The following is a 57,671-nucleotide window of genomic DNA, read 5'->3' as shown; positions in this document are numbered from 1 at the left end:
CTTTAGTCAGTTTCTTTTTAATTAAAAAGCGTTCTACAGCCTTTTTCAGCTGTTTGCTGTTCGTGGCCAGTCTCATTAGCAGTGAATGTGCAATTTTTTACTTATAGGCTTTTTAGTGGTTATTTACTTGGTTATGTGATATGATGGTGGGGTACGTATGAAGGACATCCTTCTTTCGTATAATGAGAGCTTATTTTTTATTTGCGGCCTTAGTTTTGCTAGGGCTGTTTTTTTGTATCAAAATAAAGCCCACCAGCCTATTTTTTGCTGTTATCGTCAAAGATTAAAGATTAAAGATATTCTATCTTTGTACAACCAACTAAAAAAGCTTAAGTCACTTTTGCGTAAGTAACTTAAGCTTTTTTAACTATTTACTGAAATAAACCTGGTTAAAGTTGTACTTGAATGTGCGGTAGGTCAAAATACTTTTGGCGGGATAGTTTAATTGCTGAATCAATTTGCCTTGCTTGGTATACTCTAAAATAGCATTATTGGCACCTGAATCAGCGACGATATTTTGCCAATAGTCCTGCACATCGCTGACATAAGGCGAATATGGGATGATAAAGGATTTGACCAGCTTAAAAGTACTCTGCTTTTCGTCAATCAAATATTTATAATACATCGACTTGGTAGCAAGCTTGACGCCGTTAGCGTTCAAACTTGCTAAAGCTTTCCATGAAAAATCAGGCCGAGAATCCATCACCTTAGAGTTATTATCAAACATATAGACATAATATTGGCCTGCTTTTAATTTAGCGCTCGTTTGATAAGTAACCGAATGCTGCCCGGTCTGCTCTAAGAAATTGCCTTGTTTTTTAAGCAAAAGGTCTTGATAATTACCCACATTTTGCCAAATACTTTGATTACCGATAAAGTAACCCAATTTTGGTGTATTGTTAACATTAGTTAATTTCATAACCGTTGACGTTTTGCTGTTAATTTACGGAATTGGCGGCATTTCTTTCAGCCAATATTTGTATTTTTTATGCATCCAATTATCATCGGCCGGTGTGGGGGCAATCATGATGAATATTGCCCCCATTCCTGTTTTGATTATCAGCTGTCTCCTAGCTAAAAGATGACCCTCCGTTTCAGAGGCCTTAGGGATTATCTTGGGAATTGCCGGAATTACTTTAATCGTAACTCATGGAGATTTCAGTCAATTTTCAGTTCCTTTAAATGCTTTTTTAGGCAGGCTTGTTGACCAATTTCATCAGTCGAATCTAAACGATTATATTCTTGATTCCACAAAATTGCCTATTGCTTTCTTGCATCTACTTCAGAATCATCATAGCAGTACTCCAAGCTTGCTTCTAATTTTTCCAATTCAGACATAGTCATTAAATCACCTGCGTTTAAAGTTATTTCCGTTGATAAAGGCAAAAATCATGCGCATATTTATTTTTTTTATTCACCAAACCCGCTGTTTGTTTGACTAAAGTAAAAGCTTTTTCGTCCAGTTCAGGCATCTTGGTATCAGCCTTAAAAATAGCATGAATCTTAGTGACATATAACAAGTCAACTTCATCTTTAAAAGTTTCAAATAAAGAAGCCCCGCCAATAATAAAAATCAGCTCATTTTGTTTGTCATTCAGCCAGATTCTTAATTGTTCCAGCGAATTAAATACTTCAAGCATTGGATTTGTTTGTGCTTTTTGAGCTAATTCTTGGTCATGGGTTAAAACAACATGCAGCCGGTTAGGCAAGAGATTGGGAAAGCTTGCAAAAGTCTTCTTGCCCATCACAATGGGATGATTGAGCGTTGTTTTTTTAAAATAGGCTAAATCATCCGGCAAATGCCAGGGCAATTTACCTTCTAAACCGATTTGTTTTTTTTCATCTTCAGCCCAAATATATGCTAGCATTAAATCACCCCTTAAACAGCTACCGGAGCCTTAATTGCTGGTGCCGGATTATAGTCAAGAACCTTGATATCATCCATTTCAAAATCGGCTAAGTGTTTCTTTTCGGGGTTAAGCCATAACGTTGGCGCTTTTTTAGGGGTGCGGCTGATTTGTTCTTTAACCTGGTCTAAATGATTCAAGTAAATATGTGCATCTCCCAAAGTATGCACAAATTCACCGACTTCAAGATTGCATTCCCGTGCAATTAAATGTGTCAATAAAGCATAACTGGCAATGTTAAACGGCACACCTAAAAAGACATCTCCGCTGCGCTGGTACAATTGACAGCTTAATTTACCATCATTCACATAAAATTGAAACAAGGTGTGACATGGCGGCAAAGCACTGGTCGGCACATCTTCAGGATTCCAGGCTGTCACAATTAAACGCCGTGAATCAGGTGTCTTTTTGATTTGTTCAATCACATTTTGAATTTGATCAATAGTTTCACCTTGACTGGTTTTCCAATGCCGCCATTGAGCACCATAAACATCACCTAAATTGCCATATTTTTGGGCAAAGGAATCATCTTCAACCATTTTTTTGCAAAAAAACGCCTTTTGTTCTTGATATATCTGGTTAAAAACTTCATCTTTTTGGCAGCGCAAACCAAAATCAGTCATATCAGGCCCTTGATATTCACTTGATTCTACCCAATTTTTAAAAGCCCATTCATCCCAAATATGATTTTTATGCTTTAACAAATATTGGATATTCGTATCACCCTTTAAAAACCACAACAGTTCACTTTTAATTAAACCCAAAGGAACTTTTTTGGTGGTCAGTAAAGGAAAACCTTTACTTAAATCAAAACGCATTTGATAACCAAATAAACTGATTGTACCGGTTTTAGTCCGGTCATCTTTTTGATGCCCATGCGCTAAAATGTCTCGAATTAATTGCAAGTATGGCTCTTCTAGTTCTTTCATTTTTATTCCTCGCTTATACGTATTGTCCTAAATATTCCCAGCGATCCATGGCTGCTTGCGTTTGTTGAGTAATTTCATCAATCTGACGTTGCAAATCGCCCAATTTACCATAATCAGCCCCATCAACTGTCAGCATCTTTGCCTGAAGTTCTTCTTTTTGTTCATCTAATGCCTCAATTTTGGCTTCCAGCTGATCAAATTCCAACTGTTCAGCATAGGTCAATTTGGTTTTAATCTTAACTTCAGTTGTTGCCGGCTTTTTAGGTTCTGTAGGCTGGTCTTTTTTGTCTTCTTTTTTGGCTTGAACTTTTTGTTTTTTCAAATAATCAGTAAATAAGCCTGTGTACCGTTCAATTTTACCCTGACCTTCAAAAATCAGCAAATCATCTGCTACTTTGTCTAAGAAGTAACGGTCGTGGGAAACAGTGATAACCGTACCGTCAAAATCATCCAAATAATCTTCTAAAATCGATAATGTTCCAATGTCAAGATCATTGGTCGGCTCGTCTAAGAACAAAACATTGGGACTAGACATGAGTAATTTTAACAGATAAAGCCGCCGTTTTTCACCGCCGGACAATTTTCTGATTAATGTCCCGTGCATAAAGCGTGGGAACAAGAACTGTTCGAGCAGCTGTGTGGTACTTACCCGTTCACCATTTTTATTGATGACACTTTGGCCAACTTCATTTAAATAATTGATAATCCGCTTGTCTCCGGGGATTTCTTCCGTTTGTTGCGTATAATAAGCTAATTTGACCGTTTCACCAATCGTCAAAATACCTTCATCCAATGGTAATTTACCAGCTAAAGCATTCAAAAAGCTCGACTTGCCTGCGCCATTGACTCCGGTAATACCAATCCGGTCGCCAGCTTGAATCAGTAAATTGAAATTTTTGATAATCTGATGGTCGCCCAATTTTAGCGAACCATTTTTGACTTCAATGACTTTTTTCCCTAACCGCTGCTGGCCTAAATTAATGTCAACTTTGCCGTCAATTTGCACCTTATTGAGGTTATCTTTCAAATCATTAAAATAGTTAATTCGTGCCTGTTGCTTGGTAGTCCTGGCTTTAGCTCCTGTCCGCATCCAGGCCAATTCTTTTTTATAAAGCTGCTGCTGCTTATGTTCAGCTGTTAATTCATGTTCAACCCGCTGGGCTTTTTGTTCAACAAAAGCTTGATAGTTGCCGGTATAAAAATACAATTTTCCAAAGGATAATTCGATAATTTGCGAAGCCACTTGGTCTAAGAAGTAGCGATCATGTGTCACTACCAGCAAGGCTCCCTTGTAGTTAGCCAAATAGCCTTGCAGCCATTCAATAGAATCAAAGTCCAAGTGATTTGTTGGTTCGTCTAAAATCAATAAGTCAGGTGCTTGGATGAGAACTTGAGCCATCCCAACCCGCTTTTTTTGCCCGCCTGAAAGTGTTCCAATTTTTTGCGACCAATCATTAATGTGCAGCTGGGTTAAAATCGTTTTAACATCGCTTTCAGCCATCCAGGCATCTTCTTGATTCATTTGATTTTCCGCATCTGCATATCGTTGCGCTTTTTTCTCATTATCAGGATCTAAGCCATAAGCTCTAAGTGCTTCTTCATAGTTGCGAATAGTCTGAAAAATCGGACCGGCCCCTTCAAACACAGCTTCCATAATTGTTTTATCATCATTTAAATCAGGTGCCTGCATCAAATAGCCAATGCGGTAATCATTGGGCGCAATTAATTGGCCTGAATCAGCCGGATCAAGACCGCTTAACGCATTTAACAAAGTCGTCTTGCCTGAGCCGTTGGTTCCGATTAAGCCAATACGATCCCCTTCATTAATAATGAAATTAGCATCTTCAAATAAGGTCTTTTCCCCATAAGTTTTGGTTAAATGTTCCACTCTTAAGGTTTGCATGCTTAATCTCCTTTATTTTGTAGCATTGAGTTGCTGCGCTAATTGCAGCAATTTTGTCTTCTCATTTTTAATTTGCCCAATTACCACTTGACGTTCCACTTCATTTAAGATTTTGCCTAACTGTGGTCCTGGCTTAAGATTTGTCTCTTGCAGCAAAATTTTGCCATTTAATCTAAGCTCATCCTTGTTTTTGATGGGCAGCGCTTGATAATCGGCCAAGATGTGCGCTTTATCAAGGCTTGGCTGGTATAATTTTGCAACTGCTAAAGCAAGCTTTAAAGCTTTTTCACCGGCATGGTACATACTTAAAGCATCTAATTGCTCTTGCTTAAGGTCATTTAAGCAGGTTAAAGCTTTTTCGACATGCCTAATCATCTCATTGGATACTTTCCAGACTTTCAAAAAAGCCGCTGGCTTGGTAATATGCAAAGCAAATAACAATAATGTCCAGCACATTTCTTCATTTTCGCAGGTTATTTGATTTAATTTAAGCAAGTCTTTTAAATCTTGCTGATGCTTTAAAAATTGCGGGCAATATTGATACAGGCCGCTAGTGATAAAAGGTTCTAATCCTTTTTTGACATCTTTACCCAGCATTAGCTTGACAAATTCAACATTAATTCTTTCTACAGCAATCTTAGCCAGTAAAGGCGCATTTTGCACAATCGCCGCCAAGGTAGCATCTTCAATCTCAAAATTAAGCTGACTGGCAAAACGGATCGCCCGCATCATTCGCAACGCATCTTCATGGAAACGCTCATTAGGATTTCCGACAGCTTTAATCCGTCGTTCCTGTAAATCCTTGAGGCCGTCAAACAAATCAATAACTTCGCCATCAGCTGCTAAAGCAAGCGCATTAATTGTTAAATCGCGCCGCTTTAAATCATCTTTTAAAGATCTGACAAAAGTTACTTTATCAGGCCGACGGTAGTCTTGATAACCTGATTCAGTACGAAAAGTTGTGGTTTCGTAACCTTGCCCATGATCTAAAATCATCACCGTCCCGTGTTCAATGCCCGTATCGACGGTTTTTTTGAAGATATGTTTGATTTCTTCAGGATAAGCACTGGTTGCAATATCGACATCGTGTATCTTAAGGCCTAATAACGTATCCCTAACACTGCCACCAACAAAATAGGCTTCAAAACCAGCTTCTTTAATCGTATCTAATACCGGCTTGGCGTCAATAAATTCTTGGGGTAAATTATTTAATCGCATTTTTTTCATCCAATCATTTTGAATTCACATAACAGTTTTTGGTTATCTTCTGTCTGGCAAAAAACTATCATTTATTAGTATAACCTAATCAGGCCTTAAAAGTTAAGTCATTGTTTAGTTCGCTTTATTATCGACAAAATAGATAAATTAAAACTAATACTTCATTGAATTTGGTTTAAACTCCGATATAATTGATAATGTACCATAGCTATGAAAGGAAATAATAATGGAAACTAAAAATAAAGCTAAAACAGCCTTGAAACGATCCATGACAGCTGGACAGGTAGAAATGATTTCACTGGGAGGAGCCATCGGCGTGGGCCTGTTTATGGGCTCAACATCCACCATCAAATGGACCGGTCCATCGGTGATTTTGTCTTATGCCTTTGTAGGCCTTTTATTATATATTGTTATGCGAGCTTTAGGTGAAATGCTCTACGTTAACCCTGGAACCGGATCATTTGCCGATTATGCCACCGAATATGTCCATCCTTTAGCCGGCTATTTGGCAATGTGGGCTAACGTTTTTGAATATATCGTTGTGGGAATGTCGGAAGTCGTCGCAGCTACGGAATACCTGCGCTTTTGGTGGCCTAAAGCCCCAACATGGATTGCCGGTGTAGTCATCATCTTTTTACTGGTTTTGGCCAATATCGTAAGTGCTAAAGCCTATGGTGCACTGGAATTTTGGTTTGCCATGATCAAAGTTGTAACGATTATCGTGATGATTCTTTTAGGTTTAGGTCTCATTTTTTTTGGCCTTGGTAATAGTGGACATCCGATTGGTTTAAGTAATTTATGGGACCATCCGGGAAAAAGCGGCAATGGCTTTTTTACCGGCGGCTGGCAGGGCTTTTTATTTTCAATGTCAGTTGTCGCCGGCTCATACGAAGGTATCGAACTTTTAGGTATTTCAGCTGGCGAAGTTGCTAATCCAAAGCAAGCGGTCGTTAAATCGGTTAAATCGGTTTTAATGCGGATTTTGATTTTTTACGTCGGAGCTATTTTTGTGATTGTAACCATTTATCCTTGGAATAAGTTAAGCGGGCTGGGGTCACCTTTTGTAACGACCTTTGCCAAAGTCGGCATTACGGCAGCAGCCTCCATTATTAACTTTGTTGTTCTAACCGCCGCACTTTCAGGTGCTAATTCCGGAATTTACAGTTCCAGCCGGATGCTTTTTAAATTAGCCACTGAAAATAATGCACCTAAAATTTTTAGCCATATTTCCAAAAGAATCGTGCCAAATTATGCGATTTATGGCATTACCAGTGGAATTTTACTGGGATTTTCTTTAGATACCTTAGTGGCTAAATCAGCCGGTGATATGTTTGTTGTAGTCTTTTCTTCATCCGTTTTGCCGGGCATGATTCCTTGGTTTGTCATTTTATGGGCTGAATTACGTTTCCGGCGTAATAACCCCGCTTTATTAAAAGATCATCCTTTTAAATTACCGCTCTATCCTTTTTCCAATTATTTTGCGATGGCCATGCTCATCTTAATTGTTGTTTGCATGTTCTTTAATCCTGACACACGAATTTCGGTCATCGTAGGAGCAGCTGTTTTGCTTATTACAGTAATTGTTTACCTGTTCCGTTATGGTTTAAAAACAAACAAATAATTGAACTTGTGCCTCCTTTTTGGGGGTGCTTTTATTTTACCGTCTTAAGTTAAAGTTATATCTATGTTTGAACGTAAAAAGTGGTATTATAAAAATAAATGAATTTTTGGAGGAATGCTCATGCGCGACAATCGAATTCACCTATTAGATTTATTAATGATTGCTTTAGGTTGTGCTTTTTATGGATATGGTTTAGTAAATGTTAACATCGCCAATAATTTGGCTGAAGGCGGTGTCACTGGTATCACTTTAATTTTACGTTACTGGTTCCATATTGACCCTGCCTATTCGACGGTTGCCATCAACATTCCGCTGATTTTAATCGGTTACCGCTATTTAGGCAAAAAGTCATTGTTTTACACTGTTTACGGTACCCTAATGCTATCCTTATTCTTATGGATTTGGCAACGCGTTTCCTTACCCATTAATCTCAGTGTTCAGCATGATATGTTCTTAGCTGGGGTTTTAGCAGGTACCTTTGGCGGGTTAGGATCCGGTTTAATTTATCGCTTCGGCGGTACTACCGGCGGGACCGATGTGATTGCCCGCATCTTAGAGAAAACCCGCAAGATTTCAATGGGAAAAACGATTTTAGCCCTCGATGTCGTAGTCATGACTTTGTCGCTTTCTTACCTGAATTTGCGGCAGATGATGTATACTTTGCTATGTTCTTTTGTCTTTTCTCGTATTGTTGATTTTATTCAAGAAGGTGCTTACTCTGATAAGGGTCTTTTCATTTTCTCAAGTAAAAATGACGAAATTTCCTCAGCCCTCTTGGAAGAATTAGATCGAGGTGTTAGTTTTCTCAAAGCCGAAGGAGCTTATTCCGGTAAGGAAACCAAGGCGATTTATTGTGTCATTAACGCCACTGAAATTACCCAAGCCAAAAATATTATCAGCGCTATCGATAAAAAAGCCTTCATTTCTATCATGGATGTTAATGAAGTCTTAGGCGAAGGCTTTACTTTTCAAAAGAAATAATTAGTAAAAGGTCTGGACAAATGCCAGGCCTTTTGTTATGCCCTAGTGGCTGGTTTTTGTTTTTGTCTTAAAGTTAAAGTAACTTTCTATTATTTTTCTGACTATAAAATTGCTTTACCCTAGCTTAAAATGCGTTATAATAATTAATGTAAACGTTTTTTATGAGCAGGTGAAGAAATATCATATCAAACTTTTATTAACGGTAAGATTTTTACCGGGGAAAACGAACATAATTTTACTGATACGATGGTCGTCCAAGACGGCAAAATTATCGCCCTAGGATCAGCTCAGCCTAGGGGTGAAGTCATTGATCTCAAAGGCCAAACCGTTTTGCCGGGTCTTATTGATAACCATACCCACCCTAAATATATTGCTGACGCTTTGCACGGCGCAGCCTGCACTCCGCCTTTAGTCAATAATATGGCCGAACTCAAAGAAGCTCTCCGACATACGCCCGAATACGGCAAAGGCCGGGATGTTTGGATTGAAGGCTGGGGATTTGACGAAAGTAAATTAGCCGAACACCGCAGCCCAACACGGGATGATTTAGATGAAGTCTCAACCACCCAGCCTATTTTCTTATACCGCTCTGACTGCCATTCTTCGGTCGACAATTCACGCGCCTTAGAGCTAGCAGGTATTGATGAAAATACGCCTGATCCTGTCGGAGGAACAATTGAACGTGATGCTAACGGCCGTCCAACCGGATTCATGCGTGAAGTTGCTGCCAGTCAGCTTTTAATCAAAGCCAAGTCAGCCATCAGCTATGAAAATGATGTCAAAAATCTGGTTAACTCCTCCACACACTACCTGCAAAACGGAATCATCGCTATCGGTGAAATGATGGGTCGCCTAAATCCTTATGATAGCGCCAAGTTATACCAAGATGCTTACCAACGCGGCTTTAAGCCTAAAGCTACGCTCCATTATGTCGCTAGCGAAATTACCAAACCATTTGAAATTATCCGCAACGCTCACATGCAGGTATCAGGCCTTAAAGTCTTTATGGATGGTAGTATTTCTGGTGAAACAGCTTTAATGAAAAACACTTTTGTTTCCGGTAAAAAAGGTGTCAGCCTAACCAGCCCTGAAAAATTAGCTGAAATTATTGCTTATGCTAAAGGCCACCACTTGCAAGTTGCCGTGCATGCTATGGGTGACAAAGCCATCCAAACCGTCATCGATGTCTGCCAAGATTTAGACCCTTGGCTAAAAGACATGCCATCAGTGCGGATAGAACATGCTTCTTTACTATCTGATGAAATGCTCAAGCAAATTAAAGCTTCCAAAGTTGGCATTGCCATTTCGACGCAGCCAATTTTCTTCTTTGCGGAAGAGGATTCTTACCGGACTTTTCTTAATCCAAACCAGTTAAAAATGGTTTATCGGCTGAAAGGCTTGCACGATCAGCATATTTTATTTAGCCTCAGCTCAGATGCGCCTTGCACGCCATGGGCTGAACCTGATAGTCCTTTTTACAGCATTTATGCAGCCGTTACCCGCAAAACATCTTCAGTCCAAACGATTAACCCAGAAGAAAAGCTGACCTTGCCGCAAGCTCTCTTAGCCTACACTAGAGATGCAGCCAAAATTGGCGGTTTTATTAATAATGGTACCTTAACTGTCGGCAAAGATGCTGATTTTGTCGTTTTAGACCGTGATATTTTCACCGTTGATGCGGAAGCTTTAAAAGAAGTCAAAGTACAAGAAACGTAGATGGGCGGCCAAAAAATCTGGCATAAATAAAAAATGTCCTGCAATGAGTTGCAGGACATTTTTATTATTTCTTCTATTATTTTAAACTCATTATAGATTGCCCTTTCAAAAATGTCTAATACTCATTTTTAATGCTTATGTATGCATAAAAAGCACGATAGCTTTTTAGTTAAAGTAACTTTTTATTTCTTATTAAAGAAAATAAAAAAAGCACTTCACCTGAAGTGCTTTTTGCTTAGTCTTTTAAAGCAAACATTAAAATGCCACTTGCAACCGCCACATTTAATGACTCAGCATGTCCCTTAATTGGAATATAAAGGTTAAGCGATGTTTCTTTAAGCAAGGCTTGATTCATCCCATTGCCCTCATTTCCCATAATTAAAGCAAAGTCATGGTGACGCCCTACTTCATCATAAGATCTGGCATCCTGGTTTAATTCACTGCCGAAAACAGGCATCTTACGTTGTTTGAACGCTTTCGTCCAAGTCATTAAGTCGCCTGAGCATAAATGTAAATGGAATTGGCTGCCCTGCATCGAACGAACTACCTTAGGTTGATACATATCAGCACATTTCTCACCAAAAACAACCCCTTCAAAGCCGCAAGCATCCGCCGTCCGAACCATAGTGCCGATATTACCCGGATCTTGCACTCCATCCAAAAATAGCCAAGCCCCCTTAGCATTGTCAGGTGTCACTAAGTTGTCTTTTGGCATTTCAACAATGGCAAAAATTCCTTGCGGACTGGGTGTCAAAGACAAATTTTTGGCGATATTATCAGAAATTTCAATCAATTCGGTTGCCGGGGCCAATTCAAGTTCTGCTTGATGCTTAAAATCCTTGGTCATCAGCACCGTGACAATTTTTTGTCCTGAAAGCAGCGCTTCTTTAACCAAGTGCCAACCGTCAAGCAGGTATTGGTTTTGTTTTAATCTTTCCTTTTTTTGGGCCAATTTCTTCCAATTTTTAACACGCTGATTAGTCGTTGAGGTGATTATTTCCATTAAGACTGCTTCCCTTCGTTAATACTTCTTTTGTGTGTACCTGGTCTAATTTTAATTGAGCAATTAAGGCATCCGGTCCGTTAAATTTTTGCATCGGCCGCAGGTATTGTTCCCATTTAACCAATACTTTTTTGCCATAAACCATTTTGGAAAAATTAAGCAGGTTAATTTCAATAGTAACTGCAAAACCCTCTCCAAAAGTCTCATTGCGCCCAATGGACGCCATTCCCATATACCACTGATCATCATCTTCAAATTTAACCCAAGTGGCATAAACGCCTTCTTTAGGTATCCGCACTTGATCTAACAATTCCAAATTAAGCGTTGGAAAACCTAAAGTCCGCCCCCGTTCAAAGCCATGAACCACTTTGGCTTCAGTGGTATAAGAATAGCCTAATAAATCACGTGCCAAACTTAAGTCACCTTGGTCTAGAGCAGCTCGAATGACTGTTGAACTTATTTTTTGGTTGTCTAACATTAAATGCTCCACTTCAATAACTTCAATCTGCTGGTTTAAATATGCGCACAAATGTGCCATATCGCCGTGATTTTGCTTAGGATCTTTGCCGTAAGTGTAATCGCTGCCGGCTACCACACAAACAGCATTTAACCCCCGCAGGTACTTATCAGCAAAAGCCTGCTGACTTAACTGGTAAAAAGCAGGCGTAAAACTGGCAATATAGCAGATATCAACCCCTAATTTCTCCAAAAGCTGCAATTTTTGCTGCAAGGACGTTAAATAAGTAAAATTTTTATTTTGTTCCTTGGCAAAAATCAAACCTGGATAACGATCTAAAGTTAAAACCGCCAATTTAGCTCCTAACTGGCGCGCTTTTTTTTGCGCCGTCAAAATAACCTGTTGATGTCCGCGATGCACCCCATCAAAAAAGCCAAGACACAAAACAACTTGGCTTTGTGGGATGATTTGTTTATCATACGGTTCTTGTAATTTAATAACTTGCATACTTTACCTTCTAACTCAGATCAATCATTTGCTCTGCTTGAAAACGGTGCTTTTCTTCATTGTAGCGGTAAACAGCCCTGACTTTTCCATCATAAAATAAAGCAACCTTAGCATAATGGTCAGCTGCTATTTTATTTGGCGCCAAAAAGCCGCCGTTTTTGACCAATTTCCACTGGTCACCGGTCAAATCAATTCTTGGCATCTGTTTTAATGCCATTTCAATCGGTAAAAGGGCTTGTTCTAGTTTGCCTGCTTCTTTTAAGTCGGCTAATTCAGCTAAGGTAAAGGTTTGATCTAGGTTAAAACCGCCACTTTTAAGCCGGGTTAAATCACTCATAACGGCCGGCAAGCCTAGTTTTCGACCTAAATCATAGGCTAGGGTTCTGACATAAGTGCCTTTACCGCAAGCCACTTCAAAGGTAAATTTTTGAATGCCCTTAGCTTCATCGAAGCTTGATGAACTGGTCATTTTGAAATAATCCACGTGAATTTTTCGTTTAGGCCGTTCGACGGTTTCACCTTTGCGGGCATAGTCATATAACCGCCGACCGTTAACTTTAACAGCTGAATACATGGGCGGAATCTGAATTAAATCACCGCACATTAAAGCCATTTGCTGGGTAATTGTGTCATCAGGAACCGCTTCTTTGAGCTTAACTTGCTCGACAATAGCGCCATCTAAATCTTCTGTTTCAGTCGCAAAGCCTAACGTAATTTCGCCACGATAAATCTTGCCTGATTCCATCAAGTAATTAACAACTTTAGTCGCGTGTCCGATGCAAATCGGAAGTACACCGTCAACATTGGGATCAAGCGTTCCGCTATGACCCACTTTACGGGTTTGAAATAAGCGTCGGCAATGAAAAACAGCATCATTGCTTGTCATGCCACGATCTTTATTTAAGGGCAGAATACCATCCATTTTTATCACCTCGAAAAAAAGGAGTGAGAAAATCCCACTCCCAGATTTTAAATTAATCTTGTTGATGTAATTGATTCAATAATTCATCAATCCGGTTACCATACCGGACTGATTGATCTTGTTCAAATTTAATTTCAGGAGTCACATAAATACTCAAGCGGTGGCCCAATTCGCGTCTGATTAAGCCGGTAGCTTTATCAAGCCCTTGTTGTGCTTTTTTAGCATCTGAAGCTAAATCAGATAAAATACTATAATAAATTGTTGCATTTTGCAAATCACCAGTCACTTCAACCCCAGTGATGGTAACGCCGCTAACCCGTGGATCCCGTACTCTTTTCACTAAAATATCATTGACTTCACGCTGAATTTCTTGTGATAAACGACCAACACGGTAATGTTGTACCATTTAAAATCCTCCTTAGTCTTGTGGAACTTCTTGCATCACGAAAGCTTCGATTTGATCGCCAACTTTGATGTCGTTGTACTTTTCAATCATCAAACCACATTCAAAGCCAGACTTAACCTGCTTAACGTCATCTTTGAATCGCTTCAAAGAAGCCAGCTTGCCTTCATAAATAACGATGCCGTCACGGATAATCCGGACACCTGAATCACGTTGGATGTAGCCGTCAGTTACATAGCCACCGCCAATAGTGCCCAGTTTGGATACTTTGTAAGTTTGGCGGATTTCAACTTGTCCAGTAACTTTTTCTTCATAAACTGGTTCAAGCATACCCTTCATGGCAGTTTCAATTTCATCGATGGCTTTATAGATAACATTGTGCAACCGAATATCAACGTTATCAGTTTCAGCTTGAATCTTAGCTTGCGGCGTTGGACGAACGTTAAACCCAACGATAATCGCATTCGATGCTTCAGCTAAGGTAACATCACTTTCGTTAATGGCACCAACAGCTTGGTGAATAATGTTGACACGAACACCTTCAACTTCAATCTTCTTGAATGATTGAGCAATAGCTTCAACTGAACCCTGCACATCGGCTTTGATGATTACGGCAACTTCTTTCATTTCGCCTTGCTTTAAAGTATCAAACAAGTTGTCTAAAGTAACATGCGTTGTTTGGCTGCGTTCTTTCAAGAGTGCCCGCTTAGCCCGTTCTTCACCAGCAGCACGAGCTGTCTTTTCATCGTCAAAGGTTACAAAACGGTCACCTGATTGCGGCACATCATTCAAACCTGTAATTTCAACTGGTGTTGCCGGAGTTGCCTTTTTAATCCTGTGTCCTCTGGCATCCGTCATTGTTCTAATCCGGCCAAAAGTATTGCCGACAACAATTGGATCACCGACATGCAAAGTACCTTGTTGTACCAGCAAGGTTGCTACAGAGCCTTTACCTTTATCCAAACGGGCTTCAACAACTGATCCGGCACCATGTTGATTTGGGTTAGCCTTCAATTCTAGCATTTCAGCTTCCAGCAAAATCATATCCAATAATTCATCCAAGTTCTTGCCGAATTTAGCGGAAATTTCAACGAAGATGGTATCGCCACCCCAATCTTCAGGAATCAATTCATATTCAGACAATTGTTCCATAACGTGGTTTGGATTAGCACCCGGCTTATCAATCTTGTTAACAGCAACAATAATTGGCACACCAGCGGCCTTAGAGTGGTTAATCGCTTCGATAGTCTGCGGCATTACACCATCATCAGCAGCAACAACTAAAACGGTAATATCAGTAACATCCGCCCCGCGCGCGCGCATGCTGGTAAAGGCCGCGTGACCTGGTGTATCAAGGAAAGTAATAATCTTGTCATTATGTCTTACCTGATAAGCACCGATATGCTGGGTAATCCCACCAGCTTCACCGGCCGTAATGTGTGAATTACGTAATTTATCAAGCAAAGTTGTCTTACCATGATCAACGTGCCCCATAATTGTAACAACTGGTGGTCTAACAACTGCATTTTCCATGTTCTTTTCTTCATCTTCAAAGAACTTATCGATATCGGCTACATCGACTTCAACTTTTTCTTCAGCCTTAATACCATAATCAGCTGCTAAAATTTCAATGGTATCTTTATCGAGTGATTGGTTTTGGTTGACCATAACCCCCATCATAAAGAGCTTCTTAATAATTTCAGCTGGTTCACGGTGAATTTTCTTGGCAATATCAGCCACATTCATACCAACAGTGTAAACCAATGTTTCCGGCAATGGCTTGTTTTTTCTTTGTGGAACAGGATTTTTCTTCACATCATGGCGGTTGTTGCGATTATTTTTCTTGTTCTTTTTGTTCTTCTTGTTGAACCTTCCGTTTGTATTATTGTGGTTTTGGTTTGAAAATTTCTTACCGTTGCTATTATGATTATTGTTATTTTCCATATGGTTACCAGAATGCCTTTCATTTCGATTTGCTGATTTAGTTTCAACATGCTTTGGCGCAGGCTTTTTGGCATTATCTTCTCTCTTATGCTCTGCCGGTGCCTTTTTCGTGTCAACTTTTTTCTTAGGAGCTGGAGCAAAGACCGCACGCAATTGGCGTTCTTCATTCTCACCTAAAGTCGACATATGATTCCCGACTTTGAAGCCTTTTTCTTTGGCAGCGGAAATGACTTCCTTACTGGAAACATTAAGTTCCTTTGCTAATTCATAAATTCTTTTTTTACTCATTAATATCGCTCCAATCTGCTGATCATGTGCTCTAGCCCATAATCCAAATTAGTGCGAATTAATCAGCTAAAAGCTCCATGAACTTCTTTGAAAAACCTGTATCTGTCACAGCCACAACTGACCGCTTTGAGCCGATTGCATCGCTCAATTCAATTTGGGTTAAATCAAGTGAACACATCACCGCGTAACTTTGACATTTATCTGTCATTTTTTTGATTGTATTCTTGCCAGCATCACTTGCACAAAAAACAAGTTTGGCTTTGCCGTTGCGTACCGAAGCCAAGGCCAAATCCACACCGGTTTCAACCTTACGAGCGCGGCGAGCAAGGCCTAACAGCTGCAAGACTTTTTGTTTATTTTCCATTTCCGAATAACTCTGCTCTAGCCTGTTGGTGGTCGACATAAGCAATCAAATCATCATAGAACTGATCATCGATTTTAATGCCGAAAGTTTTATCGAAAATTTTTTCTTGTTTAGCTTTTTTAGCAGCTTCAACATCAACATGGATGTATGCGCCGCGCCCGGCTTTTTTACCAGTCGGATCGACAGATACTTCATTTTCTTTATTTTTCACAACACGTACGAGTTCTTTTTTAGGTTTCATTTCACCCGTCACAATATCTTTACGCATGGGAATTTTACGTTGTGCCATGAAAATGCCCCCTATTCTTCGTCTAAGCCTTCGATGTCATCTAAGCTGAAAGTTGGTTCAACTGTTTGGGCAGTTTCATTGCTGTCCACGTCAGCTTCAGATTCAGGCTTGATGTCAATCTTGTAGCCCGTCAAATGCGCAGCTAAGCGGGCATTTTGCCCCCGCTTGCCGATAGCTAGTGACAATTGATCGTCAGGAACTACAACAGTGCAAGCCCGGTCATTTTCAGGATCAAAGCGAACTTCCAAGATTTCAGCCGGCTTCAAAGCAGACTTGATATATTCGGCTGGATCTTCACTCCATGCAACAATATCCATCTTTTCGCCGTTCAATTCTTCAACAATGGCCTTAACCCGTTCACCACGCGGTCCAACACAAGTACCGATTGGATCAACGCCTTCTTGTTCTGTATAAACAGCTACTTTAGCCCGGTCGCCGGCTTCACGTGCAATTGACTTGATTTCAACAGTACCATCAAAAATTTCGGGCACTTCATTTTCAAATAAACGTTTTAACAAATCAGGATGTGACCGGCTTACATAAACTTGAGGTCCGCGGTTCTTGCGACGCTTTTTACCATCTTCTTCGGTTTGTTCAGCCTGATTTTGGTTGTCATTAGGGTTGACAACATTGTATACATAAACCTTGATGCGGTCATGGGAGTTGTAAACTTCACCCGGCACCTGGTCGCGCTTAGATAAAACAGCTTCAACATTACCAAGGTTAACATAGACATAGCGGCTGTCACGGCGTTCAACTTCACCAGTCATGATTTCATTTTCATACTTGCTATATTGGTCATAAATCATTTGGCGTTCTTCTTCACGCACCCGTTGCATAATGACCTGCTTAGCTGTTTGAGCTGCAATACGGCCAAAATCATGCGGAGTAACTTCAAAATCAACTGAATCGCCTACTTCATAGCCCTTGCTGATTTCAAGCGCATCTTCCAAGCTGACTTCTAAGCGCGAGTCAAAGACTTCACTAACAACTTCTTTAACTGCATAAACTTTGATTTCGCCACGTTGTTGATCAAATTTAACCTTTACATTTTGGGCTTGACCGTAGTTTTTCTTATAAGCGGAAACAAGCGCTTGTTCTAAAGCATCGATGATAACTTCCTTTTTGATGCCTTTTTCTTTTTCAATTGCATCTAATGCATTAAGTAATTCCTTACTCATCGTCTTTTACTCCTTACAATTAAAATTTGATTGCTAAGCGTGCTTTAGCAATTTGCTTACGTGGAATGACAACTGTCTTTTTTCTTGTCTTATCCATATATTCAAGCGTTAATTCATCCGGTTTGAGGTCAATCATGGTTCCTTCATAAACTTTTTTGCCGTCAAGCTGTTGATATAAGGAAACATTGATATATGAATTAAGAGCCCGTTCATAATCACTCTCTTTTTTTAGTGGACGCTCAGCACCTGGAGAAGAAACTTCTAAAAAGTAGGCTTGAGGAATAGGATCAGGATCGCAGTTGTCAAGTTTTTCACCTAAAAGGTCGCTTACAAGCGCACACTCCTCAATATTAATTCCACCTGTCTTGTCAATATAGACTCGAAGATACCAACTTTTACCTTCTTTAACAAATTCCACATCAACTAATTCAAAGTGATGTTCATCTAATATAGGTGTGACTAAGCTTGTCACCGTTTCAACAACACTGCTCAAAATCTTCCTCCTCAATCAAATATATTGATTAAAACCCGTACCAACAAAAAGAGCGAGCATCTCTGCTCACTCCCTAACGAGTATCAAAAACAATTTTATTGTAACACAGCTTTCAGCCATTTTCAAGAAAAATCCTGAAAATGTCCATTTTTAACGACTAAAAAGGCTATTTTAGCATGTTTTTAGTGTACACAACATAAACTGCAAAATTTTTTAAACACAAAAATTAATTGGTAAGTTAGATTTGACGGCGGCACAAAAGCGTTCACTTTTAAAAAAAATGTCACGAAATTGTCACGACAATAAAAACGGTAAAAAATAAGGACGCCTAAAACCCTGTAAAAACAAGGTTTCAAGCGTCCTTATCGATTAATTAGTCAGCAACTGGGTAAACAGAAACTTGTTTCTTGTCGCGACCTTTACGTTCAAACTTAACAACACCAGCAGCTTTTGCAAACAATGTGTTGTCGCCACCCATGCCAACATTGACACCTGGGTAGATCTTTGTACCACGTTGACGGTAGAGGATTTCACCACCGAAAACTTCTTGGCCATCAGCACGCTTAGCGCCTAAACGCTTAGAACGTGAATCACGACCGTTGGCTGTGGAACCGCCCCCCTTTTTGTGGGCGAAGAATTGCAAATTCATTAACATAATCGAGTGCACCTCCTCTATGGTAAATTATTCTACATGGATATATTCATGGTATGAGACTTCAATATCGTTAAGACCTAATTCAAGGCTCTTAAGCAATAATTGAACCTTCGAATCTTTAAGGGATGAACTAACCTTGACCACAAGTAAGCCGCCGTTTTCTTCATCAGCTTGCCGATTCAACGTAGCGCCAGCCAATTTCTCTAAACTATTAACTGTATTAATAGCTAAAACCGAAACCGCTGCACATACAATATCATAGCCATATTCGCCTGATCCAGCATGTCCCTTAAGTTCAAATCCAGACAAAAGCCCGTCTGACTTAAGCATATGTGCGTGTATCATTAAAGAGCCTCAACTTAGGCGTTGATAGCATCAATAACAACCTTAGTGTAAGGTTGACGATGGCCTTGTTTTGTGTGTTGATGCTTTTTTGGCTTGTACTTGAAAGTTACGACCTTCTTTTCACGGCCTTGCTTTTCAACTGTACCTTCAACAGTAGCACCTTCAACAAATGGTGTGCCGATAACAGTCTTTTCGCCGCCAACAAAAACGACTTTGTCAAAAGTTACCTTTTCACCTGCAGCTTGTGGAAGCTTTTCAACGTAGATAGCTTGACCTGCTTCTACCTTAAGTTGCTTACCACCAGTTTGAATAATTGCGTACATTATGTGCACCTCCTTATAATTTTCTTAGACTCGCCGTAATGTAGTGATTGCTAAAGCAATGCTTAAACTTAAAACGTGCGGTTGCAGCTGTGACATGCACAAATACAACATTGACATCTTATCAAATTTAGCATTTGCCGTCAAGCTTTTTAATAAAAAAAGAACTGCAAAATTTTTGCAGTTCTTAAATGCATTACTTGCGACGTTCTGGGATACGAGCAGCTTTGCCACGAAGTGCACGTAAGTAGTAAAGTTTTGCACGACGAACACGGCCCAAACGTACAACTTCAATCTTGTCAACACGTGGTGAGTGAAGTGGGAAAGTACGTTCAACACCTACACCGTTACTGATCTTACGAACAGTGTATGTTTCTGAGATGCCTTCGCCGTGGCGCTTAATAACAACGCCTTCGAACATTTGGATACGTTCGCGCTTGCCTTCAACGATACGTGCGTGAACACGTACTGTATCACCGGCGCGGAATTCTGGAATATCATTACGCAATTGTGATTGTGTAATCTTTTGAATCAATGGATTTACTGACATTGGTTTTTCTCCTTTTCATCGACATTCATGTCCAGTCGCAGCGGAATATCGTTAATTATGGCTTAACGCCAAAAAGTAGTTTACCACATCTAAAAGATAGTGTAAAGCTAATTTTTCAAAAAAAGCCTGCATCAAAGCAGGCTTTCATTATTAGTCTAATAAATCAAATTTAAGTTTCATCAGCGTATGGCCTTGCGCTACCATTTGACCTAATAAATCAACCGTGTTGGCATAAGTCAAGTCTGCCATCTTTTGGTTAGCTGCTTCCAATTTAGCTTGTGCTTGGTAAGCATCAAGATCTTTTACTTCTTTGTCCGTTTCGTGTTCAATCTTGCGCAAAGCAGCTAAAGTCTTTTCTTCAAAGGCTTGTTCCAAAGCAGAGTAAACCTTGTAGTTTGTATCGCCTAATTGTGAAGTCAACTTGTTAACCCAGAAGATTTGGTTCAAGTCAAACTTAGGACCAGTTTGAAAGCTCTTTGGTGTTGTTGTAACATTAGTATAGAATGGTACGAATGTATTGAAAGTATTTGGTCCAAAGGCTAACCATTGTACCCCAGCGAGTTCTTCTTTAACATCATTTCTGATTTGCAAAACATGCGTTTCAAAGTTGCGGTTAATCCCAATTGGACGGAACAATTTCTTTTCAGCGTCCGTATTAGTCGTACCGTAAACATCATATGGTGTATCTTGGTAGTGGGAGCTTTCCACAAACTTAATGTCTTCGATGCTGATTTTGCGCTTAGCTTTGGTGATAAATGGTTGATCTTGGTCACCTGGGTTACCTTGCCATTCAGGGTCAAAGTAGCGGTGTACATACCAAGCACGTGGATTATTGTAGTGCGCATCCTTGATAGTAGAAGAGCCGAAGATATGGCGCAAGTTGTAACCTTCGTGGTCAGGATTTAAATGATATTCTTCGATTAAATCTTTCAAATCAGCTGAGCACATGAAGTTGTCTTCGTCATCAAAATAAAATTCATCGATGTTTAAGCGGTTAGGTGCTACAACATAAGCATCGTCTGGAATCTTACGGGCAGCCCAGTGGTGGCCCCCAATGGTTTCAATGTACCATACTTCATCATGATCAGCGAAAGCAGAGCCGTTCATTTCGTAAGTACCGTATTTTTCAACTAAGTAGCCTAAACGCTTAACCCCTTCACGTGCGGAGTGGATGTATGGCAAAGTCAACGTTACGAAGTCTTCTTCACCTAAACCACCCTTTTCCATCAAAGGATCAATCCCTTGGATGCGGGAATTAGTGGTAATCGTTTCGGTAGCGGTCATAGCTACCGTATCACTGTTAATCCCAGCTGCAGCCCAAACGCCATGCTTGCCTGAAGCATCAGGCGCACTGGTATAGCGCAAAGGATTAGCCAAAAGGTCGCTGTCTTCGATTTCTTGGCCGGAGATTACACTCTTGTAATGCTTTGGTTGGTCTTCTGGGTTAACCACGATGAAAGCTTCAGGAATAATTTCGCTACCGCCGTCTTCACTGCGGGCAATCATGGTTGAGCCATCAATTGAGGCTTTTTTACCAACTAAAATAGTTGTACATTCAGCCGGTTTTTTCATATCTGTCATTTTTTCACCTTCCTATAACTGTAACATTTTTATTATACCACTAAAAATTTTTCTGTCGCTATTAACCTTGCTAGCAGCAAAGAAAATACACCAAAAAGCGCAGTTCTAACACTGAGCTTTGCTTGAATTTTAAAATCGCAGTTTTGCACAAAAATAGGCATCCCTAAGCAGGATACCTATTTCAAAAATCTATTTATCAAAATCACTGAGGTTATTGTACTTAGCATCCAAGTCGTGGCTGAACCAACGGCCGTTTAAGACGTGCTTAATGATGTAGAGCTTTTCCTTCTTAGTCACAGTCTTGTCATTTGAGATTTGCTTCAAAGTATCTGCATCGGTGAAAGTCGTCTTAGCCATCTTGATGACTGCCTTCTTCTTGGTAGCATCAAGGTTCAAGATCTTATCATCTTGCTTGGTGTAAGCAGTCCACTCAACTGTATTCATCTTAGATGAACCATCTTTTGAAGTCATGAAGTTGTAGATGTAGTTTTGGAAGTCAGATGATAAAGCCTTGGCACCCTTTGTCTTGTAGGCCTTGCCTGCGATTGCATCGTAGCTGGTGCTGTTTTGGTCAAGCAATGGTACAAATACTCCGTGGAAGGCACCGAATAAGGCCATTTGTGAACCTACAACGCTTGCATCATTACCGTAATCGATAACCATCCCGTAGATGTTTGAACTGAAGTTGTGGGCCAGCATCGTGTTGGCTGAATCTTGGACATTAAAGCGTCTGTATAATTGACCGCCGTACTTGAAGCCGAACTTGTATTGCTTATAGAGCTTCTTATTCTTAGTCAAAGTTCCTTTAGCGGTTGCTGCTGCAAAGTATGGGTCATAGGCTTCAAAGAGTGAGAATTCTCTTGAACCGGTTGTCAGCATGGTTGGTACTGAGTTGTAGCTGTCAGTGTCAAAGCCTTCTGTTGGAAGAACTGTGCCGTCCTTGTAAAGGTGTGGGAAGACTGACATTCGGATACTTGCATTGCCCATCAGTTTGGCCAAACGCTTAGCACTTAAGCCGTAGAGCCATTCTTTAACCTCTGAACGCTTACTTGTATCATTCATCCAAGCAATAGCAGCCTTCTCAGTGCTTGCCTTGCCGCCTTTAACAGCTAATGGAGCTAAAGCCTTGGCAAAGACAGTTTGACTCTTAGAGGTATCTGACAAGGTCATCCCGCCTGAAAATGCGATGGCCTTGTTGAATTTGCCTTTAAAGATTGGTGAAATCAGCATTGCCATAACATCACGACCACCGGCTGAGAAACCTGAAACCGTAACGTTATCTTTATTGCCACCGAAATTGCCAATGTTATTTTTTACCCAATCTAAAGACTTAGCCATATCTAACAAAGCATAATTTCCGGAATTTTCTTCAGCGGTTCCATTCTTCAAGGCTGCCATTGGATTAAAGCCCAAGACACCTAAGCGATAATTGATGGATACAAAGATAGCGTTGTGGTGCTTGACAAAGTCTGCCCCGGAAATTTCAGTTGATGAACCAGTTTGGTTATTGCCCCCATGCACATAAACGATAATCGGCAAATTTTGTTTATTATTATTTGAGCGGTAGATATCCAGCGTTAACGCATCTTTTTCTGATCCTGCCACCTTACTATTATTGTACTGTAAAGATGTTACTGACTTGACCGTCTTTTTTACCCCAGACCATCTCTTAGGATCGGTTGGCGCCTTCCAGCGGTTTTCGCCCGAAACACTGCCGCCATACGGGATGCCTTTCCATTCCAAGACACCTTTTTCTTTTGCACCTTGAACTTTACCATAAGCGGTAGTCCGAATAACGCTAGCTGCTTTAACATTTTGATGGGTTAGCATAGCCCCAATCGTAAATCCTGCTCCCACAGCAGCTAAAATACTAAGTTTTCTTAGTTTCATAAAATCTCCCTGCTTTCTAACAAATAACTTACAAGGTAAATTTTAATAATTAAAGCGCTTTTAAAACAGGGTAAAAATTGACCTTAAACGACACTTTTTTGACCTATTGGCGATATTGCTGCGGTGTAAGACCGTAAAATTGGCAAAAGGCTTTTCGAAAAGACACTGGACTAGAAAAGCCGGTCCGCTCGGCAATCTGGCTTACAGTCAAATTGGTCGTATCCAGCTTACCTTTAGCTTCTCGAACCCTAATTTGCTTCAGATATTGCATAATGCTCTGCCCAGTTTCGCGTTTAAAAAGCCGATCAAGATAACTTCTTGAAAAACAAAATTCATCTGCAATCTGCTGTAAACTCAACTTTCGATGATAATTTAACGACAAGTAGGCAATGATTTTAGACACTGTACTTCGCTGGTCAACTGTTGTTAAAGGCTTAGGCTTAGTTTTAACAGCATACTGCAAAAGCAAACCGATTAAGGTAATTACATAGCCTTCGCGCAAGGTATTTTGGATTGTTTTATCCGTAAGCTGGTATGTGTGATAAAGATCAGCAAGCAGCATTTTTATTTTTTGCAAAATATTTGCTGGACAATATTTCAGCGCAAACTCTTGATTGATAAAATCCGGATATAGGCTGATAACCTTATCATAAGGCACTAAAATCACTAACGATTGACGTTTTTCAGGATTTACGATATTTTCCACACTGTGAGCATCTCGCGAATTAATAATAATCAGCTCATTATCCCTAATAACATATTTTTTCTTTGCCACAATGTAATCAGCCTGTCCCTTTAGCGTGTAGTCAATCTCAATGTCGCGGTGCCAATGGATGTCAATATAGCGGGTTACCCCACGATTGCAAAAAAGCATAAAAGGCAGACCATCATTTGGCTTAACTAATTCATGCTTAATCATATTTTCCCCCTTCCCTATCTTATTGTGCCAGATTTTACCACATATGGCAAAAAAGGGGGGCATAAATATATTTAAACGTGAAACTACTTTAGATTTAGAAGCCATCACCCAAGGTGTTATCATCAACGAAATAAACGTTATCGGCGACATTGACACTGATCCATTTTTCTTATTTGGTTTGTTAACGCAATAATGTGTACGTCAACATCAAACGCACGGTGAAGGAAAATAACAAGTCCGATATCTACAGCAAACTCACAAGAATTACAATTAACGATAATCATGAAGTCATTGATAAAACTTTCAATAAAGAACTAGATTTGCTGACAAATAACATCCTTAAAATTGACCTGTGGGCTGGCATACAAAAGCTAACCGTCTATCTTCCATTCCAAATCCGAGATGGACGTATTGACAGAGAATGGGATCACCCCCACACTTGTGGGGAATACTTGCTGACACATCCTATGTAGTCTTGGATAGTAGGATCACCCCCACACTTGTGGGGAATACGACAAGTAGCGGAAGTCGCTTGCCGACAGACCGGGATCACCCCCACACTTGTGGGGAATACTTATGTCTAATTATTGGCGACAAACAAAACTCAGGATCACCCCCACACTTGTGGGGAATACTCAAAAATCCACACCGACGGTGGCGAATGATGGGGATCACCCCCACACTTGTGGGGAATACTCTATTAAATTGTCATTTAAATTCATTTTCTGAGGATCACCCCCACACTTGTGGGGAATACCTTCTAGCGTATATGACGACAAACACACGTTAAGGATCACCCCCACACTTGTGGGGAATACCACGTGAGTTGCAATTAATTACTGACGAAATAAGGATCACCCCCACACTTGTGGGGAATACACGAGCTTCCTGATAGTGAAGCTAAGCGCGTGAGGATCACCCCCACACTTGTGGGGAATACTGCGTTGACGTTGATAAGGTTGACCTTAGCCGCAGGATCACCCCCACACTTGTGGGGAATACTTTCTAAGTTAAATATTAAAACAGACGCAATCGGGATCACCCCCACACTTGTGGGGAATACGTCAAAGATACGTTGGATGCGATAGATGATGAAGGATCACCCCCACACTTGTGGGGAATACACAACATGGCAATCACAAAAAGTTGATACCATGGGATCACCCCCACACTTGTGGGGAATACATTAAGCAACTCGCTTGGGCTTTGAGTATCATAGGATCACCCCCACACTTGTGGGGAATACTTAGAGTAATTAGTTCCCAAAGTCCATGCTAAAGGATCACCCCCACACTTGTGGGGAATACTGAAGTTGTTAAGTTAGAACAACTCGTTACAAGGGATCACCCCCACACTTGTGGGGAATACTAGCTTTGACACCGCTCACGTCAGTCTGCAGTGGGATCACCCCCACACTTGTGGGGAATACTGATTGATTATTTTTTCTTCACTGATACCGAAAGGATCACCCCCACACTTGTGGGGAATACGTTGGTGTTGCTTGTCCAACCAGAGTTAACTAGGGATCACCCCCACACTTGTGGGGAATACACTAGGGATTCTAAACGCTCCTTGACATACTTAGGATCACCCCCACACTTGTGGGGAATACCTTTTTGTGACATCCACGGTTTTTGCGTATCCGGGATCACCCCCACACTTGTGGGGAATACTAAGTTGTTGCTCGTTTGCGTAAGCGCTGACTGGGATCACCCCCACACTTGTGGGGAATACACTAAAAGATCCCTATAATGACGCGCTTCCTAAAACTTGAGTCTGCCATTTTTTACCAGTTGAATCGCTAACTCTAAAGTTGCTTTAGCATCGGACAAAGCATGATGCGGATTTTCGTTTTTTATCCCATATTCCCTTAAAACTGTTTCCAAACGATAATTATCCAAGAATTCGTCATCCTTCTTTACCAAAGGCACTAAATCAATCGTGTGATTCGTTATCTCATCTTGGCCACTTTTTTTACATGCTATCTGCAAAAAATTCATATCAAACGTTAGATTGTAGCCAACTATTGTCGAATCACCTAAAAATTTCTTTAAGTTAACCAGTGCTTCCTTGATGTCAACACCTTTTTCTTGCAAAGTATTATCAGTAATCCCTGTCATTTTAACAATGTTGATTGGTATACTACTGTTTGGCAAGACTATATACCTACTAAACTCCTGACCACTTTGTTTTTTTGCACCTATTGATATAATGTTATCATCGTTGTAGTCTAAACCAGTTGTCTCAATATCAATTGAAACAATGTCTGTATCTACCGAAATTGGACTTTTAGCAGAAGAAATAGTTCTATATTCCTGTGCCTTTTTCGCTCTATGAAATTTGGCTGCATTACTAAAACCATGCTTTACCAGCTTATTTTCGGATGCCACACGCATCATAAGCGGAATACCGTCATAATCAACTACTCGTTTATTAACATTTGTTGTTAAAAATGTATATCCCAACTCATTATTAGTATTATAAACCATGGTGGCCTCACCGCTACCAATATTTTTGATTATTCTTGTCCATAATTGGCCTCTAATGCGCGCACTGAAATTTCCTACATAAACGCCCGTTTGTATCTCTTGGCACCATTTTGTTAAATCGCCACGCAGAGAAGATGGCACTTTTGACAGGGTAATAACAATCATTCCTTGTACCCATCGCTTTCAGAATCGTCTTTATATTGGACACCAAATTTTACTAGACCTTCTTTATCATCCCATAGATTTAATGTATCGGCCTCAGGAATTATATCATCCGCATTCAGAAGTTCTTTCAAATCTGCAACCATTCTAATCACTAATTTATCACGTCTAAATGCATCCCTCATTGCTTGCCGGGTATGCGTTGCAATATCTGTATCACCATATTCTGCCACCATGTCAAAGGCAATCGGAATAGAATACTCTGCCTTGTACAAATCTGCAAAATCATAAATGAAGGCCAAGTCATGTCCAGTATGAATAAAGCCCAAGCCAGGTGATATTCCCAAAGCGGCTACCACGCTGTAACTCAGTCCATATAAAGCTTGGTGTCCTGCCGTCAATGCTTTATTAATAGGGGTACCCGAATTAAAGTCATCTACTTTATATTCACGCCTATTCCATTCAACGCCTGTTCTAGTTGATTCATCACGATATACACGGCGAACACGTGCACCTTCTTTACCACGAAGTTCTCTCATTGCTAAATGCGAAACATCCTCATCCGGAAATCTCATCTGATACATTTTACGTGCTACTGCTATTCTGGATTTACTATTTGAAACAAGTTTTGCTTGTCGTTCCAACAAAAGGGAGGAATGATTCAAAGCACGACCATGAGCATATTGGCGTACACCATGTTCTCCAACCCAAATTACAGCCATCCCGCAATCTCCCATCAGTTCCATTGCACGATGAGTGACATCAACGCCTGGACCTAGCATCAAGACATTAATTAATGCTGCCGGCACAAATACTGTCCCCCGGCTATCCATAACTTTTATTGCGCTATCTTGCCGATTTATCACAGCATGTTCCAGGTACAAAAAACTAATTCTATCACTTACTCGACCCAATTCTTGCAGTTTTGGTTTTTTAGCTCCCATATTTTCCATACCATCACCCAGCTAATTTAAGGGAATCACGGTCATTAGCCCCATTCCATAAGCTTTTTCTCTGCCGAGTCCCTTTATCAGTGTTTCTCTAAACTTGCTTACATCAGTAATTTTCAAAAAGCCCTCAAAAGTTACTCTGCTTAATTTAACTTGTCGCTGTCCCTTCCTATAGAGAACGGGAAAATCTCGATTTACTATATCAAAATCATTCTCATTCAATTCAAATCCAGATTTTGCGGCTTTCTTCAGCAGCCAATTTTTTTGTTGTTCAACCGTCACATGCGGAAAAATTTTTCCATTTTTCTTTCCTGGCTCAAAAGCACGATAAACTGGATTAGCTGTTAACTTGAAACGTACTGTTTGTCTTTCAGATAATTTATTTAGAAAATTATCATATTCTTTAATCTGTACTGTCTCTTCTATTCCATATCTACCGAAATTAGATACATTAGGTTTTTCTGAGCTCAAAAGTAATAGGTAGTTCTTACCGTATAAATAATCAATTCGCCATAAATGACGCAAGCGTTCTCCTTTAGAAATTTCGTTTGGAAAACTTGACTCAACCCAATTGTGGTATGCACCCAAATGCGTTAAATCTTTAATTTTTTGACGATTCAAAGTCGCAATTTCAACTCTTGATAAATACACTAATCTCCACCTCTCTTCTATAAAGCTGACATAATATCATGCTCACCCGTCTGCATTTCAACATGCGTTTTTGCGACCCCACGATATTCATAGTAACGGTTGCGTTGCTCAAAAGAACCCACTTGATCCTTTTCCATTATGACTGGTTGATTTGGTAAAAGATTTGCATCAGCAATAATTTCTGCTGTAAAACCATGCTTATATTTTTTTTGGTACCATGTTGCTGCTTGCCAGGGTATTTGGCTTGTAAGAACTTCAATCGGAGATATATCTGTAAATTTACATATTTTCAATATTCCAGCCGGTGTATTTGACCTCCTACCCAAATATAATTGAAATCTAGGGTACCGTAATGCCGTTTCGATTTTATCAATCACGCTATCATCATCACTGCCAATTGCAGCAACAAACCTGTAATCTTGCAAGTAATCTCGATAAGTCAGCTTTTTCTTATGTTTAGTCGCATCATATTCGACAATTTGAAAATCTGTCATATTTGTGCCCACTTGATCAACTCGTACTGCAAAACACAAATCATTGAGATTCCTAATACGTTCATCATCTCTACGATACCCTAACGCCGCCCCAACCATACCAATAATTGCACTTTTAGTTGGGTACGGGCTACTTGATCTTCTATTGAAAGATGCTTGATTACCGTAAGACTGTAAAGGAGCAGTCAAGTTAATCGTTAGAACTCTCATAGGCTCCCTCTTTTCTTAATACATCGCCCACCTTTTCAAGCAGTTCACCTAAACTGTCTGTATCTCCAAGTAAAGAGCTTCCCTTCTTGGTTAAAACTTCAGTTAAGACCGGTTTCTCCACAAACTGCAAGGTATCTTTAAATTCATCTTCTAATTTCTTAATTGATGGTACGATATATCCATCCCGAGACTTTACAGGTTCCTCAAAAGCCGATACAAGGTTTACAGGGGTATCTTTTCTAATCGTCACCATTACATATTGTGGTAAAGTCTTATTTGCAAATGTATTTTGCTTCCCTGTAGGCATTGTCATTACAAAGTTTTTAATGAACAGTTTAGCACCTTCAACTGCTAATTCATCACCTAAATTATGCGTTAATTCATTAAAGTTTACGTTAGCATAGCGGTAAAGAGTGGATGAATTGTACTCAACCGTCCCAATCATCGCACTACCTGCGTTATCTGCTGCAGAATCATCATCGAGTGCTGTAAAGTAATCAAATTCTGGAACAATTTCATGTGTTGAAATAGCATGTGCAACTTGTGCGGATGCATCAACATTCAATTCGGGGTCATCAGCAACCATTCGGCCAAATAAAGCTAAATCTAAAGATTGATTTCCTGTTAAAACTTTCTTAAGTTCCTTTTTATCCAATTCATCATTGTTAACAACATAGTCTGCAATCTTTTCAAGCTGTCCGCTGCTTATTAATAATAATGCACCCGTTAGCATTTCACCTGTCTTCTTATCTTTGGCGGTCTTAATCCCTGCTTCCTTTAGAACATCTACCGCCTTTTCCAATGCGCTATTTTCATCAAAACTGCTATCTTTTTCTGCCAATTTTTCTGCTAATAAGTAAGCAGCACGTCTTGTACGGTGGCCTTCCAACCAACTCGCACCTTCACTTTCTTCCCGAAAACTTGTGCGAACTGCGCGCTTCCAGCTCTGTGAGGAAACTCTTGCCCGAACTACACCCCCATAAACCGCTGTCTTAGGTGATCCAGCATCGTCACGATTAATATTTGCTGAAGGGACTGTTTGTAAAACATGAATATCTACGTATAAATTTTCTTTCTTCATTTTTCTACTCCTCTATTCCATCTTTTTCTTTCACTATCTGTCTGTAATACTGTTGCCCCCATTTAAGGCAAATTTGTCCTGCAGACTGAAAACTACTTTCGAAATAATACAAATCTTGTGCAAGCTGAGAATAATCGATTTTTAAATTACGATTATTGGATTTTAAAATTCTCACTAGCTGAGTTATCCCTCTAGTTACACTAGCCGGTTGCCTGCTGGAAAAAAGACTTTGTACTCTCCTATCCAAAGCAACTCTCATACTTTCATCAGCTCTCAAATAAGCTAAAGCTTTAAATAACGGCAAACCGTCTGAATCACCATTAACCGGTGCATATACACATTCATCGATACCTTGCTGATGAATAGCATAGCAACGCAAAGCAGCATAGATTGCATTTTCAGCATTGGTTGGTTTACCCTCAAAATTCCGGCTTAAATATTTAGTATCCATCTCTGTAAACATGAATGGCCAAACCGCTTGGGCACGTTTATCATTGATATTTACCGCTTCTCTAAGGTTTGCAAGAACCGCCTTATTCCCATATAACTGTGGTAAAATACGTGCCGTACTCTTCTTTAATACTTCATCTGCCATTTTTCTCATACCTCCCTACTTAAGATCCTTGTAAACAAACCTTTCCAATTTGTTATAAAGAACAAAAATATTTATAACAGTTTTACCATCATCGCTTCTTACTCCGCTAATATCTCTTGGTGACGCGGCTTGCACCAACTCTCTTCCAGCATCTAAAGCAAGTAATCTCAGCTGTTTTTTCCACATGTTTATTTCTTCATCTGGCTCTTGCCCAACTCGTAAATTTGCTAACCAATCGTTAAAAGGTTTATTCAGTGAGTCGTAAAATTTTGAACTTAGACTTCCCGCAAAATTTGATGCACCGTCCTTGTCCAGGCCACGCAATTCACCTAGATTTCGTGCAAAGCTCCAAAAATCATCGCCAACTTTTTGAGTTACCTTAATCGTTCCTTCAATTCTACCGGGCCAAAATCTCTCTGCATTTTCATCAAATAGCACATCTGCTTCAATTCGGAGATTATCGTATACTTCAGCTGCTGGCGACTGAGAAGTTGTATTTCCGTCACTTACTAAGCCAACCGTTTCTAAGTTAAGCAGCATTCCTTCCGGTAAGTAATCTTCATCCTGCAAAGTTCTCAACCATTTCACGATGCCAGGTTCATGGACATCATCACTTGATTCAACCTGCACATATTGGCCAAAATTCCTCCACATACTCTTACCTAGGGACTTAATCCATTTTGTTGCCGGTCTATAGTGCGCTTCTTTAGGGTCATATTTCCATGTAGTCATCGGTTCAACAAACATATCTGTACCATCGTTTTTGGACAATCCAGCAGTGAAAATTATCGGTTGCTGCTTTTCATCCCATTTTACGTGGAGCATTCGTGACCAAACTGTGTAGAGTTCTGCAATATTTGAGGGTGTCTGCCCCTTCATACGCTCATTTATATACTCTTTCATATTTGGAAATTCCCAAACTGGGCGCTGAAGGACCTCTTTTTCATTTTTAGGGTCTAAAACTAAATTAAGCATCAATGTCTCAAACATATTAGATCCTTTGGCTAAAACCGGATTAATACTGTAAAGCCACCCTGAAGAAAAATGATACTTTTCTTTAGCATTTATCCTTGTTTTGTCTGTAACACCCGTAAAATTTTGATATGAAATTAACCAACGGCTAAATTCATCCAACGTAAGTTTTTCTTTACTGCTGCTTGTTTTAGGTGAGAAAACAGATGGACTATTATTGCTTTCTGAAATCAAACGGTTAATTTGTTTTACGGAAACAGTACCTTTACCCAGCGACACCTTTTTATTTGCAGGAACAAAACTGTCATATACTGACTCTGTTACTTGATAAAATGGATTTTCCTTGCTTAACAAGTCGAAGCTATCTTCATTTTCTTTAAGATAATCAAATAATGGTGATGTAAATCCCTTAGATTTATAGATTCTTTTCCAGGTTTTAAGAAAGTCTTTTTGAATATCCAAAACATCTATGTCTTCATCTAAAGCCCATCCATCATCTCTTCTTTCTAGCCACTCATACATTTCATCATTTGCATCAAACCGACTATAAACTGTTGTTAAGATAGCTAACAAAAATCTTAGGATAGCTAAATCTTGCGCTCGCATATCGCCTGCTAACTCACGAAAGTCTCCGGCTCTCGCAAATAATTCTAGTAAAGACACCTTCGTAACTTGGTTTGTTTGTATCTCAGAAACTTTAATCCAAGGTTCACTAACCAAGTTAAAACTTTGCTTCATATTTTTGCCTCCTTTACTGTGTCTGTGGTTCACACCTACCAATGTAAGTATTAAACTTTCGACCCTCTAAAAATTCCTATCTTAAATAGGATCACCCCCACAAACGCGGGGAATAATATTTACATTACTATTATAAACGTTTACAATCATCATGTTAGTATTATAGTAAAAAAATTTCAACAAAAAACAAACTTTTTCGTTAATGATTTTTTAGAAAGGACTGTTATTGATGACTGACTTATCTCAAGCTGCTCGCAATCTTTGGGGAAAAAAAGAAACACGTGCTGGGCAGCAATTATGGCTACCCTTAGTTGCACACCTAATAGATACTAAAAATGTAATAAACTGGCTCTTTAATCATTGGCTTTCTGAAAGCCAAAAAAATATACTCTATATCAATCATTCTGAAGAAGACACCCAAGATTTAATCAAATTTCTAGGATATATTCACGACATTGGAAAAGCAACTCCTGCATTTCAGACTAAGAAATCATACGTAAACGACGAATCACTGGATTTTGATTTAATCGAAAAGTTAATCAGGACAGGCTTGCAAGGATTAGACAGTCTTGCCCTATCTAATCCACAAATTTCACCCCATAATCGGGCGGGAGAGGCTATCCTCGAAAATTTTGGTTTAAACAAAACTGTTGCTGCTATTATCGGAGCCCATCATGGAACACCTGAAAATAGCCCGCGCTCTGCTAAAAAAAATCTCCAAGACTACGCTTCAAATTATTGGCAAACCCAGCAACCATCACCAGCTCAAGATAAGTGGCAAGGCATCCAAAAAGAGTTAATAGCACACGGACTTTCGTTTACAAAATTCGCTAATCTTGAAAGCATCCCCGAAATTAACCAATCGCAAGCTATTTTATTAACCGGCCTCATTATTATGGCCGACTGGATTGCATCCAGCGAATATTTTAACGCTGATTTCAACCGGCCTATGTTTCCAACCATAGACATTGATAAATCTTTAGACGATATCGACTTAACAGCCAGATTCCGGTCAGCAATTAAAACTTGGGAAAACGAAGAACAATGGGAACCTAAAAAAGTAAGCGACATTTCTAAATATTACCTCGATCACTGGAATTTCACCCCTAGAGATGTCCAAAATACAATTTCTCAAAGCATCAGTGAAGCCATCGACCCCGGCATAGTTATTATTGAGGCTCCAATGGGAATAGGCAAAACAGAAATTGCCCTAACAGCAGCTGAACAACTTGCATTTCGTAAAGGAGAAAATGGGCTTTTTGTAGGATTACCCACTCAAGCAACAAGCAATGCAATGTTTGACCGTGTAAAAGGATGGTTAAGCGTTGTTAGTGCAGAACAAAATAAAATGCTATCTATTAAATTAATGCATGGCAGAGCTCAGTTTAACTCTGAATTTGTCCAGTTGCCTACTGCCGAAAATATTGGTGAAGACAACTCGGCAGTTATTGTTAATTCATGGTTTTCAGGAAAAAAATCTATCTTAGAAGAATTCACTGTCGGAACCATCGATAATCTTCTCCTTATGGGATTAAAGCAACGACACCTATTTCTTAAACACTTAGGTTTCAGCAATAAAGTTGTTGTTATCGATGAAGTCCACGCCTACGATACTTACATGTCACAGTATTTGGATAAAGCTTTAGAGTGGCTGGGTGCTTATCACGTTCCAGTCATCGTTCTTTCTGCTACTTTACCTATAAAAAGACGCAATCAGCTTTTGGAAGCTTACTCACGTGGTCGATTTGATTCTAAGAAGTTTGATGCACCAAATGATTGGCAAAAAAATTCATCATATCCTCTAATGAGTATGCTAGATGGCCAAAAATTAGTGCAAGTAGCTAATTTTATTAAGCAAGAAAGCAAAGAAGTTACAGTTCACAGAATTACTGCGGATGAAACTGATGCCGTCAACTTAATTCTGCAAAAAATCGAAAACGGTGGAATTGCAGGTGTTATTGTCAATACAGTCAAACGTGCTCAAGCATTTGCCAAACTTATTCCTAAAGAAATTCCTATTATTGTTTTACACTCTGCCTTTTTAGCGCCAGATAGAGCGAATATTGAAGAAGAATTGCAAAATACAATTGGCAAGAATGGACAACGCCCAAATAAGATGATTATCATTGGTACACAAGTTCTAGAGCAGTCCCTCGACATTGACTTTGACATATTATTTACAGATATTGCTCCTATTGATTTGATTTTGCAACGTACTGGCAGAATTCATCGCCATAACACCTGTGTACGGCCGACTACTTTACAAAAAACCGAACTTTTTGTAATGGAAGCCACGCAATACGGTGAATATAAGAATGCATCTAATATTTATGAAAATTACCTGTTAATGAAAACAGATTATTTCCTAAAAGATAAAATTATTCTCCCAGATGACATTTCACCTTTAGTTCAACTTGTATATGCTACCGATAACGACCAGGCAGTTCCAAATATATCAGAAGCAAAGGAAGTTTTTGCTGATAATCAACAAAAATCTAAAACAAAGGCTCGTAAATTTCAAATTGATCATCCATATCCTGATGAAACAATTCATGGATGGCTTGAACGCCCACAGCTTGGCTTAGATAAAGATGACATTAAATCTCAAGCGGCTGTACGTGATATTAAAGAAACCATCGAAGTGATTATTCTGAAAAAAATCAATCAAGAATACTATCTTTTGGATGGCCGTAAGATTGATGATTTTCCTGAAAATGAGCGTGATAAAATTATTGCCCAACAAATTCTGCGCCTCCCAACGGCACTTACTCCAAAATGGGAATTTGACTCCATAATTGATACATTGGAAGACTTAACTGCTAAGTATTTTCCTAATTGGCAAGAAAGTAAATGGCTAAAGGGGGCTGTCGCCCTAGTCTTGGATGCAAACAATAGCACTGTCTTTAACAACTGGACTTTAGATTACTCATCTATTTTGGGATTAAGCTACCATAAACAATCTGAAGAATAATACAATAAATCCCCTGCCGCCAAACCGGTAGGGAATTTTTCATAAAATACTATATTTTGCCTAAAACGGTAGTTCAAAATAAAAGTCAAAACTTAAAAACGGATTGAATGCTCTTCCTCAGGCCCTGATTCAACCATTTACGCATTAATCCAACCATCTTTAACGGTAAGGCGAACTTGAACTGTTTCGGGTACATTATCAAGACTTCAACCAGGGAATTTTCAGCCTCATGAATGTCAGTATCAAGGGTTCGTGCCATATTTTCTCCAAGCCAAAATAAGTGTCAATATGTAGTCTGATAAGTCAATGTCTACCTCCATACTGTTTGTAGTTTGGATAGAGTCCACTATCTTGTCCAATTTTACTTGGACAATCTGCAAAGATTCCTTTCGTCCCAATAGCTTGTAGACTAACTGCTTGTCCATACAAGACAAAAATTTTCAGTAGAAGAAGTAAATTTTAGCACCGCCTATTTTTTGTCAGCAGCGACGTCTTCTTTGCCATTAAAATCGATGCTGACCCTAGTCTTGGAAGTGAAAATATATGAAAAGTCGCAGACTGTCACATCGCCTACGACAGCTCGTCCTTCGTCAATAACCTCCAACGAGGTATCAAAGCCCTCGGGAGCGACCTTCTCAACTTCGCCAAAGACTATGACACGATGTAGATCTTCTATGACTGTGGCAATAAAATCCAATATTATATAACTTTTTATTTTCTTTACCCCTATTATACACACGCCAGGCGTCAATATTTGTCGTTACAAAGTCAAATTAGCAACTTTTTGCAATTTCGCTGAATAAAGTATCATTCCAGTAAATAGTAGCTGGTTGCCCCCTTAAACTATCCTTTTTTACTAATAACTGAACACAAAAAAGGAGGCCTTCAGAATAAGCCCCCTAAATTTATCATCAATTAATTAAAATAGCTGTTTCAGCCTACAAATACCGGCCTGTTAAGCTGTCAGGACAAGCTTTGACAGCCTTGGGCGTACCTTGGATGACGACACGGCCACCATCGACACCACCGCCAGGACCCATATCGATGACATAGTCAGCATTGCGAATAATATCTAGGTCATGTTCAATTACGACAACCGTAGCGCCTTGATCAAGCAGTCTTTGGAAAACATCCAGCAATACCCTGACGTCATCGGGATGCAGGCCAATAGTTGGTTCATCGAACACAAAAACCGAATCAGCTTGGCCTTTGCCCATTTCACTGGCTAATTTCAGGCGTTGTGCTTCACCGCCGGAAAGGCCGGGCGTTTCTTCGACCAAGGTCAAATACCCTAGTCCCAAATCATGCAAAACCTGCAATTTTTTGACCACGCCACGGAAGGCATACCCTGACAAGCTTTTAAGGATTGGTCAACACTCATATTCATCAAATCAGGCAAGCTGTGTGCTTGACCGCGTTTAACTAAGGCTGCCTTGGCACTGTAGCGTGACCCTTGACCATCAGGGCAGACACCTTCAATCAAGTATTTTTCAACCCGTTTCATCTTTTTTTCGTCGGTAGCTTTTGACAGAGCATTTTTGACCGTATTAACAGCACTGTAATACGTAAAGTCCATCTCACCTTCTTGGTGGGAATTATGGTTGAAGTAGTGCATATGTTTTTTGACGGCAGGACCATGGTAGACGATTTCTTTTTCTTCGTCGGTTAAATCTTTAAAAGGAATATCCGTCCGCACACCCATTTCACGGCAGACATCTTTCATCAAAAACCACATAAGCGTTCCCCAAACGACAACGGCTCCATCATCAATGGAAAGCGATTCATCGGGGACTAAGACAGCCTCATTGACAGTCCGCACAATGCCTGTCCCGCTACAAGTTGCAAAAGCTCCATGGGAATTGAACGCTAAATCTTCTGTCCCAGTGCTATAAAAGGTCGCACCGCAAGTTGGACAAATAATTTCCTGCATAGCAACGACACTAAGTGAAGGCGGACAGTAGTGGCCCTTAGGACAGCGGTGGCTGGCAAGCCGTTAGAACATCAGTCGCAAACTATTGAGCACTTCTGACATGGTGCCAAAAGTACTGCGGATACCGGGTACACCAGGACGTTGGTGCAAAGCGAAGGCAGCCGGCACATAGCGGACATCATCCACATCAGCCCTACCAGCTTGGGTCATCCGTCTACGGGTATAAGTCGACAGTGATTCCAAATAGCGCCGTGAGCCTTCCGCATACACCACGCCTAAGGCCTGATTTACCCGACCCCCGATACACCGGCCACACCCACAATTTGATTCAAAGGAATATCAACATCGATATTCTTAAGACTATGCACGCGCACACCCCGCACTTCGATATTTTGTGGAAGCTTGTGTAACATGATTTTGCCTTCTTTCATAAGAAAATTATTGATACTTCGATTATACCACAACACAAACACACATTCGTTTTTTGTGTTGTTGCATTCGCATTAAACTAAGTGCCACCGTTCCTAAATTGCCCTGCCTTTTTGCAAGAAAAAAGCACCAAGATTTACTTTAAAATCTTGGTGCTTATTACGTAGATACGTGGTTTTTTCGCCAATAGATAGTTATTATTCCACCATAAAAAACGTCTAAAATTAACTGCCTAATATGACGGTAATTGTAGAACTTTTTAACTTACACTAAAGTAAGCACAAAATTTTCTTCATGAAATTTTTATTTGAATGATTCTTCGTAGATTGCCAGGTAATCTTCGTCTGATAATGGAAGCGAATCGGCGTGAATGTCGCCACCAATAACTTCATGAACCCGTTTTGGCTATTTCTTCAGTTCTTCTTTCGTAATTCCTGCATCAGACATACAGAGGTCTTAACAGTCGACAGAAGCGATTAAAGTAAATGTATTCAGCTCATCTACTTTCTTCTGTTGCAAGGAAATAGTGTTGTCCACTTTAATCTTGTAAAAGAAGTCCGACCTATTGCTGATAAAGTTTGGGAAGAATTAAAGAAGAATGATGATACCGCCGAAGTCAAACAGCAGATCGCTGATTTGCAGCTGGTTTTGCAGTCAATTACTTATAATCTCTAAATAATCCCCCAGATTGGAAGCTTATTTCAGCAGTTCTTCCAGTTCTTCTAAAGATTCGGCCCGTTTCTAATCAAGCGGTCAATCTTTGACTGAGTCTGCTTCATCCGGTCAGCAATGTTTGTGTTAGGATTTGACTTGATATTTTTGACAAGCATGGCCCGCAATTCATAAATACGACCCTCAATTTTTGGAGGGTCGTTTAACTTAAATAATTTTTAAAGCTGCTTACGCCTTTGTGCAACGAGTTGCTCTAAGTCCTGCAAATCTTTTTCAGTGGCAAAATCTTTAATAAATTTCTTAGCTTGTGAGCGATAGCGGTAAAGTTTTTGTTTTTCTTTGTTAGCAGCCTTCCATTTTTGGTTGGCTTTCTTTTGTGCATCTGATAAAGGCATCAGGCAAACCTCCTTACAATTAGCGTAATAACAGCTATTAATAGCCCTAACACGATTACGGCTCCGGGCTGGATTGTAACCTTTAAGCTAAAACGCTTGTCCTTGCTTACTTTTTTTATTTTGTATGTTCCAAGTAAAAATTCTTTCATTTATAAAACCCTTTTAAAACTCACTGTTTAACTTCTCTTCCTTGCTCTAGATATTTTATTTGAACAGCTTAAACAAGTCAAAAATGCTGAATGTTGTCTTGTGGTAAACTTTATTATACAAGGCTTTTTTAGGATTCTTAATCCATCCCATGCCTTTTTTGCCGTAGCCGGGGATGATGGCTGATTTAACTTCTCTTTTTAACCTCCCTGTGGTGCGAGCGCTAATTGAACGTTTAAGACTCGGTGGCCTCATGCCAAACTTCATTTTAATCACTTCTTTCTTAAAATATTTCCAAATATCAAAATACTCTTTTTGCAAAAAAATTTCTTCCCATGCGCAGATTTCACTTACACCCTCGCCTAATCTGCTTTAAGTATAGTTAGTTAAATAACGATATAACCTTGTAAATTACATAAATCACACAAATAATTGGAAGCAAAGAACAACATCCTTCAACAATATCGCCGATAAAATAGCTTATTAACCAAATGACAAGTAAAGTCCCTAAAAATCCCATATCAGCCACCTATCTTTTATATATCACTCCGTAATTTAATTTATTAATAACTTTTCTTATAAAGTAAACTTCCATGGCAATCGCCCTCTTTACTCTTAGTATAAAACATTGAGGTGCTATTCTTTATCGTCTAACTGTCCATTTACTTTTCACCATTGCAGCAGTACTCTGGCGTAACAATTGGCGTCCCGTCTGCAGCTAATAATGGTGTTAGTGCGGATATACCTGAGACATTTCTTCCTACAAGATAATTAATCCCCGTCACTTGATCCACTACAACATCAAGTGTTCCCCCCCATATGGGACATTTGGGAACTCACTGTTACAAACCGTTTTGCATTTTTTTATCATTAAAACACCTCCAAATATAGACTCAATGAGCAAACTCTGATGGCCTAAATTAACTGATGGCTTGCCATTAACATGGCTAAAAATACGATTTCCAAAATAGCAAAAATATTGCTGCTTTTGGTATCTCGTTTTAGATTATTGCTCAAAATAGATATTACACCTGCTAACACTGAAATAGTGCCTGAAATCCATTGCATATCACGTGCTAAAATGGCAATTAGGATAATGGCGAATCCAGAAATCACAAAAAGATATCCCATCACCAATAAAAATTTTGCGACAATTGTTTCAAATATTTGCATATTTTTTATCCTTTCATTTAGATAAAATATAACAATAATGAACTAACTATACCTGCTATCATTAAAATTATCCGAAGATTCACAAGCATTTTCTTTGTTTCTTCGCCAAAGCGGCCTGGCTTGTCAATCAAAAAAAGTATTCCTGTAATAACAAAAAGGACATCGCTAATCCAGCGCAAATTTTGATTAAAAATAGACAATATAATATCTAAACATCCAACAGCAATCAAAATCCAAGCTAGTATATTTATCTGGTTTAACTTATTCATTACTTTGCACAACCTTTCCAATATTTAGTATAAAACATTGAGGCGCTATTTTTTGTCGCTTAAAAGCTATTTGGTAGTCAAAATCACACTTCAATGCGCATCTTATCTTTTAATTAAAAATCACTACATTTTCAATTAAATATATGTTATCTTTAAAATGTAGTTAATAGCCAGATACTTTTCTGACGAGGAGGAAATAAATGAGCGATAGCCTCATGAATTACACCATTTAAAATGATACACATTTCCTTTTGATAAAGATTGCCTTAGAAAACGGTGAGAAAGCCTACATTCAACGTGAGAGCATGATTTATCATTCAACTGGAATCAGTTTAAACACTATGGTTAATGGTCACGGCCAAGGCCTAGGCAAGCTGATGGGAACTGTGGGGGGTGTTCCTTAACCAGTGGCGAAAGTCTGTGGATTACTGAAGCCGTCTCAGATAATGATCAAGGTGAACTGGCCTTAGCGCCTAATACACCTGGCGAGGTTTTGACCTTAGATTTAGATCCAGCTCAATACCGCATCAATGACGGACACTTTTTAGCCATGGATGGAAAAGCAGGCTATAGTATGGAAAAACATTCTGTCGGCAAAGCCCTTTTTTCGGGAACTGGTGGCTTTTTGTGATGACGACTCAGAGTGATGGAACAACCGTCTTATGCACCGCTTTTGGCTCCATCAAAAAAATTGATTTGGATAATAGTGAAATGACCATTGACAACAGCTATGTGGTAACCTGGTCCAGCACTTTGGATTATGACATCCACTTAGAAAATGGTTTTTGGCAAAGTATCGGTACTGGCGAAGGTGTGTTCAACACCTTTAAAGGTTCCGGCAGCATCTATGTCCAAAGTTTGAACCTTGAAATTTTTGTGGCCCAGCTTGGGGGCGATGCTTAAGCAAAAAGCCTTCGTTTTAGCGAAGGCTTTTTTTGTTATATAATGAAATAAAAAAGTGGAGGCTAAAATATGCTTTTTGTGACATCCGATACCCATTTTTTCGATGACCATCTTTTAGGCATTACTGATTTTGCTAAAAGACCTTTTTTGACCAGCCAAGACATGAATGAGGCTATCATTAGCAGTTGGAATAGCAAAGTATTACCAACTGATACCGTCTACCATTTAGGTGACATTGCAGTCCATTTCGTACGGTCTGAAACAAAGGCTCATGCAGACGTTTTTTCCTTATTACAGCAGTTAAACGGCAATTTAATTCTCATCAAGGGCAACCATGATAACCGTGCCCTTTTCAAATATCTAGCTAAAAATAATTATGCCGTAAATGGCAAGCCTAAGTTTACCTTTCACGATGTCGGTGCGCTAATTAAATATAACCACCGCCAATACTACCTAACCCACTACCCGTTAATGCTTGGAATTGCGCCTCAAATCATCAACTTGCACGGCCATATCCACCATTATTCCGTCCCTGTCAAAGAAAATATAAACGTTGGTTTAGATTCAGCTGATTTAGACTACCTCACACCCCAACCAGCTTTTGGTGCGCCGTTAAGTATGACTGAAATTGAACAAATCGTGCAAGCTAAAAGAGACGACTTCATGAAAAACCGCTAAAAATAAAAAGGCAGCCGCATCTGGTTCCACTTAACGCCGCCATGGTCAGATCCAAGATAGCCTTCATTTTCAAAGCCGAACTTGGCATAATAATCAACCAGCTTGTCCTTGCAAGTTAAAACGAAACCTTTTCTGCTTTTGCTTGAGCCAGAGCTTCTTTGAGACATTGTCCAGCATACCCATGTCTTCTTTGGTCAGGAGCCGTCACCACGCTGAAAATCATCTGCCAAGCCCCAGTATTAGTATGCATACCCGCATCATCATATATTTCGTCTAAAAGGTCGGACTCATCCGTCACCATCCCATTGACAAAAGATACCAGCTTGCTTTTGGAAATAAAAACGCCGCGAATCAAAGAAGGTTCACGACATTTTTTAGTATCAGTAATAAAATTCCTGATTTTCCAAAATAAAATCTTTAAAGTATGGCAGAGTAAAACTAACATAGCCCCGCTTAGGCGCACGGATAATTTGGTCATCCAAAAGTCTCCTCCGGTACATCGAGATGTAGTTTTTGGGCTTATTCATTTTTTGGGTAATTTCGCCGATACTGATAAGATTACCATCACATCCAGCCATTGTCTTTATAAATTCAATATCAACGGAAGATAATTCCTGGTAAATCTTGGTGTAAACATTGCGGTAAAGCTCAAGTTTGAAATCATCCTTAATACTTTCAAGAACTTCTGCTGAGATATGCGCCTCCCCCGTCTGCCAAACCAAAAATCCTAATAGTTGGAAGGCGTAGGCATAGCCAGCCGTCATTTTCACCATCTCAGCAAGAACATCGCCATCTATTTTGCGCCCACCTTCGGAAAATACTTTTTGGTAGCTGCTCTTTATGGTCAGTGGATTTAACGGGTCCAAATTTATCCGAGCACTGCGCAGCAAGAAGGTCAAGACATCATCATTTTGCAGTTCTGAAATATGAGCCGGCAAGCCTGTCATTATCAGGGAGATACTGTAACCTTCGCGAATCAGAATCTGATAAATCGAAATAAAGCGTCGCACCTCTTTTGTAGATTTGATTTCATCAATCGTCACCAAAAGCTTTACACCCTGATTTTGCATTCTTTCTAAAATCATTTCCAGCAAAGTTTGATACTTATGGCTGGCATCAGCATTCTGCATCCCAAACTCGACTTGAAGACCGAAGGCGGAGAACTTAACGCCACCGATGCTTTCTAAGGCTTTTTTGAGAGGATTAGAGGCCTTGACATAGATTGAGTCTGCCAAGGTTGCCAACAAATCGGTTCCCATAGCCAGGTTGATTACAATCCAGAAATCATCTTGGCCGAGTTTTTTACCGACATCCGTTAAAAAAGATGTCTTTCCCGATCCACGCAAACCGTAGATAAGTGTAGTTTGATAAGGGCTATTGGTATTTTCAAGGTCTTCCGCCAACTCTTGAACCAGCCTGTTCCTATCCAAAAAAATCGGAGGTACCTTTCCAAAACTAGGATTAAACGGATTCATTTTTATACTCCTTTATACTTGCTTTTTTCCTTTATACTCTTTTATACTTTGTTAATTATTTTATACTCCTTTATACTTTTTTGCAAAGAAAAAACAACGAAGGCCCTCCTCCGTCGTTTTGCTCTTATTTTTCGTTTTCCACATAATAAGCCGCCATATCAAGAACGGTCTGCATAGTTGGTCGTGGCTTCCAGCCCAAAAGCTCCTTGGCCTTGCTGTTATCGCGGTGGTATTTCAAACCGACCATCGTGTTTAAAACCTTCATTTGCACCTGGAATTTTGCCATGATTGTAATCAGAAAGTCTGGAATCACCATTGTGCTGACTTTTCTGTCCGGGTAGTTTTCCTTCAAAAGTCTTGCCATTTGAGGCATGGCCATCTCTTCTGCTTCTACGATGAAACGCTTTCCGTCTGCTCTTTCTGACTGCATATCCAAGATGTGCAGGTCTGCCAGTTCGCGCACATCACCGACTGGATAAATAACATTGGGACTTGAGGTTCCCTTAAGCAGCATTTCCGTAATTTGATCGGTACTGCTTTTCTTGCCGTCCATGTAAGGACCAAGAATGGCTCCCGGCAAGATTTTGAGACTGCTTGTTGATTATGTCCCAGGCCGTCTTTTCTGCGACAACTTTTGAACGCATATAATTTGTAAGCCACTTGTTGTCCATATCTGTCCAAAAACCTTCGTTGATGTCTGGCCGCGGATCTTTTTTATCCGGGTAATTTGCCGCCTCGCTGGAGGTCATGACAACCTTTTTAACCCCGGCACGGATGGCAGCACCAATAACATTTTCTGCCCCGGCCTTGGCAGTCGGGATAAGGGTTTCGTCTTCATGGTTGTTTCCGCCCAAAGGAGAAGCAACATGCAAGACATAGTCGACGCCTTCCATCGCTTGGTCCCAGCCGTCTTTTTGGGTCAAATCGGCCACAGCAAAAGAAAGTTTTCCTGTATTCACACCTTCATGTTCCAGCATATTTACTACCGCTGCTTGCTTTTTTTGCGAACGAACGGTTGTCCTAACCTCATAACCTTGTTCCAATAATTTGCACACTGTCCAGCCTGCCAAAAACCCGTCCCGCCTGTTACCAATACCTTAGTCATCTTTATCCACTCCTGTTATTTGTGCGAATCGTGTTGCATTATTTCTTGAGTTTAGTATAATCAAGGCGAAAATCAGATACAAGTAGCAATACATGCTTGAGTGTAAAATACGCAACACAGGAGGTAAGTATGTCGCAAAAAGAATCTAAAAAACTGGATAGAAGAACCCGCTACACCCGGATGGCAATCCGGGATGCCTTATATGAGTTGCTTAAAGATAAGCACCTGAAAAAAATTACGGTCAAAGAAATCTGTGCGAAAGCCGATATCAACCGCGCGACCTTCTACCGCAACTACATGGACATCTATGATTTATACGAAAAAATGGAAGCAGAACTTACAGAGAGCATCTTTGCAGACGGCAACCTTGAAGCTGACAGATACAAGCTTTTGACAATTATTTACGAAAACCAGAACTTCTACAAAGAATTCTTTTCTTCCCACTTGGAAAGCCGATACATCAAGGCTACAGTTGCCGCAATGTATGAGCAGAAAAAAGACCTGATTAAAACGCGCGGCACCTATGATGAGCACACCTTCCAAATTTCCTACCAGTACAACTACTACGGTGTCATCGGCGTCATCAAAGAATGGCTTTTGGCCGGATGTCCCGACAGCCCAAAAGATTTCGGTGATATTATTTACGGTATCGTCGAAAAGCAATACAAATAACAAAAAGCCGTTAGTCATTCAGGTAAACTGAATGGCAACGGCCTTTTTAATGCAAATCAGCAAAGATTTTCGTTTTGTGAGTTTCGAGATTGAATTTATGGATATATGCAGCAACGACATTTTCGCAATGGCCTCAAAGGTCTTTTGCTAAAAGTTTCCCCGGCCCTTCATAATGACCATGAACCGCTCTAAGCTGTCCGGCAATAATCCGCTGGACAGCCAAAGTTCCCCTAAAACTAAGTATATAGCCGGTTAAACCTGCGTATTTTTTGATAGTCCATATGCTCACCTCTTTTTTATGTACCCTGCACTGATAGTTGATAAAAGCCACTATATTAAAAACAAAAAGCACTTTTTATTTTAGAATAAAGAGTGCTTTTAAAATTAATTAAAAAATATCAGCGAACAAATCTAACTGGTTTTCATCTGAGAGGCCATCTAAAACATGGTTTTCTGTCATAAAGGCTTAGTGTAAATTAACAAAGCTTAATAAATCAGCATTTGCTTGATTTATCGCAGTTTCTAAAGAATCTTCATTCCATTTAAGTGATACTTATATCCGCTTAAATGGAATTTTTTTGCCCATTTATTGCCCATTCTTTTTTTATTATCTGCCCATTTTACAAAATTCTCGCATTTCAGATAATCGCCTTACCCATTTCAAAAATGATCATTTAAAATATTTTTGCATAAAAAATATCCCCCGTACAAACGGGGGGCTGACTAACTTTACTTCGTATCATTCATTTTTTCGTATCTAATTTTAATCATTTCTTCTAAGTCTTCTAAGTCTTCCTTAGTTGCAAAATCCTTAATAAATTTTTTGGCTTGTGAACGATAGCGATAAACTTTCATTTTCTCTTTATTTGCTTCGTTCCATTTTTCGTTAGCTCTCTTTCTTGCTTCTGATACCATTGACTTCTATCTCCTTTATCAGCTCTTCATTGCGTTTTTTTGCTCTCTTGTAACGCTTGTCGGTTTTGATATCCATAACAATTGAAACTATGACAGCAACAATTACAACAGCTAATATAATTGTCCAAGATATATTCATAATCTTGTGTTATGATGAAGGTACACCAAACCAAGGGGCTGGGCACCCTTGATTTGGTAGAACAGTTACTTTTTAAGTTTCTGCTCTAATATTTTATTTTCTAGCTCTAACCGTCTGGCTTCAGCTCTCTTGATTCGTCGTTTGACTTGTCTATCGAGCAAATAGCTGATTGTTAGGGCTATTGTTATGACCTTCGTCACAACCTGATCCCCCTTTCTTGCAAGGAAGAAGTTTTATCTTACCTCAACCTTACATATATATTGTACATCGTAAAGTGTATATAGTCAATAGTTTTTGAGAAAAAATGCACAAAAAAATAAGCCTATCCTCGAATTTAGAACGGGCTTTTCGGATATATAAAAAGCCATTGCAGTCACACGGCATAGGCAATGGCAAAAACAGACCTAATAGTTATTAACGGCCCATATACTAATTCACAGCTATATTATATGTTATAGATTGCTTTTTTGCAAATCTTTTTTATCAGCAAAAATAAGCCTACCCTCGTGTGAGAGTAGGCTTTTGTGTAAATAAAAAACATATCATATTCAAGTAAATATTTTATTTTTTACTAGTAAGATATTTTTTGACCAACATAAATAAAATTAATGTTAGTAATATTGTTGTTTTGAGCTAATTTGTATACCGACTGCCCCAACCGGTTAGCGATAGCACTGAGCGTGTCACCTGTTTTAACTGTGTAGACACGTGACGCCTGACCGCTGATAATCAATCTGTCTCCAGGGTACAGCATACTGTAGATGGTCTTTCCGTTGCGACTAGCTAACACATACATAGACATACCGTATCGATTTGCGATTGACCACCAACTATCGCCCGACTGCACAGTGTAGACGCCGCTTGCCTGCTTTGCAGTCTGCAGAATCTCCACGTCTGAACGTTTAATCCAACTCATGATGCCGGCTAGTAGTACTCGGTTACCCGATACCTGTTGCACACGATAGGCCTTGCCGTGCACCCACGACGGGATATACTGCCCACTTGCCCACTTGCTAGCACTGAAGTTGACCTTGACCGTGTAGCCGGCCTTGATGTCGGTCTTAGGCGTGTTGTCCGCCTTGATACCCTGCTTGACGGCTGACGGCTTGCTTACGGGCTTGGTTGCTACACCATTGCGATACCCATTTTGAGTTATACCCAGCAAGTCAACGTTCCCATCTAAGCCACCTGCTTTATACATGCTAGTGAATTGCCATTGAGCCACGCCGTCCATGCTTGGGAAGTAGCGATAGTCGGGGACCGTGGTTACATTGTAGTCCTTGTATGCGGCAATCCAAAGTGAATTGGGGAATTCGGCTAAAATCCGCTTGTAGTCAACGTGTGCCAGCGTATAAGGTTTATAGGAATAATAGACTGGTGTATAACCGGCCTGTTTGATTCTGTTCATGCCGTACAGGATTGCGTCTGTATTTGCGGATTGATCACAAGAAGCGCCATCTTCATAATCCAACGCTACGATTGACCGCTTAGGTGTTTGCACGTGCGGCAAGAAATAGTCCATGCACTGCTTAGCCGCTTGCTTGTCAGAGCCGACTTGATACCAAATGTACGTGTGCATACGCAGGCCTTGCGCGATACCCGTGGCAACTTGCGAATGATACGTGGCCTGCGTGTAGATACCGCCGGTGTTGATGCCACCGATTTGCGAAATGGCGAACTCGTCACTGGCTTGACCTTTAACGGCCGTATACCCTTGATACCGTGATAAATCCGTCCCCTGCGCCCTGCTTGCATAGACGTTTTGACCGCATAAAAAAAGCCCTGCGCATACGGCAAAGCCCAACATGATTTTATTTTTCATCGTCGTCACCTCGATAGTCATCGGATAACTTATAGATATACTTTTTTAGCCAAGTCGGAATCGGGATTCCCATCTGGCCTAAATTTTCCGTGATGGAAATCGCATAAAACAGGATGTAGAAAATCAAAAGCATATCGGCCATGCCGCTTGCTCCGTAGATATCGCAGAACGGATATAGCACGCTGGCAATCAACAGCAGAGTCGAGTGTTTGATAAGCCCTGATAACCCTTTAGAACTCGTAGTGTTTTTGTTGACCAATGATTTGACGAACCCCGTCATGACGTCGATTAGAACCGCTAGGAAAAACGCGAAGAACACAGGGTTATCAATCAGTGCTGACAAATGTTTAATGTATTCTATATGCAACATTTAATCACTCCTTTTTTTATCCTACCCTCCCACCACTACTTTAAAATTTAAGCTGTGGCTGTTGAGTTTGCCATGCTATCTGATGCTGCTGTACTACTTGACGCTGTATCATCAGTAGCTGTCACTGTCGTTGTTGACTCAATCCCCATAATTTTGTTAGCTTGTTCTTGCGTAAGCCAGCCGACTTCGACAAAAAGAGCTAAATCGTCTTTAGTGAAAAGATGCAAATCATTGTAATATTCGTCAAAATATTCGTATGAAAACATATACATATACCCCCTATTATTTTGCAGATAAACTTGCTAATTGCTTAGTTAAACTAGCATTAACTAGCTTTTGGCTTGCTAACTGTTTTGTTAGAGTAGCAACAGCTGTTGCTTGTGTGGCAACTGTTTTAAGCGTTGTTGCAAGCTGGGCTGTAAGTTGAGCATTGAACTTAGCTTGAGCTGAAACATAAGTGTCTGTATCACTGTCTGATTGATTAGCCTTTTGCCAATCGCTTTGAGATGTACCAACCCACTTAGCACCATCCCAAGTGATGGGCTCGTAAAGCCCTGCGCCGTTTTCGTCAACGGGTGCTAACTTAGTCGCGTTTTCAGGCAAAGTATTGCTATCATCGATTTCATCGCAATAAGTAAAATGCTTATCGTCGTCGAAATAGTAAATTAACATTAAATCATCTCCTAATAAAACCAAAGCACGAAACTTGCTGGAATGTTGACATTGCCTGTGAAGGTATCGCAATTTTGCGTATACAGGCCAAAGCGAATCGATGTGCCATTAAGATCAACGACTAGCTTCCCCCACGTGCCATTGGCTGTATAGGTGAACCATTGGTTATCGATAAAATGAGTATTCGTTAATCCTTCTATTGATGGAATTGACGCTGACGCAAAATACAGTGTTGTATTTTTAGCAAGCTTTGGGATTGTAACCTCTCGATTCCAAATCAAAATAGCATGATCACCCGAACGATAAGTATCAACTGAGCCTGCTCCGTTTGCAATTTTGGCTCCGTTCAGCACTGATACTGCTGAGCTTTGCTTTATCATGCGCGTTGGTGCCTGCCAAGCCGTGGGAATTGAGCCTCTTTGCAATTGCACATTACGAATTGAGACTGTTCCTGACCCACTATTTGCTTCAGCACGTATCAAAACTTTGAAATTGTTTGGTGTATCTGTAACATATAATACAGATGCATATTTTACATAACTTGAGCTAAGTGTCAGCTTATGATATCCGTCGATATAATTTTGCATCGGTTCTTTTTCAACACCATCGACATACAAATTTGAGCTTTTAATAATATTTGTATGAGAGCCATCGTATGTGTAGAAGTCTACTACATCACCAGCAACTGTACTCTTTGCTTCAAAACTAACAACATAGTTACCTGCTGAAAGCTTATCTAGCACTTCATAACACATATCTAAATAACTCGTGTGAGAATATGTTAACGTTTTAACGTCGTCTGTAGCGGTTTGCAAGAGATTTTCACTTCCAATTGCATTTGTCATAATTGCTGTATTGTGTGCGTCGATTTGTTCTTGCACGTCTTCGGGTGCTGGTGTCCAATCAGTCGCAATGTTACCTTTTTCAAGCTTGCAATTGCGAATGTATACTACTGTGCTGTTTAAGAAAGCTGGATACACCCCAAAAGTGCTGCCTGCCAAATTATTCGTAGTAAAAGTAACCCAAATTTTAGTCCAAACGCCTTTTTTAACAGCAACATCGCGATACACTCGCTTACTTGCTACATCTTCATGTTTTTTGTTTGCGTTACTTGATGCATTTTTGTCCACAAAGAAGTGTCCAAAATTTGTAAAAGCCAATTTACCTTCAGCACCAGTTTCGAGCTTAATCCAAGCGCTATACGTGTACTGCGTGTTAGCTTCTAATGTGCCGAAAATTATGTTACTAGTTGTTGACGACGTTTTAAGACATGTATAGCCATCTTCAGTCACTTTAGTCATGTTGCTTACATTGTAAGATGACCAATCTGTATGTTTAAGCAAGTTTCGACCGCCAACATTCAAATCACTGAAACGCGTATCAATCGCGTCTAGTCGTGTTGCTAAGCTAGTATATGTTGTTCCATCTAACGCTGTATGAGCATTAGTTACTTCTGCATTAGCGACTGTTGTGCTTTGGTTTGATGGCAGCTTGCTAATTTGCGTTTGCAACTGCTTAAAAAGCTTGTTGCCCTCGTTCCAATTGCGGTCGAGGTGAGCACGATATTGTGAACCTTGTAAGGTTTCGCCTTCGTTTTCAAACATATAATTCTCCTTTCTAGATAAACGCTTGATTATAACTGTAACTGCAATCAAGCGACAATCTGCTAAATTTATCTGTATACTGCCATGCATCAGCCCCATCAGGAGCCGTGGAGGCGCCCCAGCTTGCAATCCAGCTGTACTTTGCAACGTGGCCAAAACGCGAGCTAAACCAACTGGCGCTAGCATAGTCGCAAGTGTTCGTATAGCCCGCATCAGTTAACACTTTGTAAAATGCTGTCAGTTCACTTGTAAGTGTTGTTTTATCTGTGCTTAATGCACTATCTTCAATATCACAAGCTACGATTGCCGTCTTAGCGATATTGTTTGATTGCAAATACTGCAAGAACCATTTAGCTTCAGCTTGTGCATCAGCTACGCTTGTACATCTTAAATAGTGATATGCACCGATGAACTTAATTCCAGCATTGCCACATAGCGTTTTTTGGTTGCTGAAAATCGGATTGACATAAGCATCACCATCAGCCGAACCTTGAGTTAATTTGATGATTGCACCACGAACGCCAGCACTATAAAGGTTGCTATACCATGACTGCGCTTGGCTGCCGTTGTTGCTTGATAAATCAACAAACTTAGACCCGCTGCTCCAACTCATTGTATTGCTGTTTTCAAGTGCTGAAATGCGTTTAGCGAGTGTTTCTGTTTCACTCGCGAGAGATGTTGCTTGCTTGGCAAGAGATGATGCTTGCGATGTAACTGTTGATAAGCCTGCATTTAACACGCTAATATGACGTGTTAAAGTCAAATTGTTATTGGTTAGTGTCTTCAAACTTTTCGACAAATTAGTCTGTGTATTGAGAATACTCGTAGGTATGTTGTTAAAACTAAAAGTAGACGCTGTAGCTGGATGAATAGGATACCATGTATACCCCACGAGTTTTACGTTAGTTGCAAAGTCTTGATTAACTTGCAAGCGTCTAATTTCGCCTGCAATTGGTTTTTCATTTGTATTCAAGCTTACTTCAACGCTGGTTACAGGTTCAGTAACTAGTTGCGATTCAGCATACGTCTTCATGTTAGCAGCGGTTGTAAAACGTTCATCACTAAGATAGCCTGAATATCTGCCCCATTTTTGAATAGATTCGCTGTTTTCAACAACAAAAGGGCTAAAGTAGTAACTACCGTCATCTTTGACCTTGCCTGATACAGTAACTGAGTTAAGAAGCGTTGTGCTATCAGTAGTTAATTTAACTTCGCTGGCGTTACGTTCGTAATCAATCCTGTTGCCATAGCTTTTGTAAAACTCAGCACTAGAAAAGACTTTTATATTTTTGTTGTCAGGATAAATCACAGCATCAGGCCAAGTTGAAACAATTTGCGTTAGCATATCCATGCCGGAGTTATTTCCTAAATCGGTGATCTGCTGTTTATCAAAAGTGCCGACGACTTGATAACTAAATCCCAAAGAGTTGTTCTTTAGATAATTATCTAACACGTTTTGAATTGTGTATGTCAACGTGCCTGTTTTAGCATTAGTATTGTAAAGCTGTGATAGCTGATTATAAACGTGTGTGCAGGTAAGTTCTTTAGTTTCAACGCCATTGCTGTAATCAGTTGCACATTGTTTGACGATATATTCTTGACCGTCGAAGAAAACAGAGCCCTCGATTCCCGCTAAGTTGTACGCAATCGACCCATCATTATATAAAGTGACATGTAGCGCCCACAATGTGTTTAATCCCCAAGTGATGTAAAAGGTTGACCACAATGCGCAATTTATAATTTCTTTATATTGTTTTGCTTTATCTGATATATAAACTTGCATGTCGTCGCTCCTTTTCTGTTAACTTGGCAAGTATACAAATGGGAAATCAAAGGCAATTGATGTTACAGGTTTATAACTACTTGTAACTCTGAATTGATTCCAACCTTGAACAAGCGTTATCACACCGTAATTAGTGGCAGACGTACTAGCAACGCCGTTTATCGTTGTCTCAATACCATCGATTACAATCTTGTTGGTGCTAACATTCCCTGTTTTAACTGTATACGTATCGCCCGTGGTTAAGTTATCTAGTTCAACCAGTGAATTAACTCCTACATTCATAGTGATTTTTAGCTCGCTCTGTTGGTAGTATGGGTCGATAACTACATCACTAGGATTGTAGATTTTGAAAGTATTCAATCCGTCATAATCAGAAAACTCATATGGAATATCTTCCATGTTAGGCAAATTCATGCCCATCTGCCATAGTTCACTATCATAAGTTTTAAGGTCGCTTGACGTACCCAAGCTGTAGCCTAAGCCGCAGTAATTTGTGAATCCGATTGAAAATAATGAATATTTAGCTTCTGTTTCAGCCGGACTGATGTCAAACGTGTTTGTCCGTACATATCTCACCATCCCCCGATGCGTATCCGTGCGAATGCGATAGACACCCTTTCTGCCAAAGAAGCGTACGATATCATGTTTTGCTAGTCTAAAGCCATACCAATCTTTAAACCGCAAATAAAAGTTAGCAGTAATTGTTGTTGGTTGATATTGAGCATGAACGAACGTTTGACCATCGTACATAGTATCAGATAAATATGTGCTTGTTAGACTGGGATTTTCTTGGTCGCCTAAAAAGTAGAAATTAGGTGCAATCGTTTCAATATCAATTTCATCTTCTTCCACGCCTATATCCGGTTTAAACTTAACCCATAATTTAGGACGTTTTTTTGAAATCATTTCTTACCCCCCCTTTTTCTAAATTAAAAGCTTTGGAAACTGGCTAATTGCTGATCCAAAGCCTGTTGAGTATATAATGTTTGCTTATCAAAAGCACTATCTTTAGTAGCTTTAATTTGTTGAGCCGACAAGCCAATCATTTGACCAAACATAGTCATCATCTTGTCCATTTTAGCTTCAATTGCTGAAGTGTCGGTTGAAACTGTAGCAATATTGCTTGCATCACCGTCTTTTGCAAAGTTGCTCATAACTTGACCCATTAATTGATAAGCACGTGAGCGTTTTGATAAGTCCATTGGAATTATCATTTCAGGATAGTTGTTTTCAGCTACTTCGTATAGTCCATGCTTAGTAATCAAGCCACCGTTAGAATAGCCATGCCCTTTTCCTAAGAATGACAAACTTGAGCCATATCTATGTTTGGCGTAGTTTAAACCAGCCAAAATATCATCGTAACCGTTCCAAATGTTATTATGACCTGCGAGCTTATAAGCGTTGAATGTAGCACGTTTAGTCTGCATTAACCCCAAAGCTGGTCCCGAACCGTCACCGTCAGGGTCAGAACCTGCTTGCTTAGCAAGTGGGTTGCCGCCGGATTCCGTATTGATTTGTCTGAGCACCTTGCTTACCATGGCACTGCTTGTGGAGAGTCCCAACTTAGCCAGCGCCTTCTTGACATAGGGTTCCCATCTCTTTACACCATACCCGCCCGGATTTGTGCCACTGCCATCATAACTCTTCAGCAGCTTCTTGAAGGCCTGTGTTACCGGATTTGTCAGTGAATTTTTGGCCAGGTTCCTTGTCTGATCCATCAATGTTGTGTGAGTGAAACTGAACGCCTGAACGCTTGGCCAGTGACTGAATCCCCTGGCAATCCATTCGACCGGTTTCTTCAAGACGTCAAGCACGCTGTCGGCAATGTCCAGTGCCTTGTCCTTAATGCCTCCGATAAAGCCGGACAGTGAGAACGTACCCGTGGCATAGCCCGGAAGAGTGCCGGAATAACTGCCGGCCATCACTCTTGCTGTGTCACGTGCATTCAGCACCTGTTCGCCTTGATTGAGCGGTGCAACTTCAGCTCCGTGTCTGCCGACAATTCTGGCGGACTTGCTCCAGGGCGTGTAGACCAGCTCGGGACCGGCTTCTCCAACCAGGGCAAGGCCGGTACGTGCAACACCACCGTTGGCATAGGAACTGATTCTTGCCGCTGGTCTGTATGATCCAACATTTCCCTTGTACGCCCCACCGAATGCATGTACGACAGATGACCATGCATCAGACAGGAACTTCAGAGTGTTGTGAACAGCGGCACCCCAGGCATTATATGATTTGATGCCGTTGTTGCCTTCAGCTACAATATTCTGACTTACAGACTTGTTCTGCTTTCTGGCTTCATCTACAACTTGATTGTGCTTGGCCTTGGCGCTTCCGACAATCTTGTTCTTTGCCTCATTGGCAACGCTGACAGTAGTGTCACGCTCCGATTTGGCATTGGCGATATCCTTGTTCATCATATCCTTGGTGTAGCCTGGAATGTCCTTGTTCATTCTCCTGTACTGTTCCACTTTGCCTTTATAGGTCTGCTGCGCCTTGGCAACAGTTTCCTTGCGCGTTTTCTCAGCATGCTCAATTAGCTTTTTAGTTTCGCGGGCCGATTTATTAATCAGATTCCGTGCTTCGTTATCGCTTATTCTGTCCTTGTCCTTGCGTAGTTTATCGAGAATTTCCTTCTGCTGCCTGGAACTTGTACCCATTTCCTTAGCAATCGACTTAGACAATGACTGCAGCTTGCTCAATCGCTCCTTATTGTACTTTTCAGTAATTTTTTTCTTTTCATTGGCCGTATTCCTGGCAATTTCAGCCTGTTCCTTCTTCTCAGACCGGGCAAGCTTCTCACGTTTTGCCTTGAACTGCTCCTGTACCTTTCTTACGGCTTCCTCACCAGTGTAAGTTCTGCCCTTTATCTGGACATAACCGGATTCTCTGACCCCTTTGATAGTTTCAGCTTCATCCTTTGCCAGTTTCTCACGTTTCTTGTTATAGGTGTACGTAATCCTGTTTACGTTGCCCTGCCCGTTGGCAGTGGCCGTTTTAAGGTCTTCGTTATACTTGTTTGTTGCCTTTATAAGACTGTCATATGTCTTCTTCTGACTGGACTGTCGCTTCTTGTCGGCATCATCGATTCCCTTGATATACTCTTCATACTGTTTTTTGCTGATTTGGTGCTGCTTGTACATCTGCTCAACTGCACGTTTTTCAGCATCCGCCCTCTTTTTCGACTGCCTTTCAGCAGTACGAGCGACAGAGGCATAGAAACCTTCAAGCGTAGCCTTGGCTTTGTTCAGACTCTTGTCATCAGACTGAACCGACATCTTGATTACCGACAGGTCCGCCTTGTCCATTGACTTCCGGATATCATCAGACACGCTCTTCTGCGCTTTGGTAAGTGAGCTCTTTTCAACCTTGACCTTGCCAACCTTGACCGTGGTTCCGTCATACATAGTGACATAGCCGGTTTCAGCAATCTGTTTCTGATGCTCCTTTGCAGCTTTCTTAACTGCATTGTTGAGTCCCTTGACGATTTTCTGCGCTATGGACGTGCTGCCAAGCATATTCCCTATGGAAGAGCCTAAAGCTGCCCCCATGGGTCCGCCAGTGGCAAAACCAACACCCGCTCCGATAGCAGTGCCAACAGCATTTGCAGCAGCTTTTACTTTGGAAGATTCAGAGCCTGTCTTGATAGCTTCGGAGATATCATTTTCTACATTGAATAATGCAATGGCTGCACCGGCAATCCCAATTAATTTAGTCCCAAATCTCGAAACAAATCCAGCAAGCTTGGCGCTCCTTCCGGCAGCAGCAACACTTTTCGTTACACCTTTTTCCACCGCACCAGATGTTGCAATTCCTTCTTCGACTCCTTCAGCTATTTTCGTGCTTTGAACTGGTTTTGACATTTTTTTCTCAGCACCTGCTGCAGAACTTCCAACACCGACATAGGAATTACTTGCGAGCGTCTTCGCCTCGGCAAGAGATTGATACTCAAGAGTGAGCGCCTTTACCTCTGCCTGCTCTTCTGCAACCTTAGACCCGAATCCGCCAAAAACGGTGGCCAGTTCCTTCAGCTTGAGCGTGAAATTTATAATTTTGTCAGCAACCCATATCTTGCCTAGTATAGTAGCTACATCGAGAATTACATCACGATACTTGAGTGCAATTTCAGCAACAGTCAACAGTTTTCTAGCAACGGACCCCGCACCATCAGCCATGACCTTGACATCTTTCTGAAAATCCTTCTGCCCGAATAACTCTCCTAATTCCTTGGTTGCCTCAGTCATGTACGGAAGCAATTCAGCACCGAATTTGATTTCAAGATCTTCCCATGCCTTCTTGAACTTTTCATTGTTGGCCTGAGCAGTTTCCGAGTTCTTTTCCGACAGTGTCTGTACGTACTTGCCCTTGTCTGCTGCTTCCTGTGTCCTTTGAGTAAGTTCACCTAACCTTTGAGAATTCTCGGCAAGAATCATTCCCGCCTGTTGTCCAGTTGTTCCAAACAGACTGTTGAAAACGGCGTTCTTTTGAGTCTTGTCCATTGACTCGGTGTGCTTCTGCAACACTCCCATTATGTCCGTCATGGATTTGAGATTTCCGTTAGTGTCAACCATCTCTTCCTTTTTAATTCCAAGATTGTCAAGCACTGAGTTCTTCTTGCCGATTGCCTTAACGGCAGACACCAGTGAGTTGATAACTTGGCGCAGACCTGTACCCATTTGTTACCGCAGAGGCTCTTTATCCCCTGCCTCTGCATGTTTCCATGCAGTTCAGACTATATCTTCATCCCTTGCGGGAGCTTTGCCTTCGTGGAAATTTCCGCATGAAAAAAGCGAGCCTTCAGAGACTCGCTTGATTTTTA

59 protein-coding genes, 1 pseudogene, 1 CRISPR repeat array and 1 other annotated feature (1 of these 62 running past the window's edge) are annotated in these 57,671 nt (G+C 40.3%); of the genes and pseudogenes, 9 read left to right on the top strand and 51 right to left on the bottom strand.

Going from position 1 to position 57,671, the window contains the following annotated elements; translation table 11 throughout:
- Positions 1-107, top strand: partial view of a hypothetical protein gene (locus BMX26_RS02520; RefSeq protein WP_075529889.1) — the final stretch only. Its footprint begins 400 nt before the window's first position; 107 of the gene's 507 nt are visible here — the last part of the coding sequence; its start codon lies beyond the left edge, outside the window; its stop codon occupies positions 105-107.
- A 260-nt stretch (positions 108-367) separates the two neighbouring features.
- On the opposite strand, the gene BMX26_RS02515 is transcribed toward BMX26_RS02520, so the two are convergent.
- The 5 genes from BMX26_RS02515 to BMX26_RS02495 all read right to left on the bottom strand — a co-directional run bounded on the left by BMX26_RS02515 (position 368) and on the right by BMX26_RS02495 (position 5,957).
- Positions 368-919 (bottom strand): aryl-sulfate sulfotransferase, encoded by a 552-nt coding sequence (locus tag BMX26_RS02515; RefSeq protein WP_075529888.1) that lies wholly within the window; start codon positions 917-919, stop codon positions 368-370.
- Positions 920-1,364: 445 nt separating this feature from the next.
- Complete coding sequence (locus tag BMX26_RS02510) at positions 1,365-1,868, bottom strand: dihydrofolate reductase (RefSeq protein WP_075529887.1); 504 nt, start codon at positions 1,866-1,868, stop codon at positions 1,365-1,367.
- 11 nt (positions 1,869-1,879) lie between these two features.
- Positions 1,880-2,836 carry a thymidylate synthase gene (locus BMX26_RS02505; RefSeq protein ID WP_075529886.1) on the bottom strand — a complete coding sequence of 319 codons (957 nt, stop codon included), beginning with the start codon at positions 2,834-2,836 and terminating at the stop codon, positions 1,880-1,882.
- Positions 2,837-2,849: 13 nt separating this feature from the next.
- On the bottom strand, positions 2,850-4,739 hold the full coding sequence (locus BMX26_RS02500; protein ID WP_075529885.1) for an ABC-F family ATP-binding cassette domain-containing protein: 1,890 nt from the start codon (positions 4,737-4,739) through the stop codon (positions 2,850-2,852).
- 12 nt (positions 4,740-4,751) lie between these two features.
- Positions 4,752-5,957: a CCA tRNA nucleotidyltransferase gene (locus tag BMX26_RS02495; RefSeq protein ID WP_075529995.1), complete on the bottom strand. Its 1,206-nt coding sequence runs from the start codon at positions 5,955-5,957 to the stop codon at positions 4,752-4,754.
- A gap of 226 nt (positions 5,958-6,183) precedes the next feature.
- Here BMX26_RS02495 and BMX26_RS02490 point away from each other — a divergent pair, with 226 nt between their 5' ends.
- The 3 genes from BMX26_RS02490 (at position 6,184) to BMX26_RS02480 (ending at position 10,275) form a co-directional block, all read left to right on the top strand.
- Positions 6,184-7,578 (top strand): amino acid permease, encoded by a 1,395-nt coding sequence (locus BMX26_RS02490; RefSeq protein WP_075529884.1) that lies wholly within the window; start codon positions 6,184-6,186, stop codon positions 7,576-7,578.
- Positions 7,579-7,692: 114 nt separating this feature from the next.
- Positions 7,693-8,559: a YitT family protein gene (locus BMX26_RS02485; protein WP_075529883.1), complete on the top strand. Its 867-nt coding sequence runs from the start codon at positions 7,693-7,695 to the stop codon at positions 8,557-8,559.
- Positions 8,560-8,805: 246 nt separating this feature from the next.
- Positions 8,806-10,275 carry an amidohydrolase gene (locus BMX26_RS02480; protein ID WP_082272450.1) on the top strand — a complete coding sequence of 490 codons (1,470 nt, stop codon included), beginning with the start codon at positions 8,806-8,808 and terminating at the stop codon, positions 10,273-10,275.
- A 235-nt stretch (positions 10,276-10,510) separates the two neighbouring features.
- On the opposite strand, the gene BMX26_RS02475 is transcribed toward BMX26_RS02480, so the two are convergent.
- The 16 genes from BMX26_RS02475 to BMX26_RS02395 form a co-directional block, all read right to left on the bottom strand.
- Positions 10,511-11,278, bottom strand: coding sequence for a TrmH family RNA methyltransferase (locus BMX26_RS02475; RefSeq protein ID WP_075529881.1), 768 nt, complete (start codon positions 11,276-11,278; stop codon positions 10,511-10,513).
- Positions 11,253-12,242, bottom strand: coding sequence for a riboflavin biosynthesis protein RibF (gene ribF, locus BMX26_RS02470; RefSeq protein WP_075529880.1), 990 nt, complete (start codon positions 12,240-12,242; stop codon positions 11,253-11,255). Before ribF ends, BMX26_RS02475 begins: the two co-directional genes overlap by 26 nt.
- 10 nt (positions 12,243-12,252) lie before the next feature.
- Complete coding sequence (gene truB, locus BMX26_RS02465; protein ID WP_075529879.1) at positions 12,253-13,164, bottom strand: tRNA pseudouridine(55) synthase TruB; 912 nt, start codon at positions 13,162-13,164, stop codon at positions 12,253-12,255.
- A 52-nt stretch (positions 13,165-13,216) separates the two neighbouring features.
- The gene (gene rbfA, locus BMX26_RS02460) at positions 13,217-13,570 is read right to left on the bottom strand and encodes a 30S ribosome-binding factor RbfA (RefSeq protein WP_075529878.1); all 354 of its coding nucleotides are present in this window, start codon (positions 13,568-13,570) and stop codon (positions 13,217-13,219) included.
- 12 nt (positions 13,571-13,582) lie between these two features.
- A complete protein-coding gene (gene infB / locus BMX26_RS02455) occupies positions 13,583-15,799 on the bottom strand; it encodes a translation initiation factor IF-2 (protein ID WP_075529877.1) in 2,217 nt (738 codons plus the stop codon).
- Positions 15,800-15,857: 58 nt separating this feature from the next.
- The gene (locus BMX26_RS02450; protein WP_075529876.1) at positions 15,858-16,163 is read right to left on the bottom strand and encodes a L7Ae/L30e/S12e/Gadd45 family ribosomal protein; all 306 of its coding nucleotides are present in this window, start codon (positions 16,161-16,163) and stop codon (positions 15,858-15,860) included.
- Complete coding sequence (gene rnpM / locus BMX26_RS02445) at positions 16,153-16,452, bottom strand: RNase P modulator RnpM (RefSeq protein WP_075529875.1); 300 nt, start codon at positions 16,450-16,452, stop codon at positions 16,153-16,155. Before rnpM ends, BMX26_RS02450 begins: the two co-directional genes overlap by 11 nt.
- Positions 16,453-16,463: 11 nt before the next feature.
- Positions 16,464-17,633 (bottom strand): transcription termination factor NusA, encoded by a 1,170-nt coding sequence (nusA, locus tag BMX26_RS02440; RefSeq protein WP_075529874.1) that lies wholly within the window; start codon positions 17,631-17,633, stop codon positions 16,464-16,466.
- A gap of 19 nt (positions 17,634-17,652) precedes the next feature.
- On the bottom strand, positions 17,653-18,126 hold the full coding sequence (gene rimP / locus BMX26_RS02435; protein ID WP_075529873.1) for a ribosome maturation factor RimP: 474 nt from the start codon (positions 18,124-18,126) through the stop codon (positions 17,653-17,655).
- A gap of 373 nt (positions 18,127-18,499) precedes the next feature.
- Positions 18,500-18,781: a 50S ribosomal protein L27 gene (rpmA, locus tag BMX26_RS02425; protein ID WP_075529872.1), complete on the bottom strand. Its 282-nt coding sequence runs from the start codon at positions 18,779-18,781 to the stop codon at positions 18,500-18,502.
- Positions 18,782-18,808: 27 nt separating this feature from the next.
- Positions 18,809-19,126 carry a ribosomal-processing cysteine protease Prp gene (locus BMX26_RS02420; protein ID WP_075529871.1) on the bottom strand — a complete coding sequence of 106 codons (318 nt, stop codon included), beginning with the start codon at positions 19,124-19,126 and terminating at the stop codon, positions 18,809-18,811.
- Between the two features lie 14 nt (positions 19,127-19,140).
- Positions 19,141-19,449, bottom strand: a complete 309-nt coding sequence (gene rplU, locus BMX26_RS02415; RefSeq protein WP_075529870.1) for a 50S ribosomal protein L21 — start codon at positions 19,447-19,449, stop codon at positions 19,141-19,143.
- Between the two features lie 16 nt (positions 19,450-19,465).
- Positions 19,466-19,542: a sequence feature (ribosomal protein L21 leader region), on the bottom strand.
- A gap of 100 nt (positions 19,543-19,642) precedes the next feature.
- Positions 19,643-19,996, bottom strand: a complete 354-nt coding sequence (rplS, locus tag BMX26_RS02410) for a 50S ribosomal protein L19 (protein WP_075529869.1) — start codon at positions 19,994-19,996, stop codon at positions 19,643-19,645.
- Between the two features lie 150 nt (positions 19,997-20,146).
- Positions 20,147-21,568: a C69 family dipeptidase gene (locus tag BMX26_RS02405; protein ID WP_075529994.1), complete on the bottom strand. Its 1,422-nt coding sequence runs from the start codon at positions 21,566-21,568 to the stop codon at positions 20,147-20,149.
- Between the two features lie 198 nt (positions 21,569-21,766).
- A complete protein-coding gene (locus BMX26_RS02400) occupies positions 21,767-23,467 on the bottom strand; it encodes a carboxylesterase family protein (RefSeq protein ID WP_075529868.1) in 1,701 nt (566 codons plus the stop codon).
- Between the two features lie 103 nt (positions 23,468-23,570).
- On the bottom strand, positions 23,571-24,386 hold the full coding sequence (locus BMX26_RS02395) for an AraC family transcriptional regulator (protein ID WP_075529867.1): 816 nt from the start codon (positions 24,384-24,386) through the stop codon (positions 23,571-23,573).
- A 43-nt stretch (positions 24,387-24,429) separates the two neighbouring features.
- On the opposite strand from BMX26_RS02395, the gene BMX26_RS09585 reads away from it, so the two are divergent.
- Positions 24,430-24,579: a hypothetical protein gene (locus tag BMX26_RS09585; RefSeq protein WP_180366048.1), complete on the top strand. Its 150-nt coding sequence runs from the start codon at positions 24,430-24,432 to the stop codon at positions 24,577-24,579.
- 231 nt (positions 24,580-24,810) lie between these two features.
- Positions 24,811-26,120: direct repeats of the CRISPR family, unit length 28 nt; unit sequence GGATCACCCCCACACTTGTGGGGAATAC.
- Between the two features lie 29 nt (positions 26,121-26,149).
- Here the strand turns inward: BMX26_RS09585 and cas2e are convergent.
- The 7 genes from cas2e to BMX26_RS02360 are packed head-to-tail and all read right to left on the bottom strand — an operon-like array spanning position 26,150 to position 32,728.
- Positions 26,150-27,040, bottom strand: coding sequence for a type I-E CRISPR-associated endoribonuclease Cas2e (cas2e, locus tag BMX26_RS02390; RefSeq protein ID WP_075529866.1), 891 nt, complete (start codon positions 27,038-27,040; stop codon positions 26,150-26,152).
- Positions 27,037-27,990, bottom strand: a complete 954-nt coding sequence (cas1e, locus tag BMX26_RS02385) for a type I-E CRISPR-associated endonuclease Cas1e (protein WP_075529865.1) — start codon at positions 27,988-27,990, stop codon at positions 27,037-27,039. Before cas1e ends, cas2e begins: the two co-directional genes overlap by 4 nt.
- Before the next feature lie 12 nt (positions 27,991-28,002).
- On the bottom strand, positions 28,003-28,638 hold the full coding sequence (cas6e, locus tag BMX26_RS02380) for a type I-E CRISPR-associated protein Cas6/Cse3/CasE (protein ID WP_075529864.1): 636 nt from the start codon (positions 28,636-28,638) through the stop codon (positions 28,003-28,005).
- A gap of 17 nt (positions 28,639-28,655) precedes the next feature.
- Positions 28,656-29,342 (bottom strand): type I-E CRISPR-associated protein Cas5/CasD, encoded by a 687-nt coding sequence (gene cas5e, locus BMX26_RS02375; protein WP_075529863.1) that lies wholly within the window; start codon positions 29,340-29,342, stop codon positions 28,656-28,658.
- Positions 29,323-30,423, bottom strand: a complete 1,101-nt coding sequence (gene cas7e, locus BMX26_RS02370; protein WP_075529862.1) for a type I-E CRISPR-associated protein Cas7/Cse4/CasC — start codon at positions 30,421-30,423, stop codon at positions 29,323-29,325. The genes cas5e and cas7e overlap by 20 nt, the downstream gene beginning before the upstream one ends.
- A 4-nt stretch (positions 30,424-30,427) precedes the next feature.
- Positions 30,428-31,018 (bottom strand): type I-E CRISPR-associated protein Cse2/CasB, encoded by a 591-nt coding sequence (gene casB, locus BMX26_RS02365; RefSeq protein ID WP_075529861.1) that lies wholly within the window; start codon positions 31,016-31,018, stop codon positions 30,428-30,430.
- A 15-nt stretch (positions 31,019-31,033) separates the two neighbouring features.
- Positions 31,034-32,728 (bottom strand): type I-E CRISPR-associated protein Cse1/CasA, encoded by a 1,695-nt coding sequence (locus tag BMX26_RS02360; protein WP_075529860.1) that lies wholly within the window; start codon positions 32,726-32,728, stop codon positions 31,034-31,036.
- A gap of 229 nt (positions 32,729-32,957) precedes the next feature.
- On the opposite strand from BMX26_RS02360, the gene BMX26_RS02355 reads away from it, so the two are divergent.
- Positions 32,958-35,699: a CRISPR-associated helicase/endonuclease Cas3 gene (locus tag BMX26_RS02355; RefSeq protein WP_075529859.1), complete on the top strand. Its 2,742-nt coding sequence runs from the start codon at positions 32,958-32,960 to the stop codon at positions 35,697-35,699.
- Between the two features lie 469 nt (positions 35,700-36,168).
- Here BMX26_RS02355 and BMX26_RS09875 read toward each other — a convergent pair whose 3' ends face one another.
- From BMX26_RS09875 to BMX26_RS02325, 10 genes are all read right to left on the bottom strand, one after another.
- The gene (locus BMX26_RS09875) at positions 36,169-36,303 is read right to left on the bottom strand and encodes a hypothetical protein (protein WP_412771392.1); all 135 of its coding nucleotides are present in this window, start codon (positions 36,301-36,303) and stop codon (positions 36,169-36,171) included.
- Positions 36,304-36,637: 334 nt separating this feature from the next.
- Positions 36,638-37,000: a hypothetical protein gene (locus BMX26_RS09725; protein WP_225355187.1), complete on the bottom strand. Its 363-nt coding sequence runs from the start codon at positions 36,998-37,000 to the stop codon at positions 36,638-36,640.
- Complete coding sequence (locus BMX26_RS09720; protein ID WP_225355186.1) at positions 36,991-37,629, bottom strand: hypothetical protein; 639 nt, start codon at positions 37,627-37,629, stop codon at positions 36,991-36,993. Before BMX26_RS09720 ends, BMX26_RS09725 begins: the two co-directional genes overlap by 10 nt.
- A gap of 63 nt (positions 37,630-37,692) precedes the next feature.
- Positions 37,693-37,902, bottom strand: coding sequence for a hypothetical protein (locus tag BMX26_RS09715; protein ID WP_225355185.1), 210 nt, complete (start codon positions 37,900-37,902; stop codon positions 37,693-37,695).
- A gap of 14 nt (positions 37,903-37,916) precedes the next feature.
- A complete protein-coding gene (locus tag BMX26_RS09870) occupies positions 37,917-38,042 on the bottom strand; it encodes a hypothetical protein (protein WP_412771391.1) in 126 nt (41 codons plus the stop codon).
- 906 nt (positions 38,043-38,948) lie between these two features.
- The gene (locus BMX26_RS09580) at positions 38,949-39,125 is read right to left on the bottom strand and encodes a hypothetical protein (RefSeq protein ID WP_180366047.1); all 177 of its coding nucleotides are present in this window, start codon (positions 39,123-39,125) and stop codon (positions 38,949-38,951) included.
- A 204-nt stretch (positions 39,126-39,329) separates the two neighbouring features.
- The gene (locus BMX26_RS02335; RefSeq protein ID WP_075529993.1) at positions 39,330-39,539 is read right to left on the bottom strand and encodes a hypothetical protein; all 210 of its coding nucleotides are present in this window, start codon (positions 39,537-39,539) and stop codon (positions 39,330-39,332) included.
- A 395-nt stretch (positions 39,540-39,934) separates the two neighbouring features.
- Positions 39,935-40,066, bottom strand: coding sequence for a DUF6440 family protein (locus tag BMX26_RS09710; RefSeq protein WP_225355184.1), 132 nt, complete (start codon positions 40,064-40,066; stop codon positions 39,935-39,937).
- A 121-nt stretch (positions 40,067-40,187) separates the two neighbouring features.
- Positions 40,188-40,445, bottom strand: a complete 258-nt coding sequence (locus BMX26_RS02330) for a hypothetical protein (RefSeq protein WP_075529857.1) — start codon at positions 40,443-40,445, stop codon at positions 40,188-40,190.
- Between the two features lie 17 nt (positions 40,446-40,462).
- Positions 40,463-40,714, bottom strand: coding sequence for a hypothetical protein (locus BMX26_RS02325; protein ID WP_075529856.1), 252 nt, complete (start codon positions 40,712-40,714; stop codon positions 40,463-40,465).
- 251 nt (positions 40,715-40,965) lie between these two features.
- Here BMX26_RS02325 and BMX26_RS02320 point away from each other — a divergent pair.
- Positions 40,966-41,617: pseudogene (locus BMX26_RS02320) on the top strand (AIM24 family protein).
- A gap of 69 nt (positions 41,618-41,686) precedes the next feature.
- Positions 41,687-42,295, top strand: coding sequence for a metallophosphoesterase (locus tag BMX26_RS02315; protein ID WP_075529855.1), 609 nt, complete (start codon positions 41,687-41,689; stop codon positions 42,293-42,295).
- Between the two features lie 115 nt (positions 42,296-42,410).
- On the opposite strand, the gene BMX26_RS02310 is transcribed toward BMX26_RS02315, so the two are convergent.
- From BMX26_RS02310 to BMX26_RS09405, 4 genes are all read right to left on the bottom strand, one after another.
- The gene (locus BMX26_RS02310) at positions 42,411-42,650 is read right to left on the bottom strand and encodes a hypothetical protein (RefSeq protein ID WP_143454844.1); all 240 of its coding nucleotides are present in this window, start codon (positions 42,648-42,650) and stop codon (positions 42,411-42,413) included.
- A 25-nt stretch (positions 42,651-42,675) separates the two neighbouring features.
- Positions 42,676-43,770: an ATP-binding protein gene (locus tag BMX26_RS02305; RefSeq protein ID WP_075529853.1), complete on the bottom strand. Its 1,095-nt coding sequence runs from the start codon at positions 43,768-43,770 to the stop codon at positions 42,676-42,678.
- Between the two features lie 124 nt (positions 43,771-43,894).
- Positions 43,895-44,350, bottom strand: coding sequence for a hypothetical protein (locus tag BMX26_RS09410; protein ID WP_143454843.1), 456 nt, complete (start codon positions 44,348-44,350; stop codon positions 43,895-43,897).
- The gene (locus BMX26_RS09405; protein ID WP_225355183.1) at positions 44,274-44,840 is read right to left on the bottom strand and encodes an NAD-dependent epimerase/dehydratase family protein; all 567 of its coding nucleotides are present in this window, start codon (positions 44,838-44,840) and stop codon (positions 44,274-44,276) included. Before BMX26_RS09405 ends, BMX26_RS09410 begins: the two co-directional genes overlap by 77 nt.
- A 164-nt stretch (positions 44,841-45,004) precedes the next feature.
- Here BMX26_RS09405 and BMX26_RS02295 point away from each other — a divergent pair, with 164 nt between their 5' ends.
- Positions 45,005-45,547 carry a TetR/AcrR family transcriptional regulator gene (locus BMX26_RS02295; RefSeq protein WP_075529852.1) on the top strand — a complete coding sequence of 181 codons (543 nt, stop codon included), beginning with the start codon at positions 45,005-45,007 and terminating at the stop codon, positions 45,545-45,547.
- 729 nt (positions 45,548-46,276) lie between these two features.
- Here BMX26_RS02295 and BMX26_RS02290 read toward each other — a convergent pair.
- From BMX26_RS02290 to BMX26_RS02250, 9 genes are all read right to left on the bottom strand, one after another.
- Complete coding sequence (locus BMX26_RS02290; protein ID WP_003696545.1) at positions 46,277-46,462, bottom strand: hypothetical protein; 186 nt, start codon at positions 46,460-46,462, stop codon at positions 46,277-46,279.
- Between the two features lie 710 nt (positions 46,463-47,172).
- Positions 47,173-48,423 carry a LysM peptidoglycan-binding domain-containing protein gene (locus BMX26_RS02285; RefSeq protein WP_075529851.1) on the bottom strand — a complete coding sequence of 417 codons (1,251 nt, stop codon included), beginning with the start codon at positions 48,421-48,423 and terminating at the stop codon, positions 47,173-47,175.
- Complete coding sequence (locus BMX26_RS02280; RefSeq protein ID WP_075529850.1) at positions 48,413-48,793, bottom strand: phage holin family protein; 381 nt, start codon at positions 48,791-48,793, stop codon at positions 48,413-48,415. Before BMX26_RS02280 ends, BMX26_RS02285 begins: the two co-directional genes overlap by 11 nt.
- Positions 48,794-48,840: 47 nt before the next feature.
- A complete protein-coding gene (locus BMX26_RS02275) occupies positions 48,841-49,059 on the bottom strand; it encodes an XkdX family protein (RefSeq protein WP_075529849.1) in 219 nt (72 codons plus the stop codon).
- A gap of 16 nt (positions 49,060-49,075) precedes the next feature.
- Positions 49,076-49,465, bottom strand: a complete 390-nt coding sequence (locus tag BMX26_RS02270; protein WP_075529848.1) for a hypothetical protein — start codon at positions 49,463-49,465, stop codon at positions 49,076-49,078.
- 11 nt (positions 49,466-49,476) lie between these two features.
- Positions 49,477-51,069 carry a phage head spike fiber domain-containing protein gene (locus tag BMX26_RS02265; protein WP_075529847.1) on the bottom strand — a complete coding sequence of 531 codons (1,593 nt, stop codon included), beginning with the start codon at positions 51,067-51,069 and terminating at the stop codon, positions 49,477-49,479.
- A gap of 13 nt (positions 51,070-51,082) precedes the next feature.
- The gene (locus BMX26_RS02260; protein ID WP_075529846.1) at positions 51,083-52,852 is read right to left on the bottom strand and encodes a phage tail protein; all 1,770 of its coding nucleotides are present in this window, start codon (positions 52,850-52,852) and stop codon (positions 51,083-51,085) included.
- Between the two features lie 18 nt (positions 52,853-52,870).
- Positions 52,871-53,758, bottom strand: a complete 888-nt coding sequence (locus tag BMX26_RS02255) for a phage tail domain-containing protein (protein WP_075529845.1) — start codon at positions 53,756-53,758, stop codon at positions 52,871-52,873.
- Positions 53,759-53,781: 23 nt separating this feature from the next.
- Positions 53,782-57,528 (bottom strand): phage tail tape measure protein, encoded by a 3,747-nt coding sequence (locus BMX26_RS02250; RefSeq protein ID WP_075529844.1) that lies wholly within the window; start codon positions 57,526-57,528, stop codon positions 53,782-53,784.
- Between the last annotated feature and the right edge of the window lie 143 nt (positions 57,529-57,671).

Source organism: Ligilactobacillus sp. WC1T17, from assembly GCA_900110005.1.
Lineage (GTDB): Bacteria > Bacillota > Bacilli > Lactobacillales > Lactobacillaceae > Ligilactobacillus > Ligilactobacillus ruminis_A.
This window is presented reverse-complemented; position numbering and strand designations above follow the sequence as displayed.

Coding starts and splice junctions, on each gene's coding strand:
- BMX26_RS02515 (WP_075529888.1), bottom strand. CDS start 919: ATGAAATTAACTAATGTTAACAATACACCAAAATTGGGTTACTTTATC.
- BMX26_RS02510 (WP_075529887.1), bottom strand. CDS start 1,868: ATGCTAGCATATATTTGGGCTGAAGATGAAAAAAAACAAATCGGTTTA.
- BMX26_RS02505 (WP_075529886.1), bottom strand. CDS start 2,836: ATGAAAGAACTAGAAGAGCCATACTTGCAATTAATTCGAGACATTTTA.
- BMX26_RS02500 (WP_075529885.1), bottom strand. CDS start 4,739: ATGCAAACCTTAAGAGTGGAACATTTAACCAAAACTTATGGGGAAAAG.
- BMX26_RS02495 (WP_075529995.1), bottom strand. CDS start 5,957: ATGCGATTAAATAATTTACCCCAAGAATTTATTGACGCCAAGCCGGTA.
- BMX26_RS02490 (WP_075529884.1), top strand. CDS start 6,184: ATGGAAACTAAAAATAAAGCTAAAACAGCCTTGAAACGATCCATGACA.
- BMX26_RS02485 (WP_075529883.1), top strand. CDS start 7,693: ATGCTCATGCGCGACAATCGAATTCACCTATTAGATTTATTAATGATT.
- BMX26_RS02480 (WP_082272450.1), top strand. CDS start 8,806: ATGGTCGTCCAAGACGGCAAAATTATCGCCCTAGGATCAGCTCAGCCT.
- BMX26_RS02475 (WP_075529881.1), bottom strand. CDS start 11,278: ATGGAAATAATCACCTCAACGACTAATCAGCGTGTTAAAAATTGGAAG.
- ribF (WP_075529880.1), bottom strand. CDS start 12,242: ATGCAAGTTATTAAATTACAAGAACCGTATGATAAACAAATCATCCCA.
- truB (WP_075529879.1), bottom strand. CDS start 13,164: ATGGATGGTATTCTGCCCTTAAATAAAGATCGTGGCATGACAAGCAAT.
- rbfA (WP_075529878.1), bottom strand. CDS start 13,570: ATGGTACAACATTACCGTGTTGGTCGTTTATCACAAGAAATTCAGCGT.
- infB (WP_075529877.1), bottom strand. CDS start 15,799: ATGAGTAAAAAAAGAATTTATGAATTAGCAAAGGAACTTAATGTTTCC.
- BMX26_RS02450 (WP_075529876.1), bottom strand. CDS start 16,163: ATGGAAAATAAACAAAAAGTCTTGCAGCTGTTAGGCCTTGCTCGCCGC.
- rnpM (WP_075529875.1), bottom strand. CDS start 16,452: ATGGCACAACGTAAAATTCCCATGCGTAAAGATATTGTGACGGGTGAA.
- nusA (WP_075529874.1), bottom strand. CDS start 17,633: ATGAGTAAGGAATTACTTAATGCATTAGATGCAATTGAAAAAGAAAAA.
- rpmA (WP_075529872.1), bottom strand. CDS start 18,781: ATGTTAATGAATTTGCAATTCTTCGCCCACAAAAAGGGGGGCGGTTCC.
- BMX26_RS02420 (WP_075529871.1), bottom strand. CDS start 19,126: ATGATACACGCACATATGCTTAAGTCAGACGGGCTTTTGTCTGGATTT.
- rplU (WP_075529870.1), bottom strand. CDS start 19,449: ATGTACGCAATTATTCAAACTGGTGGTAAGCAACTTAAGGTAGAAGCA.
- rplS (WP_075529869.1), bottom strand. CDS start 19,996: ATGTCAGTAAATCCATTGATTCAAAAGATTACACAATCACAATTGCGT.
- BMX26_RS02405 (WP_075529994.1), bottom strand. CDS start 21,568: ATGAAAAAACCGGCTGAATGTACAACTATTTTAGTTGGTAAAAAAGCC.
- BMX26_RS02400 (WP_075529868.1), bottom strand. CDS start 23,467: ATGAAACTAAGAAAACTTAGTATTTTAGCTGCTGTGGGAGCAGGATTT.
- BMX26_RS02395 (WP_075529867.1), bottom strand. CDS start 24,386: ATGATTAAGCATGAATTAGTTAAGCCAAATGATGGTCTGCCTTTTATG.
- BMX26_RS09585 (WP_180366048.1), top strand. CDS start 24,430: ATGGCAAAAAAGGGGGGCATAAATATATTTAAACGTGAAACTACTTTA.
- cas2e (WP_075529866.1), bottom strand. CDS start 27,040: ATGATTGTTATTACCCTGTCAAAAGTGCCATCTTCTCTGCGTGGCGAT.
- cas1e (WP_075529865.1), bottom strand. CDS start 27,990: ATGGAAAATATGGGAGCTAAAAAACCAAAACTGCAAGAATTGGGTCGA.
- cas5e (WP_075529863.1), bottom strand. CDS start 29,342: ATGAGAGTTCTAACGATTAACTTGACTGCTCCTTTACAGTCTTACGGT.
- cas7e (WP_075529862.1), bottom strand. CDS start 30,423: ATGAAGAAAGAAAATTTATACGTAGATATTCATGTTTTACAAACAGTC.
- casB (WP_075529861.1), bottom strand. CDS start 31,018: ATGGCAGATGAAGTATTAAAGAAGAGTACGGCACGTATTTTACCACAG.
- BMX26_RS02360 (WP_075529860.1), bottom strand. CDS start 32,728: ATGAAGCAAAGTTTTAACTTGGTTAGTGAACCTTGGATTAAAGTTTCT.
- BMX26_RS02355 (WP_075529859.1), top strand. CDS start 32,958: ATGACTGACTTATCTCAAGCTGCTCGCAATCTTTGGGGAAAAAAAGAA.
- BMX26_RS09720 (WP_225355186.1), bottom strand. CDS start 37,629: ATGCAGGAAATTATTTGTCCAACTTGCGGTGCGACCTTTTATAGCACT.
- BMX26_RS09870 (WP_412771391.1), bottom strand. CDS start 38,042: ATGTTACACAAGCTTCCACAAAATATCGAAGTGCGGGGTGTGCGCGTG.
- BMX26_RS09580 (WP_180366047.1), bottom strand. CDS start 39,125: ATGCCTTTATCAGATGCACAAAAGAAAGCCAACCAAAAATGGAAGGCT.
- BMX26_RS02335 (WP_075529993.1), bottom strand. CDS start 39,539: ATGAAGTTTGGCATGAGGCCACCGAGTCTTAAACGTTCAATTAGCGCT.
- BMX26_RS02330 (WP_075529857.1), bottom strand. CDS start 40,445: ATGCAAATATTTGAAACAATTGTCGCAAAATTTTTATTGGTGATGGGA.
- BMX26_RS02325 (WP_075529856.1), bottom strand. CDS start 40,714: ATGAATAAGTTAAACCAGATAAATATACTAGCTTGGATTTTGATTGCT.
- BMX26_RS02315 (WP_075529855.1), top strand. CDS start 41,687: ATGCTTTTTGTGACATCCGATACCCATTTTTTCGATGACCATCTTTTA.
- BMX26_RS02305 (WP_075529853.1), bottom strand. CDS start 43,770: ATGAATCCGTTTAATCCTAGTTTTGGAAAGGTACCTCCGATTTTTTTG.
- BMX26_RS02295 (WP_075529852.1), top strand. CDS start 45,005: ATGTCGCAAAAAGAATCTAAAAAACTGGATAGAAGAACCCGCTACACC.
- BMX26_RS02290 (WP_003696545.1), bottom strand. CDS start 46,462: ATGGTATCAGAAGCAAGAAAGAGAGCTAACGAAAAATGGAACGAAGCA.
- BMX26_RS02285 (WP_075529851.1), bottom strand. CDS start 48,423: ATGAAAAATAAAATCATGTTGGGCTTTGCCGTATGCGCAGGGCTTTTT.
- BMX26_RS02280 (WP_075529850.1), bottom strand. CDS start 48,793: ATGTTGCATATAGAATACATTAAACATTTGTCAGCACTGATTGATAAC.
- BMX26_RS02275 (WP_075529849.1), bottom strand. CDS start 49,059: ATGTTTTCATACGAATATTTTGACGAATATTACAATGATTTGCATCTT.
- BMX26_RS02270 (WP_075529848.1), bottom strand. CDS start 49,465: ATGTTAATTTACTATTTCGACGACGATAAGCATTTTACTTATTGCGAT.
- BMX26_RS02265 (WP_075529847.1), bottom strand. CDS start 51,069: ATGTTTGAAAACGAAGGCGAAACCTTACAAGGTTCACAATATCGTGCT.
- BMX26_RS02260 (WP_075529846.1), bottom strand. CDS start 52,852: ATGCAAGTTTATATATCAGATAAAGCAAAACAATATAAAGAAATTATA.
- BMX26_RS02255 (WP_075529845.1), bottom strand. CDS start 53,758: ATGATTTCAAAAAAACGTCCTAAATTATGGGTTAAGTTTAAACCGGAT.
- BMX26_RS02250 (WP_075529844.1), bottom strand. CDS start 57,528: ATGGGTACAGGTCTGCGCCAAGTTATCAACTCACTGGTGTCTGCCGTT.